Source organism: Micromonospora inyonensis (assembly GCF_900091415.1).
Lineage (GTDB): Bacteria > Actinomycetota > Actinomycetes > Mycobacteriales > Micromonosporaceae > Micromonospora > Micromonospora inyonensis.
This window is the reverse complement of the sequence record NZ_FMHU01000002.1, coordinates 2,410,699-2,466,395: the sequence shown is the minus strand read 5'-3', so window position 1 is coordinate 2,466,395 and position 55,697 is coordinate 2,410,699. Positions and strand designations below refer to the sequence as shown.

Annotated in this window: 55 protein-coding genes and 1 pseudogene (2 of these 56 only partly in view); 36 read left to right on the top strand and 20 right to left on the bottom strand. The window is 73.8% G+C overall.

Going from position 1 to position 55,697, the window contains the following annotated elements; all coding sequences use genetic code 11:
• The 4 genes in view from treY to GA0074694_RS25395 are tightly spaced (each overlapping or abutting the next) and all read left to right on the top strand, a layout consistent with a single transcriptional unit that may run on beyond the window.
• Positions 1–1,861: the 3' portion of a malto-oligosyltrehalose synthase gene (treY, locus tag GA0074694_RS25405; RefSeq protein ID WP_091462541.1), read on the top strand. 482 nt of this gene lie to the left of the window's left edge; 1,861 of the gene's 2,343 nt are visible here — the last part of the coding sequence; its start codon lies beyond the left edge, outside the window; the stop codon is at positions 1,859–1,861.
• Complete coding sequence (gene treZ, locus GA0074694_RS25400) at positions 1,861–3,594, top strand: malto-oligosyltrehalose trehalohydrolase (RefSeq protein ID WP_091462540.1); 1,734 nt, start codon at positions 1,861–1,863, stop codon at positions 3,592–3,594. The genes treY and treZ overlap by 1 nt, the downstream gene beginning before the upstream one ends.
• Positions 3,591–3,716: a hypothetical protein gene (locus tag GA0074694_RS33795; protein ID WP_281190321.1), complete on the top strand. Its 126-nt coding sequence runs from the start codon at positions 3,591–3,593 to the stop codon at positions 3,714–3,716. Before treZ ends, GA0074694_RS33795 begins: the two co-directional genes overlap by 4 nt.
• On the top strand, positions 3,713–4,321 hold the full coding sequence (locus GA0074694_RS25395) for a GNAT family N-acetyltransferase (protein ID WP_245714905.1): 609 nt from the start codon (positions 3,713–3,715) through the stop codon (positions 4,319–4,321). Before GA0074694_RS33795 ends, GA0074694_RS25395 begins: the two co-directional genes overlap by 4 nt.
• Before the next feature lie 78 nt (positions 4,322–4,399).
• Here GA0074694_RS25395 and GA0074694_RS25390 read toward each other — a convergent pair whose 3' ends face one another.
• Positions 4,400–5,878, bottom strand: a complete 1,479-nt coding sequence (locus GA0074694_RS25390; RefSeq protein WP_091462539.1) for a glutamate-cysteine ligase family protein — start codon at positions 5,876–5,878, stop codon at positions 4,400–4,402.
• Positions 5,879–6,062: 184 nt separating this feature from the next.
• Between GA0074694_RS25390 and GA0074694_RS33320 the strand changes: the two genes are divergently transcribed.
• Positions 6,063–6,401, top strand: coding sequence for a DUF3817 domain-containing protein (locus tag GA0074694_RS33320; protein ID WP_245714904.1), 339 nt, complete (start codon positions 6,063–6,065; stop codon positions 6,399–6,401).
• Positions 6,402–6,563: 162 nt separating this feature from the next.
• Here GA0074694_RS33320 and GA0074694_RS25380 read toward each other — a convergent pair whose 3' ends face one another.
• Positions 6,564–7,115 carry a hypothetical protein gene (locus GA0074694_RS25380; RefSeq protein WP_176738117.1) on the bottom strand — a complete coding sequence of 184 codons (552 nt, stop codon included), beginning with the start codon at positions 7,113–7,115 and terminating at the stop codon, positions 6,564–6,566.
• Positions 7,116–7,268: 153 nt separating this feature from the next.
• Here GA0074694_RS25380 and GA0074694_RS25375 point away from each other — a divergent pair, with 153 nt between their 5' ends.
• Both GA0074694_RS25375 and GA0074694_RS25370 read left to right on the top strand, forming a co-directional pair.
• On the top strand, positions 7,269–8,393 hold the full coding sequence (locus GA0074694_RS25375) for a baeRF2 domain-containing protein (protein ID WP_091462537.1): 1,125 nt from the start codon (positions 7,269–7,271) through the stop codon (positions 8,391–8,393).
• 154 nt (positions 8,394–8,547) lie between these two features.
• On the top strand, positions 8,548–9,591 hold the full coding sequence (locus GA0074694_RS25370; RefSeq protein WP_091462536.1) for an iron-containing redox enzyme family protein: 1,044 nt from the start codon (positions 8,548–8,550) through the stop codon (positions 9,589–9,591).
• Positions 9,592–9,677: 86 nt separating this feature from the next.
• Here GA0074694_RS25370 and GA0074694_RS25365 read toward each other — a convergent pair whose 3' ends face one another.
• Positions 9,678–9,893, bottom strand: a complete 216-nt coding sequence (locus tag GA0074694_RS25365) for a CDGSH iron-sulfur domain-containing protein (RefSeq protein ID WP_091462535.1) — start codon at positions 9,891–9,893, stop codon at positions 9,678–9,680.
• A 229-nt stretch (positions 9,894–10,122) separates the two neighbouring features.
• On the opposite strand from GA0074694_RS25365, the gene GA0074694_RS25360 reads away from it, so the two are divergent.
• Entirely contained in the window at positions 10,123–11,514 is a 1,392-nt protein-coding gene (locus GA0074694_RS25360) for a hypothetical protein (protein WP_091463967.1), read from the top strand.
• A gap of 329 nt (positions 11,515–11,843) precedes the next feature.
• Entirely contained in the window at positions 11,844–12,983 is a 1,140-nt protein-coding gene (locus GA0074694_RS25355) for a SigB/SigF/SigG family RNA polymerase sigma factor (RefSeq protein ID WP_091462534.1), read from the top strand.
• Between the two features lie 21 nt (positions 12,984–13,004).
• On the opposite strand, the gene ctaD is transcribed toward GA0074694_RS25355, so the two are convergent.
• From ctaD to GA0074694_RS25335, 4 genes are all read right to left on the bottom strand, one after another.
• Positions 13,005–15,008, bottom strand: a complete 2,004-nt coding sequence (gene ctaD, locus GA0074694_RS25350; RefSeq protein ID WP_091462533.1) for an aa3-type cytochrome oxidase subunit I — start codon at positions 15,006–15,008, stop codon at positions 13,005–13,007.
• A gap of 98 nt (positions 15,009–15,106) precedes the next feature.
• On the bottom strand, positions 15,107–15,835 hold the full coding sequence (locus GA0074694_RS25345) for an ATP-binding protein (protein ID WP_091462532.1): 729 nt from the start codon (positions 15,833–15,835) through the stop codon (positions 15,107–15,109).
• A 120-nt stretch (positions 15,836–15,955) separates the two neighbouring features.
• Positions 15,956–17,110 (bottom strand): glycosyltransferase, encoded by a 1,155-nt coding sequence (locus GA0074694_RS25340; RefSeq protein ID WP_091462531.1) that lies wholly within the window; start codon positions 17,108–17,110, stop codon positions 15,956–15,958.
• Between the two features lie 37 nt (positions 17,111–17,147).
• Positions 17,148–18,164, bottom strand: a complete 1,017-nt coding sequence (locus tag GA0074694_RS25335) for a glucosyl-3-phosphoglycerate synthase (RefSeq protein ID WP_091462530.1) — start codon at positions 18,162–18,164, stop codon at positions 17,148–17,150.
• A 206-nt stretch (positions 18,165–18,370) separates the two neighbouring features.
• Here GA0074694_RS25335 and GA0074694_RS25330 point away from each other — a divergent pair, with 206 nt between their 5' ends.
• From GA0074694_RS25330 to GA0074694_RS25305, 6 genes are all read left to right on the top strand, one after another.
• On the top strand, positions 18,371–19,366 hold the full coding sequence (locus GA0074694_RS25330) for a Gfo/Idh/MocA family protein (RefSeq protein ID WP_091462529.1): 996 nt from the start codon (positions 18,371–18,373) through the stop codon (positions 19,364–19,366).
• The gene (locus GA0074694_RS25325) at positions 19,359–20,447 is read left to right on the top strand and encodes a zinc-dependent alcohol dehydrogenase (protein WP_091462528.1); all 1,089 of its coding nucleotides are present in this window, start codon (positions 19,359–19,361) and stop codon (positions 20,445–20,447) included. Before GA0074694_RS25330 ends, GA0074694_RS25325 begins: the two co-directional genes overlap by 8 nt.
• A gap of 233 nt (positions 20,448–20,680) precedes the next feature.
• Positions 20,681–22,645 (top strand): ABC transporter ATP-binding protein, encoded by a 1,965-nt coding sequence (locus tag GA0074694_RS33315; RefSeq protein WP_245714903.1) that lies wholly within the window; start codon positions 20,681–20,683, stop codon positions 22,643–22,645.
• Positions 22,646–22,762: 117 nt separating this feature from the next.
• Entirely contained in the window at positions 22,763–25,057 is a 2,295-nt protein-coding gene (gene secA2 / locus GA0074694_RS25315) for an accessory Sec system translocase SecA2 (protein WP_091462526.1), read from the top strand.
• Between the two features lie 207 nt (positions 25,058–25,264).
• Positions 25,265–26,005: a GAF and ANTAR domain-containing protein gene (locus GA0074694_RS25310; RefSeq protein ID WP_091463963.1), complete on the top strand. Its 741-nt coding sequence runs from the start codon at positions 25,265–25,267 to the stop codon at positions 26,003–26,005.
• Positions 26,006–26,068: 63 nt separating this feature from the next.
• Complete coding sequence (locus tag GA0074694_RS25305; RefSeq protein ID WP_091462525.1) at positions 26,069–26,584, top strand: DUF2231 domain-containing protein; 516 nt, start codon at positions 26,069–26,071, stop codon at positions 26,582–26,584.
• Positions 26,585–26,685: 101 nt separating this feature from the next.
• Here the strand turns inward: GA0074694_RS25305 and GA0074694_RS25300 are convergent, their stop codons facing one another.
• Together GA0074694_RS25300 and GA0074694_RS25295 are read right to left on the bottom strand one after the other, a co-directional pair.
• On the bottom strand, positions 26,686–27,642 hold the full coding sequence (locus tag GA0074694_RS25300) for a DUF3500 domain-containing protein (protein ID WP_176738116.1): 957 nt from the start codon (positions 27,640–27,642) through the stop codon (positions 26,686–26,688).
• A gap of 50 nt (positions 27,643–27,692) precedes the next feature.
• Positions 27,693–28,085, bottom strand: a complete 393-nt coding sequence (locus GA0074694_RS25295; protein ID WP_091462523.1) for an ankyrin repeat domain-containing protein — start codon at positions 28,083–28,085, stop codon at positions 27,693–27,695.
• Between the two features lie 58 nt (positions 28,086–28,143).
• On the opposite strand from GA0074694_RS25295, the pseudogene GA0074694_RS25290 reads away from it, so the two are divergent.
• The 11 genes and pseudogenes from GA0074694_RS25290 (at position 28,144) to GA0074694_RS25240 (ending at position 35,849) form a co-directional block, all read left to right on the top strand.
• Positions 28,144–28,520 (top strand): annotated as a pseudogene (locus GA0074694_RS25290) (cupin domain-containing protein).
• Between the two features lie 112 nt (positions 28,521–28,632).
• Complete coding sequence (locus GA0074694_RS25285; RefSeq protein WP_091462522.1) at positions 28,633–29,076, top strand: cysteine dioxygenase; 444 nt, start codon at positions 28,633–28,635, stop codon at positions 29,074–29,076.
• 146 nt (positions 29,077–29,222) lie between these two features.
• On the top strand, positions 29,223–29,702 hold the full coding sequence (locus GA0074694_RS25280) for a rhodanese-like domain-containing protein (RefSeq protein WP_245714902.1): 480 nt from the start codon (positions 29,223–29,225) through the stop codon (positions 29,700–29,702).
• Between the two features lie 45 nt (positions 29,703–29,747).
• Positions 29,748–30,308 (top strand): winged helix-turn-helix domain-containing protein, encoded by a 561-nt coding sequence (locus GA0074694_RS33790; protein WP_091462520.1) that lies wholly within the window; start codon positions 29,748–29,750, stop codon positions 30,306–30,308.
• 262 nt (positions 30,309–30,570) lie between these two features.
• Positions 30,571–31,179: a winged helix-turn-helix domain-containing protein gene (locus GA0074694_RS25270; RefSeq protein WP_091462519.1), complete on the top strand. Its 609-nt coding sequence runs from the start codon at positions 30,571–30,573 to the stop codon at positions 31,177–31,179.
• A gap of 63 nt (positions 31,180–31,242) precedes the next feature.
• Positions 31,243–31,881 carry a nucleoside/nucleotide kinase family protein gene (locus GA0074694_RS25265; RefSeq protein WP_091462518.1) on the top strand — a complete coding sequence of 213 codons (639 nt, stop codon included), beginning with the start codon at positions 31,243–31,245 and terminating at the stop codon, positions 31,879–31,881.
• A gap of 219 nt (positions 31,882–32,100) precedes the next feature.
• Positions 32,101–32,499 carry a TraR/DksA family transcriptional regulator gene (locus GA0074694_RS25260; protein WP_091462517.1) on the top strand — a complete coding sequence of 133 codons (399 nt, stop codon included), beginning with the start codon at positions 32,101–32,103 and terminating at the stop codon, positions 32,497–32,499.
• 58 nt (positions 32,500–32,557) lie between these two features.
• Positions 32,558–33,430: a DUF72 domain-containing protein gene (locus GA0074694_RS25255; protein WP_091463959.1), complete on the top strand. Its 873-nt coding sequence runs from the start codon at positions 32,558–32,560 to the stop codon at positions 33,428–33,430.
• A 194-nt stretch (positions 33,431–33,624) separates the two neighbouring features.
• On the top strand, positions 33,625–34,053 hold the full coding sequence (locus GA0074694_RS25250; RefSeq protein WP_091462516.1) for a DUF2267 domain-containing protein: 429 nt from the start codon (positions 33,625–33,627) through the stop codon (positions 34,051–34,053).
• Positions 34,054–34,262: 209 nt separating this feature from the next.
• Positions 34,263–34,568, top strand: a complete 306-nt coding sequence (locus GA0074694_RS25245) for a hypothetical protein (protein WP_091462515.1) — start codon at positions 34,263–34,265, stop codon at positions 34,566–34,568.
• Between the two features lie 6 nt (positions 34,569–34,574).
• On the top strand, positions 34,575–35,849 hold the full coding sequence (locus tag GA0074694_RS25240) for a cupin domain-containing protein (RefSeq protein WP_091462514.1): 1,275 nt from the start codon (positions 34,575–34,577) through the stop codon (positions 35,847–35,849).
• Between the two features lie 69 nt (positions 35,850–35,918).
• Here GA0074694_RS25240 and GA0074694_RS25235 read toward each other — a convergent pair whose 3' ends face one another.
• The 5 genes from GA0074694_RS25235 to GA0074694_RS25215 form a co-directional block, all read right to left on the bottom strand.
• Positions 35,919–36,584 carry a hypothetical protein gene (locus tag GA0074694_RS25235; protein WP_091462513.1) on the bottom strand — a complete coding sequence of 222 codons (666 nt, stop codon included), beginning with the start codon at positions 36,582–36,584 and terminating at the stop codon, positions 35,919–35,921.
• Positions 36,581–39,265, bottom strand: a complete 2,685-nt coding sequence (locus tag GA0074694_RS25230) for an FtsK/SpoIIIE domain-containing protein (RefSeq protein WP_091462512.1) — start codon at positions 39,263–39,265, stop codon at positions 36,581–36,583. The genes GA0074694_RS25235 and GA0074694_RS25230 overlap by 4 nt, the downstream gene beginning before the upstream one ends.
• Positions 39,258–40,214, bottom strand: coding sequence for a hypothetical protein (locus tag GA0074694_RS25225; RefSeq protein ID WP_245714901.1), 957 nt, complete (start codon positions 40,212–40,214; stop codon positions 39,258–39,260). Before GA0074694_RS25225 ends, GA0074694_RS25230 begins: the two co-directional genes overlap by 8 nt.
• A gap of 4 nt (positions 40,215–40,218) precedes the next feature.
• Positions 40,219–40,479: a hypothetical protein gene (locus GA0074694_RS25220; RefSeq protein ID WP_091462511.1), complete on the bottom strand. Its 261-nt coding sequence runs from the start codon at positions 40,477–40,479 to the stop codon at positions 40,219–40,221.
• A gap of 132 nt (positions 40,480–40,611) precedes the next feature.
• Positions 40,612–41,052: an NYN domain-containing protein gene (locus GA0074694_RS25215; protein WP_245714900.1), complete on the bottom strand. Its 441-nt coding sequence runs from the start codon at positions 41,050–41,052 to the stop codon at positions 40,612–40,614.
• A 95-nt stretch (positions 41,053–41,147) separates the two neighbouring features.
• Here GA0074694_RS25215 and GA0074694_RS25210 point away from each other — a divergent pair, with 95 nt between their 5' ends.
• Genes GA0074694_RS25210 through GA0074694_RS25205 form a run of 3 tightly spaced genes read left to right on the top strand, consistent with a single transcriptional unit; the run spans position 41,148 to position 44,240 of the window.
• Positions 41,148–43,703, top strand: coding sequence for an ATP-dependent Clp protease ATP-binding subunit (locus tag GA0074694_RS25210; protein ID WP_091462510.1), 2,556 nt, complete (start codon positions 41,148–41,150; stop codon positions 43,701–43,703).
• 25 nt (positions 43,704–43,728) lie between these two features.
• A complete protein-coding gene (locus GA0074694_RS31970) occupies positions 43,729–43,890 on the top strand; it encodes a hypothetical protein (RefSeq protein WP_176738115.1) in 162 nt (53 codons plus the stop codon).
• The gene (locus GA0074694_RS25205; RefSeq protein WP_091462509.1) at positions 43,890–44,240 is read left to right on the top strand and encodes a DUF3140 domain-containing protein; all 351 of its coding nucleotides are present in this window, start codon (positions 43,890–43,892) and stop codon (positions 44,238–44,240) included. Before GA0074694_RS31970 ends, GA0074694_RS25205 begins: the two co-directional genes overlap by 1 nt.
• 24 nt (positions 44,241–44,264) lie before the next feature.
• On the opposite strand, the gene GA0074694_RS25200 is transcribed toward GA0074694_RS25205, so the two are convergent.
• The 3 genes from GA0074694_RS25200 to GA0074694_RS25190 form a co-directional block, all read right to left on the bottom strand.
• Positions 44,265–44,501 carry a hypothetical protein gene (locus tag GA0074694_RS25200; protein WP_091462508.1) on the bottom strand — a complete coding sequence of 79 codons (237 nt, stop codon included), beginning with the start codon at positions 44,499–44,501 and terminating at the stop codon, positions 44,265–44,267.
• Positions 44,502–44,568: 67 nt separating this feature from the next.
• Positions 44,569–45,540: a LysR family transcriptional regulator gene (locus GA0074694_RS25195; protein WP_091462507.1), complete on the bottom strand. Its 972-nt coding sequence runs from the start codon at positions 45,538–45,540 to the stop codon at positions 44,569–44,571.
• Positions 45,541–45,632: 92 nt separating this feature from the next.
• Positions 45,633–46,235, bottom strand: a complete 603-nt coding sequence (locus tag GA0074694_RS25190; protein WP_091462506.1) for a hemerythrin domain-containing protein — start codon at positions 46,233–46,235, stop codon at positions 45,633–45,635.
• Between the two features lie 215 nt (positions 46,236–46,450).
• Between GA0074694_RS25190 and GA0074694_RS25185 the strand changes: the two genes are divergently transcribed.
• Complete coding sequence (locus tag GA0074694_RS25185; RefSeq protein WP_091462505.1) at positions 46,451–47,776, top strand: M20/M25/M40 family metallo-hydrolase; 1,326 nt, start codon at positions 46,451–46,453, stop codon at positions 47,774–47,776.
• Between the two features lie 67 nt (positions 47,777–47,843).
• Entirely contained in the window at positions 47,844–48,503 is a 660-nt protein-coding gene (locus GA0074694_RS25180) for a hypothetical protein (RefSeq protein ID WP_091462504.1), read from the top strand.
• A gap of 84 nt (positions 48,504–48,587) precedes the next feature.
• On the opposite strand, the gene GA0074694_RS25175 is transcribed toward GA0074694_RS25180, so the two are convergent.
• Complete coding sequence (locus tag GA0074694_RS25175) at positions 48,588–48,779, bottom strand: DUF5703 family protein (RefSeq protein ID WP_088984700.1); 192 nt, start codon at positions 48,777–48,779, stop codon at positions 48,588–48,590.
• Positions 48,780–48,834: 55 nt separating this feature from the next.
• The gene (locus GA0074694_RS25170; protein WP_091462503.1) at positions 48,835–49,803 is read right to left on the bottom strand and encodes an aldo/keto reductase; all 969 of its coding nucleotides are present in this window, start codon (positions 49,801–49,803) and stop codon (positions 48,835–48,837) included.
• Between the two features lie 180 nt (positions 49,804–49,983).
• On the opposite strand from GA0074694_RS25170, the gene GA0074694_RS25165 reads away from it, so the two are divergent.
• Positions 49,984–51,036 carry an LLM class F420-dependent oxidoreductase gene (locus GA0074694_RS25165; protein WP_091462502.1) on the top strand — a complete coding sequence of 351 codons (1,053 nt, stop codon included), beginning with the start codon at positions 49,984–49,986 and terminating at the stop codon, positions 51,034–51,036.
• The gene (locus tag GA0074694_RS25160; protein ID WP_091462501.1) at positions 51,033–51,869 is read left to right on the top strand and encodes an undecaprenyl-diphosphate phosphatase; all 837 of its coding nucleotides are present in this window, start codon (positions 51,033–51,035) and stop codon (positions 51,867–51,869) included. Before GA0074694_RS25165 ends, GA0074694_RS25160 begins: the two co-directional genes overlap by 4 nt.
• Positions 51,870–52,221: 352 nt before the next feature.
• Here GA0074694_RS25160 and GA0074694_RS25155 read toward each other — a convergent pair whose 3' ends face one another.
• Positions 52,222–53,889, bottom strand: a complete 1,668-nt coding sequence (locus tag GA0074694_RS25155; protein WP_141714275.1) for an ArnT family glycosyltransferase — start codon at positions 53,887–53,889, stop codon at positions 52,222–52,224.
• Between the two features lie 329 nt (positions 53,890–54,218).
• Between GA0074694_RS25155 and GA0074694_RS25150 the strand changes: the two genes are divergently transcribed.
• From GA0074694_RS25150 to GA0074694_RS25140, 3 genes are all read left to right on the top strand, one after another.
• Positions 54,219–54,923, top strand: a complete 705-nt coding sequence (locus GA0074694_RS25150; RefSeq protein ID WP_091462499.1) for a histidine phosphatase family protein — start codon at positions 54,219–54,221, stop codon at positions 54,921–54,923.
• 106 nt (positions 54,924–55,029) lie between these two features.
• Positions 55,030–55,614 carry a DUF3090 domain-containing protein gene (locus tag GA0074694_RS25145; RefSeq protein WP_091462498.1) on the top strand — a complete coding sequence of 195 codons (585 nt, stop codon included), beginning with the start codon at positions 55,030–55,032 and terminating at the stop codon, positions 55,612–55,614.
• Positions 55,611–55,697: the 5' end (the start) of an SCO1664 family protein gene (locus GA0074694_RS25140; RefSeq protein WP_091462497.1), read on the top strand. It continues 732 nt past the right edge of the window; the window shows 87 of its 819 coding nt (coding positions 1–87); it begins with the start codon at positions 55,611–55,613; its stop codon lies beyond the right edge, outside the window. Before GA0074694_RS25145 ends, GA0074694_RS25140 begins: the two co-directional genes overlap by 4 nt.

Here is a 55,697-nt window from a genome sequence, read left to right as displayed (position 1 = left end):
CAAGCTCGTCGACGGGGAGCTGCGCTACCACGAGCACCGCTTCCCGGTCGCCGACGGCACCGGCGACGGGAGCCCGCAGGAGGTCCACGACCGGCAGCACTACGAGCTGGTTTCCTGGCGGCGCGGCGACGCGGAACTGACGTACCGGCGCTTCTTCGCCGTCTCCGACCTGGCCGGGCTGCGGGTGGAGGACCCGGAGGTCTTCGACGCCACGCACGCCGAGGTCCTCCGCTGGGTCGCGGCCGGGGAGGTCGACGGCATCCGGGTCGACCACCCCGACGGGCTGCGCGACCCGGCCGCCTACCTGGCCCGGCTCCGGGCCGCCGCCCCCGCAGCCTGGCTCGTGGTGGAGAAGATCCTCGAGTACGGCGAGGAACTGCCGGAGTGGCCGGTCGACGGCACCACCGGCTACGAGGCGCTCGCCCCGGTCTGCGGTCTCTTCGTCGACGGGCGGGCGGAAGGCGATTTCACCGTCCTGGACACCCGGCTGACCGGCACCACGACCTCCTGGCCCGAGCTGATCCACGCCACCAAACTGGCCGCCGCCACCCGGCTGCTCGCCGCCGAGCTGACCCGGCTGGCCGCGCTCGCCCCCGAGGTCGACCCGACGGAGGCCCGCGCCGCCCTGGCCGAGCTGGCGGCCTGCTTCCCGGTCTACCGGGGCTACCCGCCCGAGGGTGCCCGGCACCTCGCCGCCGCCCGCGCCGAGGCCGGCCGTCGCCGACCCGACCTGACCGCCGCCCTGGACGCGCTCACCGCCCGGCTGCGCGATCCGGACGACGAACTCGGCCAACGCTTCCCGCAGCTCACCGGCGCGGTGATGGCCAAGGGGGTGGAGGACACCGCCTACTACCGGTGGAGCCGGTTCGTCGCGCTCAACGAGGTGGGCGGCAGCCCGGTCCACTTCGGCACCCCGCCGGAGGAGTTCCACCGCTTCGCCGTCGACCGGCAGCGCCGCTGGCCCGCCGCGATGACCACGCTCTCCACCCACGACACCAAGCGCGGCGAGGACGTGCGGGCCCGGCTCGCCGTCCTGGCCGAGCTGCCGCACCGCTGGGCCGAGCAGGTCGGCCGGTGGATGACCGAGGCACCACTGCCCGACCCGGCCTTCGCCCACCTGCTCTGGCAGACCGTGGTCGGCGCCTGGCCGATCGAACGCGAGCGGCTGCACGCGTACGTGGAGAAGGCCGCCCGGGAGGCCGCCGCCTCGACCAGCTGGGCCGACCCGGACCCGGTCTTCGAGCGGACCCTGCACGCCCTGGTCGACCGGATGTACGACGACCCGGGACTGCATGCCTCGATCACCGGGTTCGCCGAGGAGATCACCCGGCCCGGCTGGTCGAACGCGCTGGGGCAGAAGCTCGTCCAGCTCGCCATGCCCGGTGTCCCCGACACCTACCAGGGCACCGAGCTGTGGGACAACTCCCTGGTCGACCCGGACAACCGTCGTCCGGTCGACTTCGCCGTCCGCCGGGACCTGCTGGCCCGTCTCGACGCCGGCTGGCGGCCCCCGGTCGACGCGGGCGGCGCGGCGAAGCTGCTGGTGGTCTCCCGGACCCTGCGGCTGCGCCGGGACCGGCCGGAGTGCTTCGGTGACCACCGGCCGGTGCCGGCACACGGCCCGGCCGCCGCGCACGCTGTCTGCTTCGACACCGGCGGCACGCTCGCGCTGGCCACCCGGCTCCCGGTCGGGCTGGGCCGGCGGGGCGGTTGGGGGGACACGAGTGTGTCGCTTTCCGTTCACGAGATGACCGACCTGTTCACCGGGCGGGTCTACGCTGGTCCACGGGTGTTCCTGGGCGACCTGCTCGGCACCTATCCCGTCGCGTTGCTGGCTCCCACCGGGCCCGGGGAGGCGTGATGACCGATTTCACCGTGTGGGCGCCGCAGGCCGAGCGGGTCCGGCTGCGGATCGACGGTGGTGGCGACCGGGAGATGGCCGCCGCGCCGGGCGGCTGGTGGCGGGCCGAGGTGCCCGACGCCGGTCCGGGCACCGACTACGCGTTCCTGCTCGACGACGACGACCGTGCCCTGCCCGACCCGCGGTCGCCCTGGCAGCCGGCGGGGGTGCACGGCCCGAGCCGGGTCTACGACCACGCCGCCTTCGAGTGGCGGGACCAGGCGTGGACCGGCCGGCAGCTGCCCGGCAGCGTCCTCTACGAGCTGCACGTCGGCACGTTCACCCCGGAGGGCACGTTCGACGCGGTGATCGACCGCCTGGACCACCTGGTCGACCTCGGCGTGGACCTGATCGAACTGCTCCCGGTCAACGCCTTCAACGGCGAGTACAACTGGGGCTACGACGGCGTGTGCTGGTACGCACCGCACCACGCCTACGGCGGCCCGGACGGGCTGAAGCGGCTGGTCGACGCGGCGCACCGCCGGGGACTGGGGGTGATCCTCGACGTCGTCTACAACCATTTCGGCCCCTCCGGGGCGTACGCGCCGCTGTTCGGGCCGTACCTGTCCGAGGGCAGCAACACCTGGGGGCGTTCGGTCAACCTGGACGGGCCGCACTCCGACGAGGTGCGCCGCTACATCGTCGACAGCGTGCGGATGTGGCTGCGCGACTACCACGTCGACGGGTTGCGACTGGACGCGGTGCACGCGTTCGCCGACGACCGGGCGGTGCCGCTGCTGGAGGACCTGGCCGTCGAGGTGGAGTCGCTCGCCACCCACCTGGGGCGACCGCTGTCGCTGATCGCCGAGTCCGACCTGAACGACCCCCGGCTGATCACCCCGCGGGAGGCGGGTGGCACGGGGCTGCACGCGCAGTGGAACGACGACGCCCACCACGCCCTGCACACCCTGCTCACCGGGGAACGGCAGGGCTACTACGCCGACTTCGGCTCGCTGGACTGCCTGGAGGCGGTGCTCACCGGGGCGTTCTTCCACGCCGGCACCTGGTCCAGCTTCCGCGACCGCACCCACGGGCGGCCGGTCGACCGGCAGCGGGTGCCGGGGCACCGGTTCGTCGCGTACCTGCAGAACCACGACCAGATCGGCAACCGCGCCACCGGTGACCGGATCTCCACCACGCTCTCCCCGGCGCTGCTGCGGGTCGGCGCGACGCTGCTGCTCACCGCGCCGTTCACCCCGATGCTGTTCATGGGAGAGGAGTGGGGCGCCCGGACCCCGTGGCAGTTCTTCACCAGTCACCCGGAGCCGGAGCTGGCCGCCGCGGTCGCCACCGGCCGCCGGCGGGAGTTCGCCGCCCACGGTTGGCCGGAGGGGGAGGTCCCCGACCCGCAGGATCCGGAGACCTTCGCCCGGTCCCGGCTGGACTGGGCGGAACTGGACAAGCCCGAGCACCGGGAGATGCTGGAGTTCCACCGCCGGCTGATCGCGCTGCGCAAGGCCCGGCCCGACCTCTCCGACCCCCGCCTGGACCGGGTCGACGTCCGCCACGGCGACCGGTTCCTGGTGGTACGGCGGGGGGAGTGCCTGGTGGTGGCGAACCTGGCCGACAAGGCGCAGCGGGTCAACCTGCCCGGCGTGGTCCGGCAGGTGCTGCTCGCCACCGGCACCGGCGTCACCGTGATGCGGGACGGCGTGGAACTGCCCCCCGAGACGGCGGCGATCGTCGCGCTGTGACCACCGGTCCCGGCCCGGTCCTGCCGGATGCGAGGATGGGCGGCATGGTCTTCCCCGCCTCCCGTCAGGCGCGCCGGAGCACCGGTCAGGTGCTCCAGGCGGCCGACGGTCACGCCCGGTGAGCGGCTCCGGTTGGCTCGGCGTCCGGCTCCGCCCGGTCGTCGAGGCCGATCTGGCCATGTTCCGCCGGTTCCTCACCGAGCCGGGGCTCATCGGCCCGGACTGGGCCGGGTTCCGGGACGCCGGAGAGCCGGCCCGGCGGTTCGCCGCCGACGGCTACCTCGGCGCGGACGACGGCCGGCTGACGGTCGAGGTCGACCGTGGACGGCCGGGCAGGGAACCCGACGACGCGTCGGACGACCAGCCGGCGGACGCCGGCGGGACCGGCGACGGGGGACGGGTGGCGGCCGGTTTCGTCAGTTTCCTGGCCGGCTCCTACGGAGGGTCCGCCCGGCACTGGGAGATCGGCATCGCCCTGCTGCCCGAGTGGCGGGGGCGTGGCGTCGGCTGGCGGGCGCAGGCGATGCTCTGCGACTACCTGTTCAGCCACACTCCGGTCCAGCGTGTCCAGGCCGGCACCCAGCCGGAGAACGTCGCCGAGCAGGCGGCTCTGACCAGGGCGGGTTTCCAGTTCGAGGGCGTCGTCCGGGCCTGCGAGTTCCGGGCCGGCCAGTGGCGCGACGGATATCTCTACAGCCGGCTCCGCGACGACCCGTCCCCCTGGTGACGCCGGCTGGCCCCGGTCGTCCACCCTGCGGCCTGCGGGTCGTCCGTCTCTCGTCGCCTACCCCCGCTCCGGGCGTGCTCAGGGCAGTGGCCACTCGTGGACGGGCCGGTTGCTGTGCATCAGGTCGACGTAGTGGCCGAGCATCCGGCGCAGCGCCTCCGGCCGGTCCACGTGGTCCTCGGCCTCGAACCGGTGCAGGGTGGCCACCTGCCAGGTGGCGCCGTTGCGTCCGGTCAGGCAGCGGCCCTCGATGACGCCGAGCAGCCGGTCCCGCTCCGTCGGCTCCAGCCCCCACAGGTCCAGACCGTGGTGGGCCAGGGGCAGTAACCGGCGCAGCACCAGCTCGGTGACCGGAAGGTAGCCCAGCCCCGGCCAGAACACCTGCGCGTCGATGCCGTGCCGGGCACAGCTCTGGAAGTTCTCCTCGGCCGCGCTGAACGACATCTGCGACCACAGCGGCCGGTCCGACTCGGCGAGCGCCCGGACCAGTCCGAAGTAGAACGCGCCGTTGGCGACGGTGTCCAGCACGGTCGGCCCGGCAGGTAGGACGCGGTTCTCCACCCGCAGGTGGGGCCGGCCCCGGAACACGTCGTAGACCGGTCGGTTCCAGCGGTAGATGGTGCCGTTGTGCAGCCGCAGCTCGGCCAGCTTGGGCACCTCCCCGGCGGCGAGCGCCTCGGCCGGGTCCTCCGGGTCGCAGATCGGCAGCAGCGCGGGGTAGTAGCGCACGTTCTCCTCGAACAGGTCGAAGACGCTGGTGATCCAGCGTTCCCCGAACCACACGCGGGGGCGTACGCCCTGGGCCTTGATCTCCTCGGCCCGGGTGTCGGTGGCCTGCTCGAACAGCGGGATCCGGGTCTCCCGCCACAGTTCCCGGCCGAACAGCAGCGGCGCGTTGGCCCCGAGGGCCACCTGCACCCCGGCGACGGCCTGGGCGGCGTTCCAGTAGTCGGCGAACCGGGCCGGGCTGACCTGGAGGTGGAACTGGGTGCTGGTGCAGGCGGCCTCCGGGGTGATGGTGTCGGCGGTGGTCGCCAGCCGCTCCACGCCGCTGATCGCGATCGGCAGGTCCTCGCCCCGGGCGGCGAAGATCTGCTCGTTGAGCAGCCGGTAGCGGGGGTTCGCCGAGAGGGCCTCGCCGGTGAGGTGCTCCGGCCGCAGCGTCGGGAGGATCCCGATCATCACCATGTGCGCGCCGACCGTCCGGGCCTTCTCCTCCGCCGCGTTCAGGCTGGCACGGACGGTCTCCTCGAACTCGGCGGTGCCGTTGCCGGCGAGCCGTCGGGGCGGGACGTTGATCTCCACGTTGAACTGGCCCAGTTCGGTCTGGAAGCTCGGGTCGGCGATGGCGGCGAGCACGTCGGCGTTGCGCATCGCCGGCATCGACCGGTCGTCCACCAGGTTCAGCTCGATCTCCAGCCCGGTCGTCGGGCGCTCTGACTCGAACCGGGACTCCCGGAGCATCTCGGCGAAGACGTCGAGACAGCGACGGACCTTCTCCCGGTACCGGGCCCGGTCCTCCCGCGTGAAGTTCCGTACCCCGACGTCCTCACCCATGGGTCACCACCCTGTCACCGCTGGTGTCTTCAACCTCGCACGTGCCGGCGACGCGGGGAAGAGGTCGGAGGTCCCTTTCCCGTCCACCGTCGTTCGACGTGATCCGGCTCGCGCCGCCGGTCACCCGTGGTTCGTTGTACCCACTGCGGCCCCTAACATTGCCCGACACGAGAGGGGAGAGCACGTGCGCGACAAGGTGACCCGGTGGTTCGTGGTGGTGGCCATCGCCGAGGCGTGCTCCTGGCTGGGCCTGCTGGTCGGGATGGCGGTCAAGTACGGGCCACCCGGCAACGAGATCGGCGTGCAGATCTTCGGGCCAGTCCACGGCGCGCTCTTCATGGCGTACGGCCTGCTGGCGCTGCTGGTCGCCCGCCAGCAGCGGTGGGGTTGGGGGATCACGCTGGTGGCCCTGGCCTGCGCGGTTCCGCCGTTCGCGACGCTGGCCTTCGAGCGGTGGGCCCACCGCCGGGGCAGGCTCGCGCCGGCCGTCGCGCCGACCCGTACCCCGACCCCGGTGGGCTGACCCCGGTCGTGCCCGACCACGGCGAAGCGTTCGTGCCCGAGGTGCCGCATCAGCGCCACCACGTCGCCGGCCCCGGCCCGCTTCGAGTACGGCGGTCAGGGTGAACCGGGAAACGTGCTCCGGTTGCCTGCCCGCGGGCGCGGGCAGGCAAACCCGTCCGGCTCAGATCGTGATCGCCCAGGCCAGTACCAGCACCAGCACCAGCGCCCCGGCGAACGCCTGGAGCAGCAGCGGCGGCCCGAGGTGGGACCAGACCGTCGGCGGACGCGGAGTCAGCCACTGGGTGGTGGTGATGTTGACGATCCGCTCGATCCGCGGTGGCAGGTCCGGGTCGCCCTGGTCGCGGAGGGTGAGCTGGACGTGGTCCCCGGGGTGCACCGCGCTCTGCGCCAGGTGCCCGTGCAGTTCGACCTCGAAGAGCTGACCGTCGGCGTCGCGCAGGCGCGTCGGTGTGACCAGGAACTCCGGCCCCTTCTTGAGTTCCTTGAAGCTGCGCCGGGCGGGCCCGCCCGCGCCGGTCCTGAGCAGTGTCCGCACCAGCAGGGTCAGCACCTGGGTCAGAGCGGCCGCGGTCATCACCGCCGCCAGGATCGGCTGTCCCACCCGCATCTCGCGGGTGTAGCCGTCCATGAAGCGGACCACCCGCCCGGTGAAGATCCTGCCGGTCGGGCGGAGGATCCGCGGGCGTTGGAGGTCGCTGTCCATCATCACCACCGAAAGTTCTGTTCTGTGCACCGATGGTATCGGTCGGGTGGGTTGAGCGACATGAGTGAACGCGCTCACGGCGCGTCCGCCACCGTACGACGGGCGAGGTGACAACGCGACCGGTACGGGTAAGCGCGGGGCCGAGCCGGAAAGGGGTCGAGCATGGAGCTGTCCTTCCTGCGCCCGCTCTACGAACGTCCCGGGCCGTGGTGTTCGGTCTACCTGGACGCCTCCCGGGACACCCAGGACGCACGCCCCGCTCTGGACCTGCGGTGGCGGGCCCTGGCGGGTCGCCTCACCGAACAGGGGGCGGACCCGGAGACCGTCGCGGCACTGGACCGGATGGTCCGGGGGCACGCCCCGCTGCCCGGGGACTACGGACTCGCCCTCTTCGCCAACCGGGGCCGGGTCGCGCTCACCGAGTACCTCTCCGCGCCCCCGCTCCGGGACCTGGCCGCGTACGGCCCGCTGCCCCACACCATGCCGCTGGTCGCCCAGCGGGGCGAGGAGGTCGCCTGGGTGCGGGTGCTGGCCGACCGGACCGGTGCCGACGTCGTGGCGGTCGACGCCGGTGGGGTGCCACGGCGCGCCCACGTGCGGGGTCGGGAAAGTCACCAACTCCGACGGGTGCAGCCGGGCGGCTGGTCCCAGTCCCGCTACCAGCGCGCGGCGACCGAGGCCTGGCACCACAACGCGGGCGACGCGGCGGCGGCCACGGTCGCGCTGGCCGAACGGGTCGGCGCGGAGGTGGTGGTCCTCGCCGGGGACGTCCGGGCCACCGGGGTGATCGCCGCCCAGCTGCCGTCACGGTGGCAGGACCGGCTGGTCCGCACCGACGCCGGCAAGCGGGCCGGTGGCGCGGATCTCGCGGCCATGGAGGACGTCACGGTGCAGGCCGTCGCCGAGGTGGCCGACCGGCGCATCCAGGAGACGCTGGACCGGTTCGGCGTCCAGGAGGACGTCGGCGCGGGCCTGGACGCGGTGGTCGGCGCGCTGCAACGCAACCAGGTCGACACGATGCTGATCGTCGACGACCCGTCCTCCACCGACGAACTCTGGATCGGCCCGGAACCGACCGAGATCGCCACCGACCCGGGTCAGCTCACCGCCATGGCCGTCGACCATCCCCAGCGGGTACGCGCCGACGCGGCACTGGTACGGGCCCTGGTCGGCACCGACGCCCGGGTGACGGTGCTGGGGCCGGACGAGGCGCCGGAGCTGACCGACGGCGTCGGCGCGGTGCTGCGCTACGCCGACGCCGGCACGCCGGGGCGCGGTGGGGGCTGAGGCGCGCCGCTGCCGGTCCACCGGCCACCTCGCGGAAGGTTCCGCACGCGATGCGTGGCCGGGACTCGGAGAGCACGCGGCCCGCCGGGGCGGGCAGGCCGTTTAGGCGGGGGTGGCCGGGGCATCTACCGGCGCAGTCGACGAGGGAGGCACCATGTCAGATCCGGCCGCGCGCGCACACGGGCCCGCGCCGCTGCCCCGACCGCGCGGCCCGGTCTCGGCCGCCCTCGTCGCCGCGTTGCGGGAGCCGCCGCACGACCTTCGGACGCACCTCGACTGCGATCCGGTGGAGCCGCTCACCGACGAGGACCTGCAACTGACCCTCTTCCTCTGCTACGAGCTGCACTACCGGGGCTGGACCGGGGTGGACGAGGCGTGGGAGTGGCAGCCGTCGCTGCTGGCCCTGCGGGCCCGCGTCGAGCGACGGTTCGAGGCGGCGCTGCGCCAGCTGGTCGGCCCGCTGCCGGCGGTGCGACCGGCCGACCTGCCGGCGGCACTGGCCGCGCTGGCCCGGGCCGACGACGGCCCGTCGCTGGCCGCCGCCCTGCACCGGCGGGCCACCCTGGCGCAGTTCCGGGAGTTCGTCACGCACCGCTCGATCTACCACCTCAAGGAGGCCGACCCGCACTCCTGGGCCATCCCCCGGCTGGGTGGCGCGGTCAAGGCCGCCCTGGTGGAGATCCAGATGGACGAGTACGGCGGCGGCCGGCCGGACCGCATGCACGCCGAACTGTTCCGCCGCACCCTCGGCCGGCTCGGGCTGGACACCGGGTACGCCGCGCACCTCGACGCGGTGCCCGCGGTGACCCTGGCGACCAGCAACGTGATCTCCCTGTTCGGCCTGCACCGTCGGCTGCGGGGGGCGCTGGTGGGGCACCTCGCCGCCTTCGAGATGACCTCGTCGCTGCCGAACCGCCGGTACGGCAACGGGCTGCGCCGGCTCGGCTTCGACGAGGTGGCCACCGACTTCTACGACGAACACGTCGAGGCGGACGCCGTGCACGAGCAGATCGCCGCGTACGACCTCTGCGGCGGCCTGGTCCGGGCCGAGCCGGCGCTCACCGCCGACGTGCTCTTCGGCGCGGCGGCCTGCCTGGCCGTGGACCGGATCTTCGCCACCCACCTGTTGACGAGCTGGGCGGCCGGACGCAGTTCGCTGCGCGCGACGTCGGTCGGGTCGCTGCCCGTGGCGGCCTGACCGACGCCGGGCCGCTCGTCGTCCGCCCTCGGTCGGGGTGGACCGTCGTGGGCGAGGTCTCCGACGCCAGCCGGTGCCCCCGCCGGTCATCCGGTGCGGAAGCCGACCACCTTGTGGGTGCCGTCGCAGAACGGCTTCGACGCCGACCGTCCGCACCGGCACAGCGCCACCGTCCCCCGTCGCGTCTCGATGGGGTGTCCCTCCGGGGTGAGCAGGACGAAATCACCCCGCACCAGCAACGGTCCGTCCGGGTAGGCGGTGATGGTGGTGCCCGCCGTGGTGGGCTGCTCGTCCTGCGACATGGGACGCAGGATGCCCCGGCGGGATGGACCGAAACCCCCGCCGGGGACCAGCCGGGACGGCGGGTGCGGGGCACCCGTTGCGGGGCGGCCGACCCGCAAAGGACCAGCACCCGTTGATTCGTCCCGCCCGGTGGTGGAGGCCCCGTTTGAACCCCATCCGGACGGGAAGCCGGGCCGCGTGGTGAGCGAACGAGGGACGGTCGGGCCGGGACGCGGAACGCGGACCGGGATCACGGCCGACGGCGCCGGTCCCGCCGGTGAGCGGGTGGTGACGAGCGGCAGCACCGCCCGGGTCCTGGTGGCGGCCGCCGCCCGGGCGCTGCGCGGGGTGGACTGCGCCGACCTCAGTCACCCACCCACGCTGGCGCGGTTCCCCGGCGCGCCGGAAGCGGTGCGCCGGGCGGCCGTGGCACGGACCGTCGGCCGGGTGGCGCTGTCGGTGGATCAGGCCGCCGAGGTGGACGCCGAGCGGGTCGCCCGCTGGTTCGTCGACCAGTACCCCCGGCGCCGGTACCCGGGCGCGGTGCTCGGCTCGGCACACGGCGCGGCGGTGCACCTCGCGGTCGCGCTGGGCGTGCCGTGGCTGCCCGCCGGCTTCGAGATGACCGTACGCTGGACCGACGGCGCGGTGGACCACCCGCGCGCGGCCCGGGAGCACGGGGCGAACCTGGCCGGTCGGTTGCAGCGCGGCAACGCCGACGTCCACGTCCGCCAGGTCCACTGCCCGGCCAGCCGGGGCGCGCTGGCCGGGGAGACGGTGACGCTCGCGGTGCGCTGGCAGCGCCTGCCGTGCGCGTACGCCCGGTTCCTGGCCGCCCGGCTCGAACCGGACGCGCCCGTGCTGCTGCTGCGGGACGCCCGCACCTGGCCGGTCCGCGACGACGGCGGCGGGCACAGCTTCCAGGTGGGCTGCCCGGCAAGCGGCCTCGACCCGGTCGACTTCCACGCGGACAGCCCGGCGCTGCGGCAGGTGATCCGCTCCGCGGGGGGTGACTGTTCCCACTGGGATCCGCCGGACGTGTCATCCGCCCGCGCCCTGGCCGAGAACGGCGTCGAGGCCGGATTCGAACTCGGTGCCCGGGAATGGACCGGACGCCGGGGCCATCCGCTGCACCGGGTGGTGTTCCCGCAGCCCGAGGTGCTCAGCGCGGCGACCGCCGACCTGTACCGGGGCTGGCTGCGCTCCGCCGGCAAGACCGGTGACCGGCTGGTGGTGGAGTGCGGCCGGCTGCTCGACCCGTGGCAGGTGGTCCGGGCCGGGCTGGTGCCGTACTGGTGCGAGAACGCGGCCCGGCGTGGCGTCTCCGCCGCCGAGTGGTGGCTTGCCGGCAGCGAGCCGTTCACCTCGGTGGACGTCCTGCCGGAGCCGCCGGGCGTGCCCTCACCGGCGTGGGCCGGCTTGCCGCAGTGGCTCGCGGTCGCCGCGTTCGGCCGCCGTCGGCGGGCGCTGGACCGCACCGCCGCGCGCGGCTACCCGGTCACCTCGGTGCCCACCCGCCGGGCCACCGAGGTGCTCCGCAACCAGCCGTACGACCTTCCGGTCCCGCCGCCACTGGCGGTGGACGCGGCGCTGGCCGCGTTGCGCGCCAACGGCACCGCCCAGGGCCTGCTGGTGGGCTGACGGAGCGCCGGCTCCCGCCCGTCTCCCGCGTCCCGCCGGTCTCCCGGGGCCACGTGTGCCACGCCCGCCGGTGCCGGTCGCCCCGCTGACCCGGACCCGGCCGGGCCAGCCTGACGAAACATCCTCGTGACCCCGTGGTGCCGTGGTTGAGTACCTACAGAGCGGGAACACCGCTGGCTGCGACGGCCCGGCCGGCACCGGCCGCGCGGCATGCTGTTGTCGCTCGTCGGCATTCCCCACCTTCCGTCCTTCCCGCACCCGGTGCGGGCGCCTCGTCGCGCCCGTGACCGTCGTGCGGGCGGGGCGGGGATCTTCCGAGGGAGGCGCGGATGTTCGGACAGCCCACCACAACCACCCCGTCACCGACCGATCGGGGACTGGAGGACCTCGACGCGGCGGCGCTGGCCTACGCGGCACGTATCGAGGGGCTCCCGCCCGAACGGCGGCAGGAGGCCCGGGACGACCTGGTCCGGTTCGCCCTGCCGTTCGCCGGCCGGCTGGCCCGGCGGTACCGGGGACGGGGGGAGCCGCTGGAGGACCTGGAGCAGGTCGCCCGGCTGGGGCTGGTGAACGCCGTCGACCGGTACGACCCGGAGCGCGGTTCGTTCACCGCGTACGCGGCGATCACCATCGTGGGAGAGATCAAGCGGCACTTCCGGGACCGGACCTGGGGGGTGCACGTGCCCCGACGGCTGCGCGACCTGATCCTCGAGGTCGGTCAGGCCACCTCCGCGCTGACCAGCGAACTGTCCCGCGCGCCGACGGTGGCGGAGCTGGCCGAGCGGCTGGAGACGCCGCAGGAGGAGATCCTCGCCGCCCTCGAGTCGGCGGCCGGGTACAGCCCCGCCTCGCTCAACGCGCCGGTCGGCGGTGAGAGCTCGGCCGAGTTCGGCGACCTGGTGGGGGAGTCGGACAACGCGCTGGAGTCGGTCGACGACCGGGTCACGGTCAGCGGCCTGCTGCACCGGCTGCCCTGGCGGGAGCGGCGGATCCTGGCCATGCGCTTCTACGGCAACCAGACCCAGGCCGAGATCGCGGCGCGGTTCGGCATCTCCCAGATGCACGTCTCCCGCCTGCTGTCCCGGGCGCTGACCTGGCTGCGTCAGGCGATGCTCGCCGACGCCCCACCGCCGTGGCAGAACGGCGCGGAGGCGGAGAGCGGGCGGACCCGCATCGCGGTGCGGCACGCCGGTGACCGGGTGGTGGTGGAGGTCGGCGGCGAGGTGGACCGGGACGGCGCGGACCAGTTGCGTCGAGCCGTACTGGGAGCGTTGACCGGCCAGCCCCGTGAGGTGGTGGTGGAGCTGGACCGTGCGGGGGGCGTCGACGCCGGCGGGGTCGCCGCGTTGATGGCCGGCCGGGACGCCGCCGAGCGCAGCGGGGTGCCGCTGCGGCTGACCGGGGCGCAGCCGGCCGTGCGGCGCTCGCTCACCGCCGCCGGTCTCGCGCCCACCGTCCCGCGCCGCTGAGGGCCCCGCGCCACCGACCCGTCAGCGCTCCGGTGGGTGGTCGCCCGGTCCGTGCGGGTGCTGCCAGCGGTCGTTGTTGTCCGGTCCCCGTTCCGAGCCGAACGGGTTCTCCGGCTCACCGGTCTCCTCGAAGCTCGGGCGGAGCACCTCGTCCGGGTCCGGCACGTCCACCGGCCGGGCACCGGACTGCGGTGCCGGGTGGTAGGCAGCCGCCTCCCGCGCCCCGTGCGCACCCGCGGCGCTCGGCGACTCCGGCACGTGCCGTTCGTGGTGCATCTCCTCGCCGAACGTCTGGGGTGGGCGGGTGGAGCGCTGCGGCAGGTCACGGCCGAGGTCGGCCACGAGCGGGCCGTACTTGGCGTCGAAGGCGGGACGTTCGGAGCGGATCCGGGGCATCCGGTCGAAGTTGCGCAGCGGGGGCGGGCAGGTGGTGGCCCACTCCAGCGAGTTGCCGAAGCCCCACGGGTCGTCGACGGTCACCATCGCCCCGTACCGCCAGGACTTCCAGGCGTTCCAGACGAAGAACAGGGTGGAGGCGCCGAGGACGAAGGAGAAGATCGTCGACACCGTGTTCAGGACGGTGAAGCCGTCGGTGGGCAGGTAGTCGGCGTACCGGCGGGGCATGCCCTCGGCGCCGAGCCAGTGCTGCACCAGGAACGTGCCGTGGAAGCCGACGAACATCGTCCAGAAGTGCGCCTTGCCCAGTCGCTCGTCCATCAGGCGCCCGGTCATCTTCGGCCACCAGAAGTAGAAGCCACCGAAGAGCGCGAAGACCACCGTGCCGAACAGCACGTAGTGGAAGTGGGCCACCACGAAGTAGGTGTCGGTGAGGTGGAAGTCGGCCGGCGGGGAGGCCACCAGCACCCCGGTCAGCCCGCCGAGCAGGAACGTCACCAGGAACCCGACCGCGAACAGCATCGGCGTCTCGAAGGTGAGCTGACCCTTCCACATGGTGCCGATCCAGTTGAAGAACTTCACTCCCGTGGGCACCGCGATCAGGTAGCTCAGGATGCTGAAGAACGCCAGCAGCACCTGACCCGTGCCGAACATGTGGTGCGCCCAGACGGTCATCGACAGGACGGTGATCGCGATGGTCGCGCCGACCAGTCCCTTGTAGCCGAAGATCGGCTTGCGGGCGAAGACCGGGATGATCTCGGTGATGATGCCGAAGAACGGCAGCGCGATGATGTACACCTCGGGGTGGCCGAAGAACCAGAACACGTGCTGCCAGAGCAGCGGGCCACCGGTGTCCGGGTCGAACACGTGCGCGTCGAGCAACCGGTCCGCGGCGAGCGCGAGCAGCGCGGCGGCCAGCAGCGGGAAGACCATGATCACCAGGACGCTGGTGAGCAGCATGTTCCATGTGAAGATCGGCATCCGGAACATGGTCATGCCCGGGGCGCGCAGGGTGAGCACGGTGGTGACCAGGTTGACCGCGCCGAGGATGGTGCCCAGGCCGGAGATCACCAGGCCGATCACCCACAGGTTCGCGCCGACCCCGGGGGAGTGCTCGACCCGGCTCAACGGCGTGTACGCCGTCCAGCCGAAGTCGGCCGATCCGCCGGGGTTGAAGAAGCCGCCGAGGACCATCAGCCCGCCCAGCAGGTAGAGCCAGTAGGCCAGCGCGTTCAGCCGGGGGAACGACACGTCCGGCGCGCCGATCTGGATCGGCACCAGGTAGTTGCCGAACCCGAACGCGGCCGGGGTGGCGAAGAGCAGCAGCATGATCGTGCCGTGCGAGGTGAAGAGCTGGTTGTACTGCTCGGGGGCGAGGAACTGCATTCCCGGCCGGGCCAGTTCGCCCCGGATCAGCATGGCCTGGACCCCGGCGACCAGGAAGAAGCCGAACGAGGTGAGCAGGTACAGCAGCCCGATCTGCTTGTGGTCGGTGGTGGCGAGGAACCGGGTCAGCTTCCCGCCCGGCACCGTCGGTCGGACGGGCCCGGGATAACCGCCGAACCGGGCCGGCGCGAGGATCGCCGGTCCCCGGTCCCGACCCGGCCCCGTGGTGGTCGATGTCGTCATGCCGTTTCTCACCCCGCCCGCATGCCGGATTGGACGGGCGTGGCTACCCGTCACTCTCCCTATGAAACCAGGCAGGAAGGGAAAAATTGGGCGTAAGGCTACACGGCGGGAAGCATCGCCCAGACCACCTTGCCGTCCCCGGCCGGCGAACTGCCCCAGCGCTGGGTCAGCTCCCGGACCAGCAGCAGCCCGCGCCCGCCCTCGGCGCAGTGGTCCGGATCGGCGGGACGGGCGGCGGCCCGGCTACCGTCCACCACCGCGACGTGCAGGTACGGCCGGCGCAGCGTCAGCGTGACCTGCATCGGGGTGCCGGCGTGCCGGACCACGTTGCCCACCAGTTCGCTGAGCACCACCGTGGTCGGACCGACCAGCTCCGGCAGGTTCCACCGTCCGCAGGCGTCCCGGGCCAGTTCCCGGGCCCGACGGCAGGCGTCCGCGACCGGCTGGAGCCGGGCCCGCAGCCGGGGCGCGGCGGTCGCGTCGACCTTCCGGCTGGCCTCGGCGCGGTCCCGGCAGACCGGCAGCACCCGGCAGGCGGTGGACTCGGCGAGCCAGGTCGCCGCCTCCGGCGGCGGGGCGCAGAGCACCATCGGCACCGCCGGCCAGTCCGCGGCCTGACGGGCGGCGGCAGCGAAGACGGCGAGCGCCAGGGGGTCGCAGACGGTCAGTTCGGCCAGGTCGACGACGAGCGCGTCGGGTTGGGCGGTGAGACACCGGTTCAGCACGGCGTGCACGGGCCGCATGGTCTGCACGTCCAGGGTGCCGGCGAGCCGGACCTCGGTCACGGGCGAGTTCTCGCGCACCTGGAAGGTGATCCGCCTCGACATGGGCCTCGCTCCGTACGTACCTGGGGGCTGTTGCTCGGTTGATCGACAAGTACCCCCGGCCAGCACGTCGAAACGCCTGGCCGGGGGTGCCCGTCGTGACCGTCGTCGGCGGCGCCGGGATCAGACCGGCTGCAACCGGGCCGGGGCGAGCTGCCGGACCCGCTCGTACAACTCGACGTACCGCTGTGCCATCACCGCCGGGGTGAACCGGGTGGCGGCCTCCCGTCGGCACTGGGCCGGGTCGATCCGACCGGCCGCGAGCACCAGCTCGCCGAGCTGCTCCTCGTCGTCGGTCAGCAATCCGGTGCGTCCGTGGTCGATGAGTTCCGGCAGGCAGCCCCGCGTGGTGGCGACCACCGGGGTGCCGAGCGCCAACGACTCCACCACGGCCGTGCCACCCGGCTCCTCCCACCGCAGCGGGAAGAGGGTGACGCGGGCGGAGGCCACCAGGTCGTCACGGTCCTGACCGGCCACGGTGCCCACCCAGCGCACCCGGTCGCCGTCGACGTGCGGGGCCACCTCGTCGAGGAAGAACCGCACGTCCGGGTTCTGCCGGGCCTCGTCGCCCGCCGCCGCCAGGTCCTCCGGCCGGTGGTACGGCCCCACCGGGCCGGCCAGCACCAGCGGGAACCGGCACCGGTGGGCCAGCCGGGCGGCGACGTCCTGCCCCTTGCCCGGGTTGATCCGGCCCAGCACGACCACGTGACGACCCTTCGGTGGACGGGGCCGGCGGTGGGCGTCGACCGCCAGCGGGGTCGCCAGGTGCACGTGCCCCACCGAGTGGTCGCGCAGCGCCTGCGGAGCCCGGGCCAGCTGCGAGGCGGAGACGCCGTTGACCCGGACCCGGTTCCCGCCGTCGAGGTGACCGTAGAGCGCCGGATGCTTGGCCAGGTCCCAGTGCAGGGTGTGTAGCGCCGGTGGGGCGTCGGGGCCCATCGCGGCCAGAGTGGCCAGCCCGACCGCCTCCACGTGGTCGTGCACCAGGTCGATGTCGTCGCGGGAGTGCAGCTCGCGGGCCACCCCGGCGAGGTGCGCCTGGGCCACCCCGCACACCTGGTTGTACGGGCGTTGCAGCGCGGAGAACTGCCCGTCGGGGAAGACCGAGACCCGTTCGTCGACCGGCAGGGTGCTGGTGCCCACCGAGGCGAGGACCACCCGTACGCCGAGCCGGCGCAGCTCCGGCACGAGCGTGGCGATCACGTTCTCGATCCCGCCGTATCCGGGCGGCGGCACGGACAGCCAGGGGCCGGCGTTCATCAGGACGGTCAGGCTCATGCGGGGTTCCTCTCCTGGGCGCCGGGTCGGCCGGCGGTCACGCCGCGGCCACGCGGCGACGGGGGACGAGGTGGCGCAGCTCCGCCAGGGGCGGTCGCTCCTCGATCGAGACGTCGTTGACCACGATTTCGCGGTCGAGGTTCGGCAGGGCGTCCGAGCCGCCCCGTCGGAACTGGGTGAGCAGCTCGGCCGGTCGGACGTCCGGGCTGGCCCAGCCGCGGCGTTGCAGCCGGGACCAGACCGTGAGCATGATCTGCGCCGACATCCGCCCGAGGGCGGCGGTGTCCTGGTGGCGGTGCTTGCGCTCACCCAGGTCGACCTGGGCCAACGCGTCCAGGCCGACCATGTCCAGCAGGTCGATCAGCATGGCCGTCTCCACGCCGTAGCCGGAGACGAACGGCACCCGGGACAGCACGTCCCGACGTCCGGCGTACTCCCCGGCCAGCGGCTGCACGAAGCCGGCCAGCTCGGGCCAGAACAGGTTGAGCAGCGGACGGGCCATCAACTCGGTGACCCGGCCGCCCCCGTCCGGCTCGATGCTCGCCTGGCCGACCAGCGGTCGGTGGTAGAAGCCCTTGACGAAGTCGATGCCGGGATCGGTGAGCAGCGGCCCCAGCAGCCCGGTCACGAAGTGCGGACGGAACTCCCGCAGGTCGGCGTCGACGAACGCCACCACGTCCCCCCGCGCGGCGGCCAGCCCCGCCCAGAGCGCGTCCCCCTTGCCGGTCAGCCGGGGCAGCGACCGGGTCATCTCGTCCTGGCTGACCACCTCCGCGCCGGCGGCGCGGGCCACCCGCGCGGTCCGGTCGGTGGACCGGGAGTCCACCACGATCAACTCGTCGACCAGCGGCACCCGGTCGACCAGGTGTTCCCGGATGGTCGACACGATCGCGCCGACCGTCGCCTCCTCGTTACGTGCCGGCAGCACCACGCTGACCCTGCAGTCCCCCTTCGCGCGGACGAGTCGCTGTGCCGTCCACTCCTGCGCCGAGGTGGTCCGGTACGTGGCCCACGCCTCGACCACCGGTGACACCACCGCTTCCGTATCCCGCACGGGCAAACCCCCATCAGTCGACGCCGTCCGCTCCGGTCGTGCGCGGGACGTGGCGAGGAGTTTTCCCAATCACCACCGCCGGCTAACCGCATTCCCGCAATGATCTCGTTCAGGACCCAACCACCCCGATTTCCCCCGGGTGAACGTTTGTACCACTGACCACCAGGGCAGTCCCTGCGGCACGGACACGTGTCGGGAGGGTTCGCATGGTCGGATGTCGGGTGGGACTGGTGGGTGCGGGCGGGGTCGCACAGCGACACGCCCGGGTGCTCAGCGGCTTCGAGGACGTCGAGCTGGTCGGGGTGACCGACGTCGCCCACGAGGCGGCGAGCGACCTCGCCGGTCGGTACGGTGGTCAGGTCTTCGCCGACGTCGGGGAACTGCTCGCCGCGGGGTGCGACGCGGTGTACGTCTGCGTGCCGCCGTTCGCCCACGGGCCGGTGGAGGAGGCGGTGATCGACGCCGGGGTGCCGATGTTCGTCGAGAAGCCGGTGGCGGTCGACCTGGACACCGCCGAGCGGATCGCCGAGCGCGTCGCCGAGCGCGGCCTGCTCACCGCGGTCGGCCACCACTGGCGCTATCTGCACGTGGTGGACCAGGCCCGCGAACTGCTCGCCGACCGCCCGGTGCGGATGGTCAGCGGCAGCTGGCTGGACAAGGTGCCGCCGGTGGCCTGGTGGTCGCGGCGGGACCGCTCCGGCGGGCCGGTCGTCGAGCAGGCGGCACACGTGCTCGACCTGATCCGGGTCCTGGTCGGTGAGATCACCGAGGTCACCGCGTACGGCAACGGCACGCCGCCCCCGGTCGACGGGGCGGACATCGACTCGGTCACCGTCGCGGCGGCACGCTTCGCCGACGGTGCGGTCGGCACCCTCACCGCCGCCTGCGTGCTCGGCTGGAAGCACCGGGCCGGACTGGAGATCCTCGCCGACGGGCTGGCCCTGACGCTGGCCGAGGACGGCCTGGTGGTGTGCGACGCCGACGGGGAACGCCGGTTCGAGGCCGATCCCGACGGGGCCCGGGTCGCCGTCGACCGGGCCTTCGTCGACGCGGTCCGGGGCGTCGGGGACGACGTCCGTGTCCCGTACGCCGAGGCGCTCGGCACCCAGCGGCTCGCCTGCGCGGTCGCGGAGAGCGCGCGCACCGGGCGGCCGGTGGCCCTGCCCACGCCGGACCGGATGGGGGTGACCGTCGGTGCGTGACACGATCGTGGTGGTCGACGGCCCCGGGCGGGTCGAGCTGGTCGAGCAGGACGCCGAGGAACTGCGGGACGGCACCTTCCGGGTCGAGACGCTCTACAGTGGCGTCTCGGCCGGCACCGAGCTGAGCTACGTCAAGGGCACCAACCCCTACCTGCACGTCACCTGGAACGCCGACCTCGGCCTGTTCCAGCCCGGCGGGGCGAGCACGCCGTACCCGGTGCGGCGCCTGGGTTACATGCAGGTCGGCCGGGTCGTGGAGAGCGCCACCCCGGCGGTCGAGGTCGGGGCGGTCGGTGCGATGACCTACGGCCACCGCACCGGGTACGTCGCCGACCCGGTCGCCGAGCGGTTCGTCCCGCTCCCCGACGACCTCGACCCGATGCTCGGCGTCTACGTCGCCCACATGGGCCCGATCTGCGCCAACGGCCTGCTGCACGCCGCCGCCGACCTGCACGGCACCGACGTACGGTCGCTCGGCGACGGAGTGGCCGGACGACGGGTCGCGGTGGTCGGTAGCGGAGTGGTGGCCCTGCTCACCGCCCTGTTCGCCCAGCGGGGCGGCGCCGCCTCGGTGGTGGTGCTCGACCCGACGCCGCAGCGCCGGCGGGTCGCCGAGGCGCTCGGCCTGGAGACCCTCGACCCGGACGCCGACGACCCGGCGGTCGTGCTCAAGACCCGCTGGGCGCACGGCCCGGGGGACCGGGGTGCCGACGTGGTGTTCCAGTGCCGGGGACAGGCCTGGGCGCTGCACCTCGCCCTGCGCCTGCTGCGCCCCCAGGGCACGGTCGTCGACCTGGCCTTCTACCAGGCCGGGGCGGACGAGGTCCGACTCGGCGAGGAGTTCCACCACAACGGGCTCTCGTTGCGCTGCGCCCAGATCGGCCGGGTGCCGCGCGGGCTCGCCCCGACCTGGGACCGGGAGCGGCTCTCCGCCGAGACAATCGACCTGCTGCGGGCGCAGGGCGACCTGATCCGCAAGCACCTGGTCTCGGCGACGGTCCCGTTCGAGGAGGCCCCGACCCTTTTGACCGACCTGGCCGAGCGACGCCGCCAGGAACTCCAGGTCGTGCTCACCTGCTGAGCACCCCCACACCCCGCCCACCGTCCGCCCGCCCGCCGCTGCCCGGCCGCCGCTGCCGCGGCTGAGGTGGTTGCAGGGGCCCCTTCCTACCGCTTTTTGACGAGGAGGGGACCCCTGCAACCACCCAGCCGGCAGGCCGGCGGCGGCGGCCGGGCGCGGGCGGTGGCGGGCGGTGGCGGGGAGCGGGCGGTGGGGCGGCGCGGTCGGATGTGGAGGGCGGCTACCGTGGTCGGGTGACCACCGGAGCCGCCCCGCGCATCGGACTCGCCGCCCTCCTGCCCTATCTGCGCACCCACCGGGGGACCCTCGTCGTAGTGGGGGTGCTGTCGCTGCTCGGAGCCGGATCAGCGCTCGCCCAGCCGCTGCTCACCCGGGCGCTGCTCGACGCGGTCTCCGCGTCCCGGCCGGTGGGTCCGCTGGTCGGTGTGCTCGTCGCCGCGCTCGTGGTCGGGGCCGTCCTCTACGGTTTCCGCGACTACCTGCTGCAACGCACCGCCGAGGGGCTGGTGCTCACCACCCGGCGCCGGCTCGCCGGTCACCTGCTGCGACTGCCGATCGCCGAGTACGACCAGCGCCGTACCGGTGACCTGCTCTCCCGGGTCGGCTCGGACACCACCCTGCTGCGGGCGGTGGTCACCTCGGGGCTGTTCGAGCTGGTGACCGGGGTGGTCACCGTGGCTGGCGCGGCCGTCGCGATGGTCCTGCTGGACCCGCTGCTGTTCGGGGTGACCCTCGCCGGGGTGGCGCTCGGACTCGGCTTCGCCCTCACCGTGGCCCGGCGGGTGCGGGACCTGTCCCGCGCCGCCCAGGAGCGCATCGGCGAGATGACCTCCGCGGTCGAACGCGCCATCTCCGCGGCCCGGACCATCCGGGCCAGTCGGGCCGAGGATCGGGAGACCACCACCGTCGTGGCCAGCGCCGAGCAGGCGTACGCGGCGGGGCTGCGGGTCGCCCGGGTGCAGGCGGTGGTCGGCCCGGCCGGCTCGATCACGGTCCAGGGGGCGTTCCTGCTGGTGCTCGGGGTCGGCGGGGCCCGGGTGGCCGCCGGTGCGCTCAGCGTCGGCGACCTGGTCGCCTTCATCATGTTCCTCTTCTTCCTGGTCCTGCCCTTGGGCCAGGCGCTCAGCGCGTTCACCCAGCTCCAGACCGGTCTCGGTGCGCTCCAGCGGATCGAGGAGATCCTCGCCGTACCGGCGGAGGGAGCCACCGACGCGCACCGCCGGGGGGTGTCGGGGGCGGGTCCGGCCGTCGCCGGTGGGCCCGCCCCGGACCTCGACGGGGATCGGCGCCCGACCGCCGGCGGGGCGGGCCGTCCGGTTGCCGCTGACGGGTCCCGGCCGGTGGTGACCGACGGGTCCCGGCCGGTGGTGACCGACGGGTCCCGGCCGGTGGTGACCGACGGGTCCCGGCCGGTGGTGACCGGCGGCTCGCGGCCGGTGGTGACCGACGGCTCGCGGCCGGTTGCGGCGGCGATCGAGTTCGACCGGGTCGGCTTCGGCTACCCCGCTGGCGCAGCGCCGGTGCTGCACGAGGTCAGCTTCGCCGTCCCCGCCGGGACCCGGACCGCCCTGGTCGGTCCCTCCGGTGCCGGCAAGTCCACCCTGCTGGCGCTGGTCGAACGCTTCTACGAGGTCAGCACCGGCACGCTGCGGCTGGACGGGGTGGACGTGCGTGACCTGCCCCGCGACGCGCTGCGGTCCCGGCTCGGCTACGTCGAGCAGGAGGCCCCGGTGATCGCCGGCACGCTGCGGGCGAACCTGCTGCTCACCGCCGCGGACGCCACCGACGAGCGGCTGCTGGCGGTCCTCGACGAGGTCAACCTCGGGCACCTGGTGACCCGGACGGCGCAGGGACTGGACGTGCAGGTGGGGGAGGGCGGCGTGCTTCTCTCCGGCGGGGAGCGGCAACGGCTGGCCATCGCCCGGGCCCTGCTGGCCGGGCCACCGGTGCTGCTGCTCGACGAGCCGACCAGCAACCTCGACGCCCGCAACGAGGCGGCGCTCCGTCGGGCCATCGACGCGGTCGCCGTCCGGCGTACCCTGCTGATCGTGGCGCACCGGCTCTCGACGGTGGTCGACGCCGACCAGATCGTGGTCCTGGAGGGCGGCCGGGTGGTCGCCGTCGGCACCCACGACGAGCTGACCGGCAGCAGCCCGCTCTACCGGGAGTTGGCCGCCCACCAGCTCCTGGTGAGCTGAGCGGACCGCGCCGACCAGCGTCGATGTCCGGTCCCGCCGTCGGTGCGGCGACACACCGGGGCCGGGCGCGGCGGCCGGGCCGCACGAGCGGGGGCGGGTCGCGTACCGTTGCCGCTCATGGGTGTGTCGCAACGGTTGAAGAGCAGGTTCCGGCGCTTCCTCCAGCGTCCGGGCAGCACGGTCGAGCTGGCTCCGCTGGAGAAGCTGCTGCCGCAGATCGAGGCGCGGGAGGAGGAGCTCGCCGCGCTCGACGACGGCGAGCTGACCGAGGCCGCGCAGGCGGCCTCGGGGTACGTCGAGATCTGCGCGCTCGGCCGTGAGGCGGCCCGCCGGGGGCTCGACCAGCGCCCGTACGACGTGCAGCTGCTCGGTGCGATGGCGCTGCTGTCCGGCAAGGTCGCCGAGATGGCCACGGGTGAGGGCAAGACGCTCACCGCGACCGTCGCCGCGTACGGCCACGTCCGGCTCGGCAACGGCCCGGTGCACGTGCTCACCGTCAACGACTACCTGGCCCGCCGGGACGCGCAGTGGATGGAGCCCGTCTACACCCTGCTCGGGCTCACCGTCGGCTGGGTGAACGAGGCGTCCACGCCCGAGGAGCGGCGGGAGGCCTACGCCCGGGACGTCACCTACGTCTCGGTCAGCGAGGCCGGCTTCGACTACCTGCGCGACCAGTTGGTCACCGACGTGGAGGACCGGGTGCAGCCGCCGCTGCGGACCGCGATCGTGGACGAGGCCGACTCGATCCTGATCGACGAGGCCCGGGTGCCGATGGTGCTCGCCGGTGCCGTGCCGGGCGAGCAGGACCCGGTGCACGCGGCTGCCGCGATCGTGCGCGGCCTGCGCCGGGGCAAGCACTACACGGTCGCCGAGGACGGCCGCAGCGCCGCCTTCACCAGCGCCGGCCTGGCCGCGGTGGAGGCCCGGATGGGCGGGATCGACCTGTACGCCGAGGAGAACGTCGCCCAGCTCTCCGCGGTGAACGTGGCGCTGCACGCGCACGCGTTGCTGCACCGGGACGTCGACTACATCGTCCGTGACGGCACGGTCGAGCTGATCGACGAGATGCGCGGCCGGGTCGCCCAGCGCCGCCGCTGGCCCGACGGGCTCCAGGCCGCGGTGGAGGCGAAGGAGGGACTGGACGCCACGGCCGAGGGCGAGGTGCTCGGCACCGTCACCGTGCAGGCGTTCGTCGGGCTCTACCCGAGGGTCTGCGGGATGACCGCCACCGCCGTGCTCGTCGGCGACCAGCTCCGCGAGTTCTTCTCCCTCGAGGTCGCGGTGATCCCCTCGAACACCCCGTGCGTGCGCGAGGACGAGCCGGACCGGATCTACGCGACCCGCGCGGAGAAGGAGGAGGCGCTGATCGACGAGATCACGCGCTGCCACGAGGCGGGTCGGCCGGTGCTGGTCGGCACCCTCGACGTCAAGGAGTCCGAGCAGCTCGCCGCCGGGCTCAACGCGGCCGGGGTGCCGTGCGTGGTGCTCAACGCCAAGAACGACGACGAGGAGGCGGCGATCATCGCCGAGGCCGGCGCGTACGGCGCGGTGACCGTCTCCACCCAGATGGCTGGCCGGGGCGTCGACATCCGCCTCGGCGGCAGCGACCAGTCCGACCGGGAACGGGTCGCCGAGCTGGGCGGCCTGTACGTCATCGGCAGCGGCCGGCACGACAGCCGCCGGGTCGACGACCAGCTCCGGGGCCGGGCCGGTCGGCAGGGCGACCCGGGCGGGTCGGTCTTCTTCGTCAGCCTGGAGGACGACCTGGTCGTCCGGCACGCCGGTGACGCCGTCCCGCCGTCGCCCCGGATGAACGCCGACGGCCTGGTCACCGACCCCCAGGTCGACTACGCGGTGGAGCACGCCCAGCGGGTCGCCGAGGGTGTCAACCACGAGATCCACCGCAACACCTGGCGGTACAGCGTGGTGATCGAGCAGCAGCGCAAGGCGCTCGCCGAGCGGCGCGAGCGGCTGCTCACCACTGAGGTCGCCGCGCTGATGCTGCTGGACCGGGTACCGGAGAAGGCCGGCGAGATGGACGAGGACCTGCTCACCCGGGCCGCCCGGTCGATCGCCCTCTACCACACCGACCGGCTCTGGGCGGAGCACCTCGCCGAGCTCTCCGAGGTCCGCGAGGGTGTGCACCTGCGGGCGCTGGGCCGGCTGGACCCGCTCGACGAGTTCCACCGGGCGGCCGTACCGGCGTTCAACGCGCTGATCCCCGAGATCGAGGCGCGGACCATCGCCACCTTCACCGAGACCGAGTTCGACGAGGACTGGGAGCCGGACGCGGGCCAGCTCGTCCGGCCCAGCGCCACCTGGACGTACCTCGTCCACGACAACCCGTTCGGCTCCGAGCTGGACCGGTTGATCGCCTCGGTGGGACGGCGCCTGAGCAGCGGTTCCCGCTGACCGTCCAGGCCCCTCCCGTCGTGCGCACACGGGCGGGAGGGGCCCGCTCCACCCCGTTTCGGGGTGCGATCCCTCGGGTAGTAGGGCGGGTCCGTAACGGCGGGAGACGGGGAACATGGGGATCTTGACGGTGCGGGGAGCCGTGTCCGACGCGGCGACGACGGAGGCTTCGCCCCGGTGAACCTGGAGACGCACAAACCGGTCGCGGTGAACCCGGAGACGTCCGAACCGGTCCCGGAGACCCTGGGTGTGCTGGAGACCGCGGCACTGCTCCGCGAGCTGACCTCGGTCCTGCTCGACACCACCGACTTCGACGAGGCGCTGACCCGGCTGGTCACCGTCGCCCGGGACGCGGTGCCCGGGGTCACCTGGTGCGGGTTCACCGCGCTGCGGGCCGGCGAACCGGCCGGTGTGGCCGCCTCGGACCCGCGCCTGGCCGAACTGGACGACCTGGGGCACGGCCCCGACTCCCCGGCGATGAGCGCCGTCCACCGCCGGGAGATGGTCCTCTCCGCCGACCTCGCGACGGAGGAGCGCTGGCCGGCCTGGACGGCGCGGGCCCGGGCCCTCGGCGTCCGGGGGGTGCTCGCCGCGCCGGTGGACGTCGACGACCACGTCATCGGCGTGATCAACCTGTACGCCGACACGCCGGACGCCCTGACCGCGCGACGTCAGCTCACCGCCATGCTGCTGGCCGAGCACGCCGGACTGTTGCTGGCCGGGGTGCGGGGCCGGGCACGTCGGACGGCGCTGGTCGAACAGATCGACGAAACTCTTCTCCAGGAGGGTGTGGTCGGGCAGGCCATCGGTGTCATCATGACCCAGCGGGGCTGTCCCGCGCCGGAGGCGCTCCAGGTGCTGCGCAGCGCCGCCTCGGCACTCTCCATCCCGTTGCGGGAGGTCGCCGAGCGGCTGGTGGTCACCGTCTCCCGGTCCCGGGGGTCCTGACCGTTTCGTCGTGCGGTGCCCCGGGTAGCAACCCCGGGTCGCAGCCGGGCCGGGGGAGGGTACATGCAGAGCCGACTGCGGGTGCACGGCCACCCGATCCAACCCATGCTGGTGACGTTCCCGTTCGGACTCTTCGTCTGCGCCACCCTGTTCGACCTGTTCGAGCTGGCCGGCGGGCCGGCCTTCCTCGGCGAGGTGGGTTACTGGACGTCGGTGGCGGCGCTGGTCGCCGCCGCGATGGCCGGGGTCGCCGGGATGGTCGACCTGTGGGACGTGCCGGCCGGTCGCACCCGGCGTACCGCGATCAGCTTCAACGTGGTCAACGTCGCGATGGCGGCGATCTTCGTGGTGACCTGCCTGGTCCGGGCCGACGCACCCCGGCGCGGGCCCTCCGCCGCGCTGTTCGTCACCGAGCTGGTCGCGATCGCGGTGGGCGCGGTCGGGGTGGCCCTCGGCGCGCACCTGGTGCGGATCTTCGACCGAGGTCGCGTCGAGGCGGGCGGGCTGGAGTCGCTCGGCGCGGTGACGGGGTCCACCGTGGAACTCCGCCGCCCCTCCCCCCGTCCGGTCAACGGGTGAGCCACCGCGCGGGGATGGCGGCCGAGGGGTCGTTCGTCGCCCACGCCCGGCGCTTCCTGGTCGAGGCGGTCACGCCGGGCTGACCGGGGGGACCCGACGGTTCAGCGGTTGCGGGGGTGGGCCTCGGCGTGGTGCGCGGCGAGCAGGTCCGCGCCGAAGTCCGCCGACGGGCGACGCAGCACGGTGTGTGCGTGGTTGCCGTCGGCGGCGGTGTTGTCGTACTCGATCAGCAGGTCCTCGCCCTGGACCCGGTAGTAGTGGCGTTGCCCGGGCGCGATCGGGCCGGCCCAGGCGAAGTGCAGCTCCCCACCGTCGAGCCGGCGGGCCTCGCGGGCGGCCAGTTCCGGCGGGAGCCGGTCCAGGTAGAGAGCGACCAACTGGTCGAGCAGCGCCCGGCCGGTCGGCCCGAGCCGGCTGGCGGGCACTCCGAGGGGGTCGATCCGGCCGGGCGCGGTCGGGCGGGTGGCGCTGATGATGTCGTCGGGGGCGCGGGCGTCCACGACGGCGGCGGCACGGGCGGACGCACCCATCGCGTCCAGCAGGGCCCGCGCCAGGTCCTCCTCGGCGGCGAGCGGCCGGGAGACCGTACGGCCGGCGTGGCGGACGGCGGCGGGGTTCGCGCCGAGGAAGACCGGGGCGGCGGCGACCTGGTCGTCCACCACGGTCATGCTGACCGACAGGTGGTGTCCCTCCACCCGCCAGGACCAGCGGTCGTCGCGCGCCGGATCGCCGAAGACGGCGACCCAGTAGTCGTCGCTGTGTCGGCCCCGCCGCCACCCCTCCGCCCGATCGAGCACCTCCTCCAGCGCCATGATCGTCATGGCCTGGGCGTACGCGTGCGGGCTCAGCGCGGTGGCGAGCAGGCGGTGGGTGGCCTTGCGGGCGCCCCGGTCCAGGTCGGCCAGGCAGACCCCGGGCCGGGGACGCGGCCGGTACTCCAGGTGGCGTCGGGCGTCGTCGTCGAAGGGGTGCGCGGCGCGGGCGCGGGTCGGGCCGTCGAGGGCGGCCAGCAGCGCCCCGGCGGCGGTACGCATCTGTTCGGGTAGGGGATCCTCCACGGTCTCCTGTATACCGGCTGCGGGCCCCGCCGTACCGCGGTCGGGGTGGGTCAGTCCCGGCCGAGCAGCGCCAGCATCTCCGGCAGGTCGAAGAAGCGGGCGACCTCCGCCGCCGACGGCGTGCCGTGGTCCGGGTCCGCGCCGGCGTCGAGCAGCGCCCGGACGGTGGGGACGTTCTTGCGGAACACGGCGGCGGCGAGCGCCGTCTGCCCCCGGTCGTTGGTACGGCCGTGGTCGGCGCCCCGGGCCAGCAGGGCGGCGACCGTCTCCGGGTGGGCGTGGTACGCGGCGAGGATGAGCAGCGTGTCGCCCTTGCCGTTGGTCAGGTTGACCGGCAACCCGGCGTCGACCTGCCCGGCCAGCTCCTCCGTGACGCCGCCCCGGGCCAGGTCGAACATCCGGTGGGCGAAGGCGAGGGTCTCGTCGTCGAGTTCGTCGGTCACCCCGCCAGCCTAGTCACGGCGGCTGTTAGCCTGCTGCGCCACGACGGGAGGGTTGGACATGGGCGAGACCGTGTACGTGGGCAACGCGGGGGCGGACGGGGCCGGCAACGGTGGCTGGCTGCTGGGGCACTTCATGCCCGTCGACGACCCGCGCCACAGTACCGACGTGGAGGTGAAGTGGGGGGTGCACGGGGCGGGGAGAGCCGGTCCCGGTGGGCCACCGACGAGTGTCGTACCGCCCTGCTGGTGCTGGTCAGCGGGGCGTTCCGGGTGGAGTTGCCGGACCGGACGGTCCGCCTGACCGAGCCCGGTGACTACGTGCTCTGGGGGCGGGGCGTCGACCACTCCTGGTACGCCGAGCGGGAGTCGGTGCTGGTCACGGTCCGCTGGCCCTCGGTCCCCGGCTACCGGGTGGAGCCGCCGGTCCGGCGCTGAGCCGGCGTGCCCGCCATCGGTGTCCCAGTCCTCGGGAAAGCATACTAATCCGCTAGGTTTTAGCGGTTATTCTGGGTCTGCTTCCGTCGCCCCGCGTCACGAGGACCCCGCCATGGACCATCCGTACGAGCCGGACCTGCTCGCCGTCGCCCGCCGGATCGCCGTGCCGTCCCTGCCGGTGCGGTTCGACCCCGAGCGGCGGTGGTACACCCGACTCGCGTCCGGACCGGACCACGAGGTCTGGCTGCTCACCTGGCTCCCCGGGCAGGGCACCGACCTGCACGACCACGGGGGCTCCGCCGGTGCCTTCCTGGTGGTCTCCGGCGCGCTGACCGAGGAGGTCGTCGCCGGTGGACGGTTGCGCCCCCACCTGCTCGCCGCGGGGGCCGGTCGTCGGTTCGGCCCACGGCACGTGCACCGGGTGACCAACCGGGACGACCGGCCGGCGGTCAGCCTGCACGTCTACCGCCCGGCCCTGCACCGGATGACCCGCTACCACCTCACCGACGGCCGCCTCCGGGTCGCCGAGGTCGCCCTCGCCGGCGTCGCCTGGTGAGGCCCCGACCCCGTCGCCCGCTCGGCGTCCGCGACCCCCGTTGCCCCGGAGGACCCACGATGCACCCGACCCGCCACTGTCCACCCACCCCGTCCGTCACCGCACCACCCGGCCCGTCCACGGTGCCGCCTCCCAGCCCGTCCACTGTGCCGCCTCCCAGCCCGTCCACTGTGCCGCCTCTCGGCTCCCGGGGGATCGACCAGATCCTCGCCGCCGCCCGGGCCCGGCTGCACCGGCTCGACCCGGAGCGGGCCCACCTGGCCCACCGGCGGGGCGCGCTGCTGGTCGACATCCGGCCGGCCGCCCAGCGGGCCGCGCACGGCAGCGTCCCGGGTGCGCTCGCCATCGAACGCAACGTCCTCGAGTGGCGTTTCGACCCGCGCTGCGCCGCGCGGCTGCCGCAGGTCCTCGACTACGACCTGCGGGTCGTGATCCTGTGCCAGGAGGGCTACACCTCGTCGCTCGCCGCGGCCGCGTTGCAGGACATCGGCCTGCACCGGGCCACCGATGTCGTGGGCGGCTTCGCCGCCTGGTCCATCGCCGGGCTACCCACGCTCGGCCCGACCGTCCTGCGGCCCAGCGCGTCGACCCTCGCGCCGGTGGCCGTCCGACCCACGCCGTACTGACCGCCGACCCCGGCGCGTCGCGCGGCACCCGAACAGGGAGGCAGCATGTCCGTCTTCGTCACGTCCGCGCACCCCGCACCCCGCCTGGTCGCACCGCCGCGGCCCCGGGTGACCCCGGTCCTGACCATCACCGTCGACGTCGCACCCGATGCGGTGACCCCCCGCCTGGTCGAGCTGCTCAACGAGTTGGCCGCCACCGGCGAGGGGGTCCTGCGGGTGCAGGGCGCGGACCGTCCGTCGGCTGCCGCCCCCGTCGCCGTGCGCGGCCCGGAGCCGACGCCCCGACCCCGTCCGTCCGGGCCGGGCACGCTGGTCCTCTCGGTCGCCGCGCGGAACGTGCGCCGGGGCTCCCGGGTCCTCGGCCTGACCCGCATCGAGTTCGACCTGCTGCTCTTCCTCGCCGAGCACCCACGCCGGGTCTTCACCCGGCGGCAACTGCTGGCCGGCGTCTGGGGCCACGAACACTCCGTCACGCGAACGGTGGACGTGCACGTCCGCCGGCTGCGCGCCAAGGTCGGCGAGGAGGTCCCGCTGGTGACCACCGTCCACGGCGTCGGTTACCGGCTCGCCGACGACGCCCCTCTGCTCATCGACCGCGACCACTGAGGCCACCGGCCGCCCCGGATCTGCCCCAAGCGCCGCCAGAAGGATGTGAAAGCCGCAAGGTACCCCCGCATCGGATCATCCCGGCCCTTCTGCTGTAATCATCAAGCACCGTACGCAGAGCGAGCAGTCGGCTGCGATGAGTTCGCCGATTGTCACATTCCAGCAACACGGCCGCCCTTGATTCTCGTACAGGGACCGGGAAATATCGATCACAGGAGCGTTCCCGGGCCGTGGGGAGACACTGGACCAGCCAAGGAGGACCATGTCGGTCAGCCCCGCCTCGTCGCGCGCCGGATGGCATACGTCCCAGCCCGTGGTTCCCGGTCGTCCTCCCGCCGGCCAGCGCCGTCCCTCCAGCACAGCGGCCCCGGTCCTCACCGTGACCCTGTCCATCCCGTTGGCCTCCGAGGAGGCGCTCACCCCGCCCGCCCGCCGGCTGCTCGAGGCGGCCCGGGAGTTACTGGAACGGGGGGAGGGGATCGTCACCACCGGCCCCGCCCAGGAGCGCCGCCCGGATCCCGTTCCGGCCGGGCGGACGCCGTCCCGGCCCCCGGCGGCCCCGACCGTGCCGGCGCTGCACATCCTCGCCGCCTCCCGGTCGGTGCTGCGCGACGGGGAGCCGTTGCCGCTGACCCGGTTGGAGTTCGACCTGCTGCTGCACCTGGTGGTCCACCCCCGGCGGGTCTTCACCCGGCTGCAGCTGCTCAACGCCGTCTGGGGGTACGAACACGCCGGGGTGCGCACCGTCGACGTGCACGTCCGGCGGCTGCGCGGCAAGGTCGGGGTGGACGTCCCACTGGTCACCACGGTCTACGGCGTCGGTTACCGGCTCGCCGACGACGCGCGGGTCACCGTCGACCGCACCGGCTGACGCCGTCCGGCCCCGTCGCGCGGTCCGGGGCGGTGCCTCCGCCCGGTCCGGCACCATGGGCGGATGCGGATCCGACCGATCTCACCCGAACGGCTCGTCGTCGCGTTGACCGACCGGCTGGTCGGCACCCCGGTCGCCGGCCGGTTGCGGGTCGCGGTGGACGGCCCGCCCGCCGCCGAACCGGACGTCCTGGCCGGGGCGCTGGTCGACCCGCTGCGCGCCGCCGGCCGTCCGGTGCTGCACGTCCGCACCGCCGACTTCCTCCGCCCGGCCTCGGTCCGCCTGGAACACGGCCGCACCAACCCCGACGCGTACTACCTGGGCTGGTTCGACGAGGCCGGGCTGCGCCGCGAGGTCCTGGACCCGGCCGGTCCCGACGGCACCGGCCAACTGCTGCCCTCGCTCTGGGACGCCCGCACCGACCGGGCCAGCCGGGTCGGGTACGTGCGTCTCCCGCCCGGTGGGGTGGTCCTGGTCAGCGGCCCGCTGCTGCTCGGCGGCGGGCTCCCGTTCGACGTCACCGTCCACCTGGCGCTCTCGCCGGCCGCGCTGCGCCGCCGCACCGAACCCGGGCAGGCGTGGACCCTGCCCGCCTTCGCCCGCTACACCGAGGAGGTCGCCCCGGAGTCCTTCGCCGACGTGGTGGTCCGGGTGGACGACCCCCGGCACCCGGCACTGGTCGATCCCGCCCCGGCGCGGTGAGCAGCCGGAGTCCGGGGCGAGCCGGCCGGGGGACCGCCGTCGGCGGGGACCGCGTCGGCCGGGGCGTGGAGCGGGTGGGTCGACGCCGGCCCGACGGTCGGAAGATCGCCGGTTTGACCCTCCGTGGGCCTGGGTAATCGCCCGGCTCACAAGCGGACCGTCGCCGGGTGTACACCCGGTTACCCGGGGTCCGACGAGCCCGAGGAAAGGCAGACAGCGATGCTCGTCCACGACACGGTCGGAACGGGGCGATCCCAGGAGGATATCGACCGGATCCGGCTCGCCCTGCAGGCCCGCTACGACGAACTCTCCGGGGAGTACGAGCAGACCATGCAGGAGAGCCAGGTGCTCCGGCTGGTGGAGGTCGGCGACACCGCCGGGGACGACCAGGCCGACAGCGGCACCAAGACCGCCGAGCGGGACACCGCGCAGTCCCTGCTGCGGACCATCCTCGACCGGCGGGCGCAGTTCGAGCACGCCCTGGCCCGGCTGGAGGAGGGCACGTACGGCCACTGCGAGGGCTGCTCCGACCCGATCCCGGTCGAGCGGCTGGAGATCTTCCCCGCCGCCACCACGTGCGTCAGCTGCAAGCAGTCCCGGGAACGGCGGGCCGCCTGAGTCCGGTCATGCCACCCACCGCCCCGGTCGCACCGCCGGGGCGGTGGAGTTGACCGCCGTGGGCCGGATCCTGGTCGGCACCGCCTCCTGGACGGACGCGACCCTGCTCGAATCCGGGTGGTACCCGCCGGACGCGGACACCCCGGAGAAGCGGCTGGCCCACTACGCCAGCCGGTTTCCGCTGGTCGAGGTGGACGCCACCTACTACGCGCCCCCGGCCGAGCGGACGGCCCGGCTCTGGGCCGAGCGCACCCCGGCCGGGTTCACCTTCAACGTCAAGGCGTTCAGCCTCCTCACCGGACACCCCACCCGGGTGGCCGCCCTGCACAGGGACCTGCGCCCGGAGACGGAGAAGCGGCACCTCTACCCGGGCGACCTGCCGGCCCAGGCGTACGAGGAGGTCTGGACCCGGTTCCTCACCGCCCTGGACCCGCTGGTCGCCGCGGGCCGGCTCGGCGCGCTGCTGTTCCAGTTCCCGCCCTGGTTCACCATCCGGCGGGAGAACAAGCAGTACCTGCTGGAGGTGGCGCGGCGGTGTGCGCCACTGCGTCCGGCCTTCGAGTTCCGGCACGCCTCGTGGTTCGCCGGGGACAACGCCGACGAGACCCTCGACCTCCTGCGCCGGCACGAGCTGACGTACGTCTGCGTGGACATGCCGCAGGGACACCGCTCGTCGGTCCCACCGGTGCTCGCGGCCACCACCGACCTGGCCGTGGTCCGGTTCCACGGCCACAGTGACAAGTGGACCAGCAAGGACATCCACGAGAAGTTCGGCTACCACTACTCGGACCGGGAACTGCGCGCCTGGGCGCCGAGGCTGCGCGAACTGGCCGGGCGGGCCGAGCGCACGCACGTGCTCCTGAACAACTGCTACCGCGACTACGCGCAGACCAACGCGGCCACGCTGGCCCGGCTGCTCGACGTCGACTGAACCACCCCGGCCGCGCACCCCTGGGACGACGCCGGTCACCGGCCCGATTCACCCGGCGGGGGTGACGCGACCTCACCCGGTCCCCGGCGATCGTGGCGGTGCGGGTGGCCCGGCCCGGCAGTGGCGGGGCCCGACCGCGCCGCCACGGCGCGACGACCATGGACGGTGGGAGACCGACCGACGGGGGTGGGCACATGGCTAACGAACCGAACTCGGTGTTCGAGTCATCGCTGGACAAGACCAATCTGATCCTCAAGGACATCGAGCAGGCCTACGGCTGGTCGAAGGAGCGCCGGAACCAGTCCTTCGCGGCCCTGCGCACGGTGCTGCACCTGCTGCGCGACCGGATGCCGGTGCAGGAGAGCGTGGAGTTCTCCGCGCAGCTGCCGGTGCTGGTCCGCGGGGTCTACTTCGACGGCTGGGACCCGTCGAACGTGCCGGTCAAGCTCAACCGGGACGACTTCCTCTACGAGGTCCGGCGGGGCTTCCCGTACGAGACGGACGGCGGCCCGGAGCGGGTCGTGCAGGTGGTGCTGGACACCCTGCGCCGGCACGTCACCCAGGGCGAGTGGGACGACGTACGTGCCACCATGCCCCGCGACCTGGCCCGGATGATTCCCTGAGCCGGCTCGCCCGGCCCGACGGCCCGCGGTTGGGCCGTCGGGCCGGCCGGGCATCCCGTGCCGGACCACCGACCGGTTGACCGAAACCGCCGGTACGCCCGGGAGGAGCCACCTACCGTGTGGTTAGAGAAGATCGCGCGGCGGGTACCACCGGCTGCACGACGAGACCCCGTCCCCGGGACGGGGCGGCGACTTCCGAGGGAGCACCGATGGCACTGAACGACGACGACATCAACACGACCAGCGGCGGCGGCCTGGAGGGTCCGGCCGACGGCGGTGCCACCCCCGGTCACCAGGACGGTGGTGCCGATGGCGGCGCGGAGGGTCCGGCCGACGGTGGGGCGACCCCGGGCCAGCAGGACGGTGGTGCCGATGGCGGCGCGGAGGGTCCGGCCGACGGTGGGGCGACCCCGGGCCAGCAGGACGGTGGTGCCGATGGCGGCGCGGAGGGTCCGGCCGACGGTGGCGCGACCCCGGGCCAGCAGGACGGTGGCGCCGATGGCGGCGCCCGGTAACCGGCAGTGACGAACATCGACCCGCCGGGCGGCCCTGGTCGCCCGGCGGTGCCGTCCGCCGCCGTCGCCGCGCTCGCCCGGTGTGTTGCCGTCGAACCGGCGAAGTTCGCCGCCGCCCACTGGGGACGCACCCCGCTGCTGTCCCGCGCCGACGAACTGCCCAACCCGGTCGGCTTCACCGACCTGTTCAGCCCCGCCGACGCCGACGAACTGCTCAGCCGGCGCGGGCTGCGTACCCCCTTCCTCCGGATCGCCCGCGACGGCCAGCTCGTGCCGGCGGCGCGCTGGACCGGTGGTGGTGGGGCCGGCGCCGAGATCGGCGACCAGGTCCTCGACGAACGCGTCCTCGCGCAGTACGCCGACGGCGCCACCCTGGTCCTCCAGGGGCTGCACCGCACCTGGCCGGCGATGATCGACCTGGCCCGCGACCTGGGCCTCGCCGTCGGTCAGCCGTTGCAGGTCAACGCCTACCTCACCCCGCCGGGCAACCAGGGCTTCGCCACCCACTACGACACCCATGACGTCTTCGTGCTCCAGGTCGACGGCCGCAAGCGCTGGCGGATCCACCCGCCGGTGCTGCCCGACCCGCTGGAACGGCAACCGTGGGGCGGCCGGGCCGACGAGGTCTCGGCCACCGCCGAGGGGCCGGCCGCGCTCGACGTGGTGCTCGCCCCCGGCGACGCGCTCTACCTGCCCCGGGGCTGGCTGCACAGCGCCCAGGCGCAGGAGTCCAGCTCGCTGCACCTGACCATCGGCGTCCGGGCGCTCACCCGGTACGCGATCGTCGAGGAGTTGCTCGCCCTCGCCGCCGAAGACCCGCGCCTGCGGGCCACCCTTCCGTTCGGCGTCGACCTGGCCGACCCCGACGCGATCGAACCGGAACTGACCGAGACGGTCGAGGCGCTGCGGGACTGGCTGCTGCGCGCCGACCCGACGGCGGTCGCCGGCCGGCTCCGGCAGCGGGCCTGGCCCGCCGCCCGGCCCGCGCCGATCCGCCCGCTGGCCCAGGCCGCCGCGATCCGTGAGCTGACCGTCGACAGCACCCTCACCGTCCGGCCCGGACTGCGCTGGCAGCTCGTCCCGGACGGCCCGGAACGGGTCGCACTACGCGTCTTCGACCGCACCGTCTCGTTGCCGGCGCAGTGCGCCGAGGCGGTACGGGCCCTGCTCACCGGTGCCGTCGGGCGCGTCGGCGACCTGCCGGGCCTGGACGACGACGCCGATCGGCTCGTCCTCGCCCGGCGACTGCTCCGCGAGGCCGTGCTGGTCCCCGCCGCCTGACCCGGCCCCGCCGCCTGCCCGGCTGCCGGCTCCGGTCCACCGCGTCGTGGCGGCTGCCCGCTGACCGGGTCAGCGGGCGACGGTGAACAGCAGCGCGGTGGTGGCCAGGCCGGCTGCCAGCACGATCGCCATCGGACGGGGGCCGAGCAGGGCGTGCCGCCGGTCGGCGAGCAGCTTCGCCGGCCCCAGCCCGATCAACGGCCCGAGCAGCGAGACCACCAACGCGATCACCGGCAGCCCCACGGCCAGGTCACCGCCGTACCGCTCGCCCGCGACACGCGCTCCGGCCCCCACCGCGTACGCCACCACCGCGCCCAGGGCCCCGCAGAGCGCCAGCAGCGGGTTCACCGCCCCGGGCAGGTCCCCCGGCTGCCGGGTGCGGTCCAGCAGCTCGCGCGCCCGGTCCAGCAGCACCGTCGGGTCACCCGAGGCACCCCGCGCCGGCCCCGGCGGGTCACCCAGGCGACGGGCCCCGGCACCCAGCCGGCCGCGCAGCACCTGCCACAGGTGGTTCGCCTCGGTGTCGACCCGCTCCACCAGTTCGGTGGCCTCGGCGACCTCCGCCTCGGCCCGCCGGACCTGCTCGGCGGCCTCCCGTACGGCCCGTTCGGCGGCGGCGCACTGCCGCTCGTGCCAGCTCTCCGCCTCGGCGCGCTGCGTCGCCGCCCGCGCGGTCAGCTCCGCCAGCCGACGGAGGCAGGCGGCGTACGACTCACTGGTGACCGGTTCGTTCATCGGGAAAGTCCATAGGGGATGATCGTCTGCCCGGTGCGGTGCACCGCCCGGTCGAAGAAGAGTCCCCGCCACGGGCGCGGGTACCAGTCCGGACCACCGGTGCCCGGGTACAACGACGACCCCAGCTCGCCGCCCTGCACGTCCAGCGCCACCCACGCCCCGATCTGGTCGGTCCGCGACGCCGGCCCGCCCAGGTCGATGCGCATCCGGGCCACGCCCCGCCACCAGGCCAGCACATGGGTACGCCGTTCCGGCCCGTCGTGCAGGATCTGCCGCAGGTGCTCCAGCCCGGTTCGCCGGCCTACCCGCGTGCCCAGCCGGCCGGACGCCGCGTCGACCGCGTAGAGCAGCAGGTAGTGCGGGGTGGCCGGGGTGCCCGGCGCGGTGAGTGCCTCGGCCGTCTCGGCCATCAGCTCCGGCACCGTCTCCTCGTCGTACCAGGCGGCGTCGTCGGCGAGGTCGGAGTAGAGGGTGCGGGCGGCGTGGTCGGCGTCCGGGTCGAGACAGGCGATGGAGAACCGGGCCGACCCGGGCTCGTGCTGACGGGCCAGCGACCGCCCGGCCGCGTCGAGCACCGCGCACGCCTCGTCGACCCGGGTGCCCAGCACCGCCAGGTTCCGCCCGGGTGCCCGGGGCAGCCGCAGCGCCGCCGACCGGGCCTGCACGTCGATGATCTCCCCGAGCAGGGCGACCGGGCCGCGTGGCCCGCCCGGCTGCCGGGCCGGGGTCAGGGCGCGGTAGTCGGGGGCGTCGGCGAGCCGGGGGATCGCGTCGCCGTCGAAGAGGCGGGCCGGGGCGGCGTCCGGCGGGCGCATCCGCCACAGCCGGTGCTGGAGCTCGCTCCAGGTTTCCCACTCGCTGGCCGAGGGGATGCGGGCCACCTGGTTGCCCTCCACCATGCCGGACTCCGCGTTGATCACCGCGTGGTGCCGGGGCAGGGACTGGGCGGCGTCGTTGCGCTCGGCGAGGATGCGCAGCGCCTTCGGCAGCGCGATCCGGAGGGTGAACTGGGCGACCAGCGCGGGACGGCCCCACAGCGCCTCGATGCCGCGCACGTCCTGCGAGGCGAGCACCAGGTGGATGCCCTGCGAGCGGCCCCGCCGGGCCAGGTCCTCCAGCAGGTCGGCGGCCTCCCGGGCGACCACGTCCCGGCCGGCGAGCAGCATCTGGAACTCGTCCACCACCGCCACGATCCGGGGCCAGTGCCCGGTCGGGTCGACCGCCCGCAGCTCGGAGAGCTTGGTGACCTCGTGCTGCTTGGCGGCGTCGGCCCGGCGGCGCAGCTCCTCGGCGAGGAAGCGCAGCAGGGCCAGGCCGAACTCCCGGTCGGTGTTGACGTTGATCCCGACCAGCCGCATGTGGGGTAGCCAGCTCGGGTCCCGCCGCCCCTGCGCGAACCGGGCGAAGGACACCCCCTCCTTGAAGTCGAGCAGGTAGAACTCCAGCTCGGCGGGGGAGTAGCGGGAGGCCAGGGCCCCGATCCAGGCGAAGATCAGGTTGGTCTTGCCGGTGCCGGAGGGACCGCCGATCAGGGCGTGCGGCGGATAGTCGCCGAGGGTCAGCAGCACCGGGCGCCCACTGGGCCCCTCGCCGATCGGCGCGACCAGGGCGGTCGACGAGTCCTCCTTCCACATCTGCTCCGGCGGCGGGAGCAGCTCGGTGAACGGGGTCGGGGCCGGGCCAGCGGCGACCGTGCCGGCCACCTGTCGACACGTCTCGGTGACCAGGGGCGCCGGGGGCGGGGGGTCGAGGCGGACCGGCAGCCCGGTCGGCCCGCCGATGCGGACGTCGCCGGGGGCGACCAGGACCCGCTGCACGGTCGGGTCGTCCGGCAGCGGGATGCCCCGGACCACCAGGTGCACCCCGCAGGCCGCCCCGGTCCGGACCACCCGGTCGAGCTGGCCGCGCTCGTGTCGGGACAGTTCGTCCCCGCCGAGCAGCACGGCCACCCGCCACGGCTCCGGCCGCCGCCCGGTCGCCGAGGCCAGTTCCCGCACGGAGGAGTGCTCCCCGGCCAGCACGGTCTCGTTGATCCGGCGGATCTGCTCCACCAGGTCGTCCAGCAACCGGGCCAGTCCACCCGGGCCGACGAAGGTGAGCAGCCCGGCGGTGCCGAGCGGGGCGAATCCGGCCAGGCCGCCGCCGAGGTGCTCCGGGTCGTACCCGATCAGCCGGACCGTGCCCGGCTCGGCCCGGCCGATGCTGCGCAGCAGCAGCGCCGAGACCACCGCGTCGCCGCCGGGGCTGTGGTCGCCGGAGAGGTGGACGTGCCCGGCGTCCAGCAGCGGCACCAGCGCCGGCACCGGTCCCGCACCGGGGATCCGGACGGTGCCGATCCGGACCGCGCCGGGCGGTTCGGCCCGTCCGGCCGGGGTGGGCGTCCACCGCGCCCAGTCGGCCGACGCCGCACCCGGGGCCTCCCGCTCGGCGGCGACGGCGGCCCGCCGGGCCAGCTCCGCGATCCGTGCGGTGTACCGGGAGTCGATCTCGGCGAGTCGGCGGTCCCGTTCGGTGCCGACCCGTTGCGGCACCGTCGCGGCGGCCCGCCGCACCCGTGCCAACCGGTCCTGCCCGGCGTCCAGCTCGCCCCGCGCGGCGGACAGCCGGCCCCGGGCCGAGCCCAACGCCTCGGAGAGCAGGCCCCGGACCCGCCCCACCAACTGGGCCCGACGGTCAGCCATGTGGACCGGGCCTGCCGCGTGCGGGGTCGGTGGCCGCCCGGGGCGGCGGCGCGCCCGCGTCCCGGTCGGATCCGGCCGGTGGCCGCTCGTCGTCGGGCCGCTCGGGCGGTAGGTCCCGGCCGAGCCGGGCCAGCAGCAGGCCGGTCACCACCCCGGCGGTGACCGCCGGGTCGGCCGGGTGCGGCTGCTCGTCGTCGGAGCGCTGCCGGGGCGGGGGCATCCGACAGACCCGGGTCAGCACGGTCTCCAGCACCGGCGGCGGCAGGCCGGGCAGCAGGTCCCGCACCCGACCGTCCAGCTCGTTGCGCAGTTTCGGCAGGTCGGTGGCCTTGGGCGGGTGTCCCAGCAGGTCGCTGGCCAGCTCCCGCAGCAGTGGCGGCGTCACCGTGGCCAGGCCCAGACCGACGTCGGCGTGCGCCCGGCGCAACTCGGTGTGCAGTCGGGTCCGGTCGCCGGCCTTCACCCCGCCGACCACCCGGCGCAGCAGCTCCCGGGCGTCGGTCACCTGCTCGTCCGGGCCGGTTGGCTCGCCCTCCGAGCCGCCGGTCAGCTCCGCCACCCGTACCGCCCACCAGCGGCGCACCGCCGGGGCGGGAGTCGGGTCCCCGGCCGGGTCCCCGTCCGGCGGTGCGGCGTCCCGGGGCGCGTCGTGCGCCGGCTGGCGGGGCTGCGGCTTCGCCGCCGGGGCGCCGTCCGCGCCGAGGCCGATGGCGGCCAGATAGCTGGCGAGCTGCTCCTGCGCCACCCGTAGGGCGTGTCCGGCGGATTCGGCGTGCTCCACGGCGGCGGACAGCTCCGGCACCCCCATCGGGTTCGACGACTCCTGCCGGACCCAGCGCAGCCGCTCGGTGGCCAGGGCGAACTTCTCCAGTGCCTGGGCCAGCGACGCCAGCGGCAGCTCGTCGGAGGCGGCGCGGACCTGGGCTCCGATGTCCTCGATGATCGACATGGGCTCAGAGCGTCGAGACGTAGAGCTGCGCCTGTTCCACCGCGACCAGCGTCGCGGCGAGACACTCCTCCAACTCCTGGCTGGCCTGGGTCAGCGAGGCCTGCGCGGCCTCGACGGTCTCGTGCCCGCTGCCCTCCAACGCGCCGGCGAGGGTCTGCTGTGCCTCGGCCAGCTTCTCACCGGCTGCCTGCACCGCTGTCTGACCTTCACCGATCTGCTGGAGCGCGACATCGATGGCGGCCTTGAGCTCGGCGACGCTCGCCACGGTGAAACCTCCTGGGGGGCGGGGAGGACTCCATTAGAGCCTATCCCGGTGTGGGAGAGAACATCCGCCCTGTGGGTGTTACTGCCCCGCTGTCCGCTTGCCGCCGGTCAGGGCCGAAGGGGTCGGCCACGGTCAGGCCGGTCGGGTCGGATCCGGTGACACGGGCACGGCGGTGGCCCGTCCCGGCGCGTCGCGTTCGCCGCGCAGCCAGCGGGGTCCGTACACCTCCGCACCCAGTGCCCGGACCCGTTCCCGCAGCACCCGGTCCGCGGTCACCACCAGCCGCCGGCGTCCGGTCTCGGCCCCCACCAGTTCCACGATCGCGTCGTCGCCCGACCCGGCGGCGGCCACCACCCGCACCCCGTCGGTGGCCGGTACGTCCCGGGCGGCCCCCTCGACCACCAGCACCACCTCGGCTGGTGCCGGCAGTTCCGGCGGTACGCCCCGACCGCCCACCGGCACCAGCCTGTCCCGTAGCCGGGTGGTGGCGCCGACCCGGTCCCGCCACCACCCGTCGGGGCGGCTCCCGACGACGTTGGCGGCATCCACGATCAGCAGCGGGGTCGTCTCCATGTCCCCCACCCTGCCATCCGGACGCGTTTGTCGGGGCCACCCCCGGGTAGCCCTGCGTGTCGATCCTGTCGCCGCCGATCTCGGGAGGACTGCTCATGTGGGGACCCGCTGACTTCGGCGCCGACCCGTGGGACGAGTTCCTGGCCCGCTACTTCGGCCGGGGGGAGGGCGGTGGCCGACCCGCGCACCGGGTCGACATCACCCGTCTGATGACCGCCGACGCGCGGGAGTTGCTGGCCGACGCCGCCCGCCGCGCGGCCCAGCGACGCAGCAACGACCTGGACACCGACCACCTGCTCTGGGCCGCCCTGCAACGCCAGGCGCTACGCGACCTGATGAGCCGGGCCGGTGCGGATCCGGACACCCTGCTCAACGCACTCGGGGGCCGGGGCGACGGGGCGCCCGGCGGCGAGGTGCCGCCGAACCTCTCCCTCACCCCGGCGGCCAAGCGGGCACTGCTCGACGCCCACCAGCTCGCCCGGGCGATCGGGGCGAACTACATCGGCCCCGAACACATCCTCATGGCCCTGCCGCTCAACCCGGAGTCGCCGGCCGGGCGGATGCTGGCGGCCGGGCGGATCCAACCGGAGTCCCTGCAGGCGGCGGGGACGGAGCGGGGACCGATGAGTGGCGCAGGAGCGGACCGGGGCACACCGACCCTGGACCAGTACGGCCAGGACCTGACCGACCTCGCCAAGGCCGACCGGATCGACCCGGTGATCGGCCGCGGCGACGAGATCGAGCAGGCAGTGGAGATCCTCTCCCGCCGTACCAAGAACAACCCGGTGCTGATCGGCGAGGCCGGCGTCGGCAAGACCGCGATCGTCGAGGGGCTGGCCGAGCGGATCTGCGACGGCGACGTGCCGCAGACGCTGATCGGCAAGCGGGTCATCCAGCTCGACCTGGCGGGACTGGTCGCCGGCACCCGTTACCGGGGCGACTTCGAGGAACGGCTGAAGAAGGTGATCGACGAGATCCGCGCCCACCGCGACGAGCTGATCATCTTCCTGGACGAGATCCACACCCTGGTCGGGGCCGGTGGGGCCGGCAGCGAGGGGGGCATGGACGCCTCCAACATGCTCAAGCCCGCGCTGGCCCGGGGCGAGCTTCGGGTCATCGGCGCGACCACGCTGGACGAGTACCGGCGCAGCATCGAGAAGGACGCCGCGCTGGCCCGCCGCTTCCAGCCGGTCCTCGTGCCGGAGCCCACCGTCGAGGACACCGTCGCCATCCTGCGTGGCCTGCGCGACCGGTACGAGGCCCACCACCAGGTCCGGTTCACCGACGAGTCGCTGGTCGCCGCCGCCGAACTCGCCGACCGGTACGTCACCGACCGCTACCTACCGGACAAGGCGATCGACCTGATCGACCAGGCCGGCGCGCGGGTGCGGCTGCGGACCCGGACGCCGGCGGCGGACGTGCGGGAGCTGGAACGCCAGCTCGACGAGGTGCGCCGGGACAAGGAGCAGGCGGTCGCCGACGAGCAGTACGAGCGCGCCTCCGCGCTGCGGGACCGGCTGACGGAGATCGAGGAACAGATCAGGGTGGCCAGGGGCGAGACCGACGCCCCGCAGGTGCCCGAGGTCGGACCGGCGGAGATCGCCGAGGTGGTCTCCCGGGCCACCGGCATCCCGGTCAACCAGCTCACCGAGGAGGAACGGGACCGGCTGCTGCGGCTGGAGGGGCACCTGCACGAGCGGGTGGTCGGCCAGGAGGACGCGGTGAACGCGGTCGCCGAGGCGGTCCGCCGCTCCCGGACCGGGCTGGCCGATCCGGACCGGCCGATGGGCAGCTTCCTCTTCCTCGGCCCCACCGGCGTCGGCAAGACCGAGCTGGGCCGGGCCCTGGCGGAGGCGCTGTTCGGCGACGCCGACCGGATGGTCCGGCTGGACATGAGCGAGTTCGGGGAACGGCACATGGTCGCCCGGCTGGTCGGCGCGCCCCCCGGCTACGTCGGGTACGAGGAGGCCGGCCAGCTCACCGAGGCCGTCCGGCGTCGCCCGTACGCGGTGGTGCTGCTGGACGAGATCGAGAAGGCGCACCCGGACGTGTTCAACATCCTGCTCCAGGTGCTCGACGACGGCCGGCTCACCGACAGCCAGGGCCGGACGGTGAACTTCCGGAACACCGTGCTGATCATGACCAGCAACCTCGGTTCGGAGCTGATCACCGGGGCCGGCCGCAGCGTCGGCTTCGGTGCCGGCGAACCCGGCAGCCCGCAGGAGACCGACGAACTGCGCGAGCGGCTGATGCGCCGGCTCCAGGAGAACTTCCGTCCGGAGTTCCTCAACCGGATCGACGAGATCATCGTCTTCCGCCGGCTCGAGGCGGAGCAGTTGCGGCAGATCACGGGCCTGCTGCTGGAGGAGACCCGGCGTCGGTTGCACGCGCAGGACATCACCGTCGACGTCACCGAGGCGGGCGTCGACTGGCTCGCCGAGCAGGGGCACCAGCCCGAGTTCGGGGCCCGTCCACTGCGCCGGACGATCCAGCGCGAGCTGGACAACCGGCTGTCCCGGATGCTGCTGGAGGGGGACATCTCACCCGGCCAGCGGGTGACCGTGGACGCCCGGGACGGTGAGCTCGCCTTCGACGTGGCCGCCGGCGAGCGGGGCGGGTACCGGCCGGCGACGACCACCCATCCCCGATGACCGTCCCGACGAGCGGAGGCCGCCGGTGAGCGAGCCCGAGGAGAGCCAGGACGACGTGGAGCCCACCGAACGCATCGAGGCCCCACCGACGGCGAACCCGACCCGGGTCCAGGTGCCGCCGGAGGGGCCCGCGGCCCTGCCGGAGAACGTGCGACCGGCCGATCCCGGCCCTGCAGAGGAGGCGTGATGGCACGCGAGACGCGAGTCGACGCGGACGTGGAAGTGCTCTGGGACGACTTCCACGCGCGGGTGAACATGCCCTCGGAGCAGTTGCGGCAGTGGCTGCTCACCCGCGGCTCGGGGGAGGAGGCGTTCGGCCCGAACCCCGACCTGGACCTGCCCGAGCCGGGCCGGCACATCCTCGCCGTGCTCCGCAAGCGCAAGGTGGACCTCACCGGGGAGGACATCCGGGTCATGCGGGACGCCGTGGCCCGGATCGACGCCCTGACCTCGGACCGGCCGGCCGGCGGCAACGCCGACGACGGGTGGCGGCACGCCCTGCTCGACCTGGGACACGACCCGCTCGCGGAGCGCTGACCACCGCCCCCGGTCGACCCGGGGTCACTCCGGTTCGATGCTGGCCACGGCCAGGCCGAGCGCGTCCACCGCGGCCTGCCGGTCGGCGCGGGCGCGCTCCTCCCGACTGAGCAGGGTGGCGTACTCGGCGACGTGCTCCGGACCGGGGGTGGCCGGCAGGGTGCGCAGGAACGACTCCACGTCACGGGCGGCGGCGGTGTGCGCGGCGGCGGCCCGGCGGGCGGTCTCCCGGTCGTCGCCGGGACGGTCAGTGTCGGTCATGTCCACCCTGTACCCGTTCGCCGCGACTTCGCACCCGGCGGCCCGGCTTCCGCCGCCCGCCCCCGGCCTACACCGGAGTACGCTGCCGCGCCCCGAACTCGGGGTTGTCCAGCAGCCACTCCAGGTACGCCGGGTGCGGCGCGAGGGCGTCGGTGTACGCGGCCGTCGCCGTCGCCAGCACCCCCTTGGCGAACCGGGCCGCCGGGGACTCCGGGTGCCAGCCCAGCAGCAGCCGCCAGCGCAGCGGGTTGCCGGCCAGCCGGCGGGTCACCAGGCCGGGCACCGGCCGGAAGGTGGCCTGGCACAGCGCCACCGCCACACCCGCCTCGACCAGGTCCATGCAGACGCGCACGTCCGTCTCGTACACCTTGCGAGGGGTGAAGCCGGCGCGTGCGCACGCGGCGGCGAAGCAGTCGCCGAAGCAGCCGTCGCCGGGCGCGGCCACCCACTGCTCGCGCCGCAGCTTCGCCAGCGGGACCTCGTCGCCGTCGGCGAGCGGGTGGGACTCGGGCAGCAGCACGAAGACCGGGTCGACGGCCACCTCCCGCCAGCTCAGCCCGAACTCCGCCGACGGCGCGGCGTCGCCGCACACCCCGGTCAGCACGTAGTCCAGCCTGCCGTTGAAGACCAACTGGGACAGTTCGTCGACCGACCACGAGGCGTACGTGCTGATCGGCGCGGCGGGCTGCTCGGCGGCGATGCGGTGCACCAGCCGGCCCAGGATCGGACTGTTCACCCCGCCGAACCGGTACCGGCTCAACGCGTCCCCGGCACTGGTTAGCCGGGCCGCCTCGTCCTGGAGGCCCTTCATCGCCGGCAGCAGCACCCGGGCCCGGGCCAGCACCAGCTCGCCCAGCGCGGTCGGCCGGGCGCCGCGCCGGTCGCGGTCGAACAACGCACCGCCGAGCGCCCGCTCGATGCGCTGGAGCTGCGCGGTGAGCGCCGGTTGTGCCAGTCCGAGGGTCGAGGCCGCCTTGGTCACGCTGCCGGTCTCCGCGATCGCGCAGACCACCCTGAGATGTCGCAACTCCAGGTTCATGACGTGACGGTATGACCGAGTCGGGACTTCCGGAAGACCTTTCGTGTTTCGAAGAGTTCCGATGGATGGCGGAACCTGGACAGTGGGCCTGGTCAATCCCGGTCGAGGTCGGCCGGATACGTCGGGCGGCCGGTGACCGCGTCGCGGATCTTGTCGACCACCCCGACCGCCGGCTCGACGATCCGGTTCCACGGTGGAGCGGTCGGCGTCCCGGGATGCGGACGGGTCGGGGCCGCCTCCTCGGCGATGGCGAACCGGTTGCCGAGCCGGATCAGCTCCTCCTCGGTGGCCACCCCGCGCAGCCGGGCCAGGGCCGGCTCCACCGCCGCCACGTGCTGCCGCCAGCGGCGGCGTACGTCGGCGGCGTGTTCCGGGTCGGCCGCCCGGACGGCCCGCCGCAGGGCCGTGTCGGTCTCGACGTCGCGGTCGGCCAGTTCCGCGCCGTCGGGCAGCGCGCCGCGCAGCGCCGGGTAGAGGTACTGCTCCTCGCCGGAGAGGTGCCGGGACACCTCGGCGGTGAACACGTCGGCCACCGCGCGTCGCCGGTCGGCGTCCGTGGCCGGGTCGGCCAGCTCCTCGACCAGCGCGGTGATCCGCCGGTGTTCCTCGTTGACGACGTCGACCACGCTCCGGCCGCCGGGACGGTACCCCTCGTCGCCCTCGGCGGGCGGCAACGGCGGCAGCGGGACGCTCATAGGTGCCTCCTCGCACGGAGCGGACCCGACCGGCGGCGAGCGGCGTCGACGCCGGACGGTACGGGACGCCAGCGGCGGTACCCGACCGGCAGCCGTCCGAAACCGGCCCGCCTCCGACAACGGGACCGGGTGGACGGCCCTGCGCCGCTCACGGCCGGCCCACTGGCGCGTACGGGTCTCGTGGCGGGCGCGGTGCGGCTGGTAAGAAGAACGCCATGACCGACCCCGTACCCGCCGTGCCCGAGCCCACCGACGAGGTCGTGGCACTCTGCCGTGACCTGCTGCGGATCGACACCACCAACACCGGCGACAATGCCACCAGCGCCGGCGAGCGGCAGGCGGCCGAGTACGTCGCGGAGAAGCTGGCCGAGGTCGGCGTCGACGCCACCCTGCTGGAGTCGGCCCCCGGCCGGGCCAACCTGGTCGCCCGGATCCCCGGCGCCGACCCGGGCCGGGGCGCCCTGCTGGTGCACGGCCACCTCGACGTCGTCCCCGCCGACGCCGACGAGTGGTCGGTGCACCCCTTCTCCGGCGAGATCCGCGACGGGTACCTGTGGGGGCGCGGCGCGATCGACATGAAGGACTTCGACGCGATGGTGCTGGCCGTGGTCCGCCACTGGCAGCGCACCGGCGTCCGGCCGCCCCGGGACATCGTGCTGTGCTACACCGCCGACGAGGAGGCGGGCAGCGACTACGGCGCGCACTTCCTGGCCGAGCGCCACCGGGACCTCTTCGACGGCTGCACCGAGGCGGTCGGCGAGGTGGGTGGCTTCTCCTACACCGTGGACGACGCCACCCGGCTCTACCTCATCGAGACCGCCGAGAAGGGCATCGACTGGCTGCGGCTGCACGCCAAGGGGCGTCCCGGGCACGGCTCGTTCGTGCACGACGACAACGCGGTCACCGCGCTCGCCGAGGCGGTCGCCCGGATCGGTCGACACCGTTTCCCGCTGACCGTCACCCCGACGGTCCGGGCGTTCCTGGAGGCGGTCTCCGAGGTGCTCGGCGTCGAGCTCGACCCGGACGACCCGGAGACCGCGATCGCCCGGCTGGGCCCGATCGCCAACATCATCGGCGCCACCGTCCGTAGCACCGCCAACCCGACCCGACTGGCCGCCGGCTACAAGGACAACGTCATCCCCGGCCGGGCCACCGCCACCATCGACTGCCGCAGCCTGCCCGGCCAGTCCGAGATGCTGGAACAGCAGCTGCGCGAGCTGGTCGGCCCGGGCATCGACATCGAGTACATCCAGCGCCAGCCCGCCCTGGAGACCACCTTCGACGGGGCGCTGGTGGAGGCGATGTCCGCCGCGCTGCGCGCCGAGGACCCGGGGGCCCGGCCGGTGCCGTACATGCTCTCCGGCGGCACCGACGCCAAGGCGTTCGCCCAGCTCGGCATCCGCTGCTTCGGGTTCGCCCCGCTCCGGCTCCCGCCCGACCTGAATTTCTCCGCGCTCTTCCACGGCATCGACGAGCGGGTTCCGGTGGACGGACTACAGTTCGGCGTGCGGGTTCTCGACCGGTTCCTCCGCACCTGCTGACCGGCACCGCGCCGCGACGCGCCACCGGTACGGCTTCTTCCCCCCATCGCGAAAGGGACTTCCTCACATGACCGACCAGCACGTTGAGCTGGACGCTGCCCTCGAGCGGGTGATCGACGCGGCCCGCCGGCACCTGGCCGCGGTCCGCGCCGCCCAGGGCCGGGTCGACGACGACGACGTCTGGCAGGCGTACGTCGAGTTGAACAACGCCTCCTTCGCCTACGACGAGCAGCTCCTCGACGCCTTCGGCGAGGTCACTCCGTGGGACGTGGAGTCGATCGACCCGAACGAGGCCGACGCGCACTTCGGCCCGGACGGCGAGGGCGCCGAGCCCACCGACCCGCACCCGCAGGTGATCTCCGTACGCCAGCGCCGCGACTACCGGGTTCCGAGCGTGTCGGCGCTGATCCGCGCCGCGGAGGTGGCCCGTCGGGAGGGCACCCCGGCCGACGACGAGCCGGCCCCGGTCGAGGGCGTCGGCGAGGCGGTGCTGGAACTGCTGCAGAGCGGCGACGGCTCGCTCAGCGCGCTGGACGTTCCCGAGCTGGAGCCGCTCGACGGGGTAGTGATGGTCAGCGAGGTGGGCACCCCGGTCGACCTGGAATCGTTCGACGACGACGATCCGGTCGGCCCCTTCCAGCCGGCTGCCGACGACCGCCTGGTCGGCCGGCTCGACGAACACCCCTTCCTCGACCTGGACGAGGACGAACTGGGGCACACGCACTGAGTGCCCCGTCGGACGCCACGGGCCGAGCCGAACGGCCCGGGCCCGTGGCGTCGGTGCGGGACGGGTCCGCCGTCGGCGGCGCCGTCAGTAGGACAGGCCCGGCTGTGGCTGGTTGACCCGACGGCGACGCAGTACCACCTGGCGGGTGCCGTCCCGGTACAGCCGTACCCGGGCCAGCTCCCAGCCGGCGTACTCGGCCTGGATCGCCAGCTGCACCGCGGCGGTCACCCGGTCGACGTTCGGCGGTAGCCGCAGCGGCGCGTACTCGTAGTCCATGCCGCCTATGCTGCCCAGCCCGGCGACGTGGCGCCACCCGGTCGGGCCGGGCCGGTCAGCCGGCGCGTTCCGGGTAGCCGACCTCGACCGCCGAGACGTCGTCGAGCGCCGTGGTGATCTCCTCCGGCAGGGTGATCCGATCGACCTGCAACGCGCCGAGCAGCTGGCCGACGGTCCGCGCGCCGAGGATCGGCGCGACCACGCCGGGCCGGTCCCGGACCCAGGCCAGCGCCACCTCCAGCGGTGACACGCCGAGCCCGCCGGCGGCGGTGGCCACCGCCTCCACGATGCTGGAGCAGCGAGGCTCCAGGTAGGGGGCGACGAACGGAGCGAAATGCGACGAGGTGGCGCGCGAGTCGGCCGGACGGCCGTGCCGGTACTTGCCGGTGAGCACCCCCCGGCCCAGTGGCGACCAGGGCAGCACCCCGAGCCCCATGGCGGCGCAGGCCGGCAGCACCTCCCGCTCGACCCCCCGCTCCAGCAGCGAGTACTCGACCTGCGCGGCGACCACCGGCGCGCGGCCGGGGTAGGCCGCCTGCCACGCGGCGGCCCGGGCGGTCTGCCAGCCGGAGAAGTTCGACACCCCCACGTACCGGACCCGCCCGCTGGTGACCGCGTGGTCGAGCGCCGACAGCGTCTCCTCCAGTGGGGTGTCCGGGTCGTATCCGTGCACCTGCCACAGGTCGACGTGGTCGGTGCCGAGCCGGCGCAGCGAGGCGTCCAACGTCCGTAGCAGGTGCCCCCGGGATCCGTCCCGGCGGCGGGTGCCCGGCCGCAGACCGGCCTTGGTCGCGATGAGCAGGTCGTCGCGGGGCACGAGGGTGCCCAGCAGCGAGCCGATCACCGACTCGGCGTCCCCGTCGCCGTAGACGTCGGCGGTGTCGACCAGATTGCCGCCCGCGTCGAGGTAGCCCTTCAGTTGGGCGGCCGCATCGTCGGCGTCGGTGTCCCGACCCCAGGTCATAGTGCCGAGCGCGAGCCGGGAAACCGCCAGCCCGCTTCGGCCGAGCGGTCGCTGTTGCATGCATGAACCTTATTTCGAACCGGCGCGCACCGACATCCTCGTCTCCGTCAACTCTCCGACCGTCCCGGCCATGCGTGCCGGGTACGTCCGGCCGCGCTCCCACGGGACGAGGCGGTGGTCGGTCCCGTTGCCGGCATTGCGTAACCTGGTGCGACTCGTGGTGCGGGATGGGGGAGGACCATGCGACTCGGGCTCAGCCTCGGATACCAGACGGCGTGGAGCACGCCGGCAGACCACCTGGCTCTGGCCCAGGAGGCGGACCGGCTCGGCTATTCGGTGGTGTGGACGGCGGAGGCCTACGGCTCCGACTCGCCGAGCATGCTGGCGTGGATCGCCGGGCAGACCGAACGGATCGACGTGGGCAGCGCGGTGATGCAGATCCCGGGGCGGACCCCGGCGGCGACCGCGATGACCGCGGCCACCATCGACGCGCTCTCCGGTGGCCGGTTCCGGCTCGGCCTGGGGGTCTCCGGCCCGCAGGTCTCCGAGGGGTGGCACGGCGTCCGGTTCGCCAAGCCCCTCGCCCGGACCCGCGAGTACGTCGACATCGTCAAGCTCGCCATCGGCCGGAAGGAGGTCGCCTACGCGGGCGAGCACTACACACTCCCGCTGCCCGACGGCCCCGGCAAGGCGCTCCGGCTCGGCTTCCGCCCGCCGCGCGAGCACATCCCGATCTACCTCGCCGCCGTGGGTCCGAAGAACCTGGAACTGGCCGGGGAGATCGCCGACGGCTGGCTGGCCGTCTTCTACGCGCCGGAGTACGCCGAGGAACAGCTCGCGGCGGTCCGCGCCGGCCGGGCGAAGGCCGGCAAGGAGCTGGCCGGCTTCGACGTCGTACCGTCGGTGCCGGTGGTGGTCGGTGACGACGTCGCCGCCTGTGCCGAGCTGGTCCGCTTCTACGCCGCGCTCTACGTCGGCGGCATGGGCAGCCGCCAGCAGAACTTCTACAACCAGCTCGCCACCCGGATGGGCTACGGTGACGCGGCCCGCGAGGTGCAGGACCTCTACCTCGCCAAGCGGCAGCGGGACGCCGCCGCCGCGGTGCCGACGGAGTTCATCGACCGCACCTCGCTGCTCGGCGGAAAGGAGCGCATCGCCGAGCGGATGCGCGAGTACGCCGCCGCCGGCGTCACCACCCTGTCGCTGACCCTCTTCGTGGCCGACCGGGAAAGCGGCGTGCAGACCCTGCGCACCTGCGCGGAGGCGCTGGAACTCGCGGGAGTGGGCGAGTGAGCTGGATCGAGGCGATCGTTCTCGGCATCGTCCAGGGTCTCACCGAGTTCCTCCCGGTCAGCTCGTCCGGCCACCTGCGGATCACGTCGGCGATCTTCTTCGAGCGGGACGCCGGGGCGTCGTTCACGGCGGTGACCCAGCTCGGCACCGAGGCGGCCGTACTGATCTACTTCGCCAAGGACATCTGGCGGATCACCCGGGTCTGGCTGGTCGGCATCCGCGACAGGTCGGTCCGCTCCAGCCTCGACTACCGGATGGGCTGGTACGTGATCGTCGGCTCGATCCCGATCGGCACCTTCGGTTTCCTGTTCAAGGACCAGATCCAGACCGCCGCCCGCAATCTCTGGCTGGTGGCCACCACGCTCATCGTCTTCGCGTTCGTGCTCGCCTTCGCCGAGTACTGGGGCCGGCAGACCCGCACCCTGGCGAACTTCCGGATGTCCGACGGCGTGGTGATGGGCTTCGCCCAGGCGATGGCGCTGATCCCGGGGGTCTCCCGGTCCGGCGGTACGCTCACCGCCGGCCTGATGCTCAACCTGACCCGGGAGGCGGCGGCCCGCTACTCGTTCCTGCTGGCCATCCCGGCCGTGGTGATGTCCGGCGTGTTCAGCCTGGGTGACGTCTTCGAACCGGCCGCACCCGGGACCTCGGTCCCCAGCGTGGCCCAGATGGTGGTGGCGACCGTGATCGCGTTCGCCATCGGGTACGCGGCGATCGCCTGGCTGCTCCGCTACGTCGCGCACCACACCCTGTACGTGTTCGTCCTCTACCGGGTGGCCCTCGGCACCCTGGTGCTGGCGCTGCTGATGACCGGCACCATCTCCGCCACTTGAGGTTCGGCGACGCGTGACGGGCCGGCACCCTGTCCGGGTGCCGGCCTTCGCGGTGGGAGTCGATGGCCGGTGGGTAGACGCAGGGGCGTCGCGGGTGCTGGTCTTCGCTGGACCGCGCCCGTGACGTGACACCCGCCTTCATGGGGCGAGAGTCGACGCCCGGCCCTGGGATGGAGCGGGTGCGCACCGAGACAGACCGGTGGACAGATCGCGACGGGATCTGCGCCACCGCGCGGTGTGCCCCTGCCTCCTCGCTGGGCCGTTCTTCCGCTGGTCTTGGTCGCCGTTGATCGACCGCCTCGGCGCGGCTGGCCGCGCTCCGTGTCGATGACCCGCGCCATCGGGCGGTGGATCAGTTCCGCGTCGGCTTCTGACGGCAGAGGTATACCTGGTAACCCGCGACGTCGTGCAGGGAAACGACGTCGACGCCCGCCGGGGCTGACCGGGCGAAGTTGTCCGCCATGGCACTCGAGTCGGGTAGAACGTAGGCCACCTGCTCCGACTGCCGGACCTGGTCGCGGTACGGCCGGTACCGGTCGAACCCGGGCGTCAGGTCCTCGTCGAGGACCGCGCAACGGATCCGCTCCCCGCTGCGGTAGGCAAGCCGGTTGCACGTCCAGTACTCGGAGTAGACGTGGGCGATGCCAGCCGCCCGCAGACGGTCCAGAATTTCCTGTTCGTCGTCAGCCTTGGCGGCGTAGTGGGGCCGGTGGGCGATCAACTGCCCGGTGGCGACCAGCAGGCCGGTGAACACGGCGATGGCGAGTGCGGTGCAGCCGACGGCCACGACGACGCCACGCCAGCGCGGGTGGGTCGCACGTCGTTGGCGTGCCTCCCTGCCGAACAGGGACCTCGTCCCGATCCACAGCGGCCAGAGAACGGCCGGCAGCGACACCATCCCGTAGTGCAGGTAGCGGGCGCTCTCGATCGGGGTCGTCGCCGACGAGGAGCTCGCGATGTACGCGGCCAGGGTCATCGCCGCACCGGCGACGAGAGCGAGCCGACCGGCCTGCAGACGACGTTCATCCGGGTCGTCCCGACGAATCGCCGCGACCGCGACGGTCGCCGCCACGACCATCAGAATCAGGTAAGCCGGCCCCCACCACATCTGCCAGGTTTCGCAACGACTCGGCGCGCACATCCCGGAACTGAGCGGCAGGCCGAGGAGAACCGCACCGTGCAACCTGTCCGACCACGCAGCCGGCTCGGTCGCGCCACTGAGAGACAGCAGCACCGAGAAGGAGTCGGGGTGATCGGAGCGGTGGGTGAACCATATCAACGGGGCTGCGCCGAGGAGGAACCCGACAACCGCCAGGAAGGCCTGCCGCATGGTCAGCCCTGCTCGGCTCGTCCATGCCACGAGCAGTCCGGCGGCGGCGACGTACGGCAGGGCGAGCCAGTGGGTCCAGACGACGTAGCCGGCCAACCAGCCCCACACCGCGAAGGTAATCTGTCGCTTCTCCGGCCGGAGAACCAGAAGCGCGGACGCCAGCATGAGTCCCGCGGTAGCGGTGGCTACGTCGGAATAGCCGCCAGCTCCGATGATCTGGTCTTTCACCACCCGGTCGGACCCGAACGCTAGGACCGCGATGACGACGACGGCGAACCAGCGTGTGTAGAGCGTATGCGTCAGCCGGAAGACGAGTAGGAGGAAGACCGCGTACATCGCGAGTGCCGGCAGGCGAAGTACCCACCAGCTCGAACCCAGAAGCTGCGCCAAGGGAGCTGCGAGGTAGGAATAAAAAGTGCCCATGTAGTCTTGGCCGTAGAAGAACGTCGGCCAGTGCCGACCTTCTCCGATGTGCAGGGCGGCCAGGCCGGCAGTGCCCTCATCGCTGTTCGCCGGCGGAACATCCAGCGCCATCAGAATAGCCCGGTACATGACACCCGCAAGGCCGATCGCCGCCGCCGCATAGCCGGGAAGGGATTCTCGCAGGTGAATCGGCGCGGATCCCGCTGTCATTTCTCCCGCCGTCCGTGTGCGTCCACCGATCTTGTGTTTGCCGACCAGCTTCGCCACAGATCTCCCTCGCTGAACGGCGTCACAATCTCGTTGCACCGTGCTTGGCGATTCTGCCACAGCACGTGCGGTGGGACCGATCCGCAATGATGGCCGGACCCGCGCAACATATGCAAACCGGCACCTTATGCTGCTCCCCCGGCGCCGAATGCCGGGACGGCACGTTTCAGAAAGCTTGGCCGCCGCTTCCCACCGGCCGGCCATCCGCCGGGTCGATGTACTCGAATGAGCCAGCCGCTCACGTCGACGTTGGCGGGGAACGGGGCCGGTGGGGGAGTGTGGACGAGCAGAGGAGCGGAACGCGCCGGCACAGGCCATAGGGTGGTCGCGTGGCGACCCTTCTGCTTCTACGACACGGCCGGACGACGGCGAACGCCGACGGCGGGCTGGCCGGTCGGCAACCGGTCGAACTGGACGAGACGGGACGGGCGCAGGCCCGCGCCGTCGGCGAGCGGCTGCGTGTCCTGCCGCTGGCCGCCGTGGTGACCAGCCCTCTGGTCCGTTGCCGGCAGACCCTGGAACTGGCCCTGCCCGAGGCGTCCCCGGCGGTCGAGGACGGATTGATCGAGTGCGGATACGGCGAGTGGGAGGGACAGCCGCTCAAGAAGCTGGCCAAGGACCCCCTCTGGCCGGTGGTGCAGCAGCACCCGAGCGCGGCGGTGTTCCCCGGGGGAGAGGCGATGGCCGCGATGGCGGCCCGCGCGGTCGCGGCGGTGCGCTCCTGGGACGCCCGGCTCACCGCCGAGCACGGCCCGGAGGCGGTCTGGTTGGCGTGCAGCCACGGCGATGTGATCAAGGCCGTGGTGGCGGACGCGCTCGGCGTGCACCTGGACCTGTTCCAGCGGATCGTCGCCGACCCCGCGTCGGTGACCGCGATCCGGTACACCCCGACCCGACCGTTCCTGCTGCGGCTCAACGACACTGGCGGCGACCTGGCCGGGCTCGTCCCCGCGCCCCGCAAACGGCGACGCCGTACCTCCCGGGCGGCGGATTCGGACGCCGCGGTGGGCGGGGGCGCGGGAGCCGGCCGGTGACCGTCTCCGGCCGGGTGGCGACCGGCACGCCGAGCCGTCCGCCCGGACGACCGTTCTGGGTCGGTGGGGTGCACGCCCGTTCCCACGGCCGGATAGGGTCGTGGGTATGACCCACCAGGTACACGCCTTCGAACCGCCGGAGCGGTTCGTCGCTGGGACCGTGGGGCCGCCGGGGGAGCGGACGTTCTTCCTCCAGGCGCGCGGCGCTGGCCGGGTGGTCAGTGTCGCGCTGGAGAAGGTCCAGGTTTCCCTGCTGGCCGAGAAGCTGGAGGAACTCCTCACCGAGGCGCAGCGGCGCTTCGGCGTCGAGCTGCCCGAGCTGCCGGCCGCCGGTGCGGCTGACAACGACCCGTTGGACACGCCGGTGGACGAGGAGTTCCGGGTCGGCACCCTGGGCCTGGCGTTCGACGTCGACACGTCGACCGTGGTGATCGAGGCGATCGCCGCGGGCGAGACGGAGGTCGAGGTCGAACTGGGTGAGGACGACGACGACGACGATGACGACGACGTGGTCGAACCGGACGAGGACCTGGACCGGCTCCGCGTGCGGCTGACCCCGCAGGAGACCCGCCGGTTCATCGAACGCGCCCGGCGGGTGGTCAACGCCGGGCGGCAGCCCTGCCCGCTCTGCGGCCAGCCGCTCGACCCCGCCGGTCACCTCTGCCCCCGGCACAACGGCTACCACCGGTGACCTTGTCGGACACCCGGCACTCCGAGGAGGAGAGCGCCGCACTGCGGCTCCTCCGCGAGGGTGAGTTCGTCCTGGAGGGGCGG

Bases quoted from the DNA above. Each gene is read 5' to 3' on its own strand.
- treZ (WP_091462540.1), top strand. From the start codon at position 1,861: ATGACCGATTTCACCGTGTGGGCGCCGCAGGCCGAGCGGGTCCGGCTG.
- GA0074694_RS25200 (WP_091462508.1), bottom strand. From the start codon at position 44,501: ATGACCGACACTGACCGTCCCGGCGACGACCGGGAGACCGCCCGCCGG.
- GA0074694_RS25390 (WP_091462539.1), bottom strand. From the start codon at position 5,878: ATGGGTGAGGACGTCGGGGTACGGAACTTCACGCGGGAGGACCGGGCC.
- GA0074694_RS25235 (WP_091462513.1), bottom strand. From the start codon at position 36,584: ATGAACGAACCGGTCACCAGTGAGTCGTACGCCGCCTGCCTCCGTCGG.
- GA0074694_RS25210 (WP_091462510.1), top strand. From the start codon at position 41,148: ATGTGGGGACCCGCTGACTTCGGCGCCGACCCGTGGGACGAGTTCCTG.
- GA0074694_RS25170 (WP_091462503.1), bottom strand. From the start codon at position 49,803: ATGCAACAGCGACCGCTCGGCCGAAGCGGGCTGGCGGTTTCCCGGCTC.
- GA0074694_RS25285 (WP_091462522.1), top strand. From the start codon at position 28,633: ATGGACCATCCGTACGAGCCGGACCTGCTCGCCGTCGCCCGCCGGATC.
- GA0074694_RS25225 (WP_245714901.1), bottom strand. From the start codon at position 40,214: ATGTCGATCATCGAGGACATCGGAGCCCAGGTCCGCGCCGCCTCCGAC.
- GA0074694_RS25260 (WP_091462517.1), top strand. From the start codon at position 32,101: ATGCTCGTCCACGACACGGTCGGAACGGGGCGATCCCAGGAGGATATC.
- GA0074694_RS25370 (WP_091462536.1), top strand. From the start codon at position 8,548: ATGTCAGATCCGGCCGCGCGCGCACACGGGCCCGCGCCGCTGCCCCGA.
- GA0074694_RS25180 (WP_091462504.1), top strand. From the start codon at position 47,844: ATGACCGACCAGCACGTTGAGCTGGACGCTGCCCTCGAGCGGGTGATC.
- GA0074694_RS25165 (WP_091462502.1), top strand. From the start codon at position 49,984: ATGCGACTCGGGCTCAGCCTCGGATACCAGACGGCGTGGAGCACGCCG.
- GA0074694_RS25250 (WP_091462516.1), top strand. From the start codon at position 33,625: ATGGCTAACGAACCGAACTCGGTGTTCGAGTCATCGCTGGACAAGACC.
- GA0074694_RS25185 (WP_091462505.1), top strand. From the start codon at position 46,451: ATGACCGACCCCGTACCCGCCGTGCCCGAGCCCACCGACGAGGTCGTG.
- GA0074694_RS25305 (WP_091462525.1), top strand. From the start codon at position 26,069: ATGCAGAGCCGACTGCGGGTGCACGGCCACCCGATCCAACCCATGCTG.
- GA0074694_RS25190 (WP_091462506.1), bottom strand. From the start codon at position 46,235: ATGAGCGTCCCGCTGCCGCCGTTGCCGCCCGCCGAGGGCGACGAGGGG.
- GA0074694_RS25265 (WP_091462518.1), top strand. From the start codon at position 31,243: ATGCGGATCCGACCGATCTCACCCGAACGGCTCGTCGTCGCGTTGACC.
- GA0074694_RS33790 (WP_091462520.1), top strand. From the start codon at position 29,748: ATGTCCGTCTTCGTCACGTCCGCGCACCCCGCACCCCGCCTGGTCGCA.
- GA0074694_RS25375 (WP_091462537.1), top strand. From the start codon at position 7,269: ATGGAGCTGTCCTTCCTGCGCCCGCTCTACGAACGTCCCGGGCCGTGG.
- GA0074694_RS25365 (WP_091462535.1), bottom strand. From the start codon at position 9,893: ATGTCGCAGGACGAGCAGCCCACCACGGCGGGCACCACCATCACCGCC.
- GA0074694_RS25215 (WP_245714900.1), bottom strand. From the start codon at position 41,052: ATGGAGACGACCCCGCTGCTGATCGTGGATGCCGCCAACGTCGTCGGG.
- GA0074694_RS25345 (WP_091462532.1), bottom strand. From the start codon at position 15,835: ATGTCGAGGCGGATCACCTTCCAGGTGCGCGAGAACTCGCCCGTGACC.
- GA0074694_RS25230 (WP_091462512.1), bottom strand. From the start codon at position 39,265: ATGGCTGACCGTCGGGCCCAGTTGGTGGGGCGGGTCCGGGGCCTGCTC.
- GA0074694_RS25175 (WP_088984700.1), bottom strand. From the start codon at position 48,779: ATGGACTACGAGTACGCGCCGCTGCGGCTACCGCCGAACGTCGACCGG.
- GA0074694_RS25330 (WP_091462529.1), top strand. From the start codon at position 18,371: ATGGTCGGATGTCGGGTGGGACTGGTGGGTGCGGGCGGGGTCGCACAG.
- GA0074694_RS25355 (WP_091462534.1), top strand. From the start codon at position 11,844: ATGTTCGGACAGCCCACCACAACCACCCCGTCACCGACCGATCGGGGA.
- GA0074694_RS25270 (WP_091462519.1), top strand. From the start codon at position 30,571: ATGTCGGTCAGCCCCGCCTCGTCGCGCGCCGGATGGCATACGTCCCAG.
- GA0074694_RS25205 (WP_091462509.1), top strand. From the start codon at position 43,890: ATGGCACGCGAGACGCGAGTCGACGCGGACGTGGAAGTGCTCTGGGAC.
- GA0074694_RS25145 (WP_091462498.1), top strand. From the start codon at position 55,030: ATGACCCACCAGGTACACGCCTTCGAACCGCCGGAGCGGTTCGTCGCT.
- GA0074694_RS25245 (WP_091462515.1), top strand. From the start codon at position 34,263: ATGGCACTGAACGACGACGACATCAACACGACCAGCGGCGGCGGCCTG.
- secA2 (WP_091462526.1), top strand. From the start codon at position 22,763: ATGGGTGTGTCGCAACGGTTGAAGAGCAGGTTCCGGCGCTTCCTCCAG.
- ctaD (WP_091462533.1), bottom strand. From the start codon at position 15,008: ATGACGACATCGACCACCACGGGGCCGGGTCGGGACCGGGGACCGGCG.
- GA0074694_RS25340 (WP_091462531.1), bottom strand. From the start codon at position 17,110: ATGAGCCTGACCGTCCTGATGAACGCCGGCCCCTGGCTGTCCGTGCCG.
- GA0074694_RS25195 (WP_091462507.1), bottom strand. From the start codon at position 45,540: ATGAACCTGGAGTTGCGACATCTCAGGGTGGTCTGCGCGATCGCGGAG.